55 protein-coding genes and 1 pseudogene (2 of these 56 running past the window's edge) are annotated in these 54,613 nt (G+C 71.3%); 18 read left to right on the top strand and 38 right to left on the bottom strand.

The annotated features are described in order from the left end of the window. From ACFY6U_RS15865 to ACFY6U_RS15830, 8 genes and pseudogenes are all read right to left on the bottom strand, one after another. Window positions 1–191, bottom strand: the 5' end (the start) of a protein-coding gene (locus ACFY6U_RS15865) for an ABC transporter substrate-binding protein (protein ID WP_390038446.1). It extends 1,144 nt beyond the left edge of the window; only the first 191 of its 1,335 coding nucleotides appear in the window; its start codon is at window positions 189–191; the stop codon falls past the left edge of the window. A 24-nt stretch (window positions 192–215) separates the two neighbouring features. After that, window positions 216–1,763: a family 43 glycosylhydrolase gene (locus ACFY6U_RS15860; protein ID WP_390038444.1), complete on the bottom strand. Its 1,548-nt coding sequence runs from the start codon at window positions 1,761–1,763 to the stop codon at window positions 216–218. Continuing rightward, window positions 1,760–2,908, bottom strand: a pseudogene (locus tag ACFY6U_RS15855) (Gfo/Idh/MocA family protein). Before ACFY6U_RS15855 ends, ACFY6U_RS15860 begins: the two are co-directional and overlap by 4 nt. A 70-nt stretch (window positions 2,909–2,978) precedes the next feature. Continuing rightward, a complete protein-coding gene (locus tag ACFY6U_RS15850) occupies window positions 2,979–3,863 on the bottom strand; it encodes a carbohydrate ABC transporter permease (RefSeq protein ID WP_390038442.1) in 885 nt (294 codons plus the stop codon). Continuing rightward, entirely contained in the window at window positions 3,860–4,795 is a 936-nt protein-coding gene (locus ACFY6U_RS15845; protein ID WP_390038440.1) for a carbohydrate ABC transporter permease, read from the bottom strand. The genes ACFY6U_RS15850 and ACFY6U_RS15845 overlap by 4 nt, the downstream gene beginning before the upstream one ends. Window positions 4,796–4,945: 150 nt before the next feature. Continuing rightward, the gene (gene araD / locus ACFY6U_RS15840) at window positions 4,946–6,691 is read right to left on the bottom strand and encodes an L-arabinonate dehydratase (RefSeq protein WP_390038438.1); all 1,746 of its coding nucleotides are present in this window, start codon (window positions 6,689–6,691) and stop codon (window positions 4,946–4,948) included. Next, on the bottom strand, window positions 6,688–7,599 hold the full coding sequence (locus ACFY6U_RS15835) for a dihydrodipicolinate synthase family protein (RefSeq protein ID WP_390038437.1): 912 nt from the start codon (window positions 7,597–7,599) through the stop codon (window positions 6,688–6,690). The genes araD and ACFY6U_RS15835 overlap by 4 nt, the downstream gene beginning before the upstream one ends. Beyond that, complete coding sequence (locus ACFY6U_RS15830; RefSeq protein ID WP_390038435.1) at window positions 7,596–8,252, bottom strand: GntR family transcriptional regulator; 657 nt, start codon at window positions 8,250–8,252, stop codon at window positions 7,596–7,598. The genes ACFY6U_RS15835 and ACFY6U_RS15830 overlap by 4 nt, the downstream gene beginning before the upstream one ends. A gap of 185 nt (window positions 8,253–8,437) precedes the next feature. On the opposite strand from ACFY6U_RS15830, the gene ACFY6U_RS15825 reads away from it, so the two are divergent. Beyond that, entirely contained in the window at window positions 8,438–9,124 is a 687-nt protein-coding gene (locus tag ACFY6U_RS15825; protein ID WP_390038433.1) for a hypothetical protein, read from the top strand. Window positions 9,125–9,146: 22 nt separating this feature from the next. Here the strand turns inward: ACFY6U_RS15825 and ACFY6U_RS15820 are convergent, their stop codons facing one another. From ACFY6U_RS15820 to ACFY6U_RS15810, 3 genes are read right to left on the bottom strand one after another with little or no spacing between them, the layout of a single operon-like run. Continuing rightward, on the bottom strand, window positions 9,147–9,899 hold the full coding sequence (locus ACFY6U_RS15820) for an MBL fold metallo-hydrolase (protein ID WP_390038431.1): 753 nt from the start codon (window positions 9,897–9,899) through the stop codon (window positions 9,147–9,149). Between the two features lie 51 nt (window positions 9,900–9,950). Then, entirely contained in the window at window positions 9,951–10,532 is a 582-nt protein-coding gene (locus tag ACFY6U_RS15815) for a TIGR03086 family metal-binding protein (protein ID WP_390038429.1), read from the bottom strand. A 46-nt stretch (window positions 10,533–10,578) separates the two neighbouring features. After that, a complete protein-coding gene (locus ACFY6U_RS15810; RefSeq protein ID WP_390038427.1) occupies window positions 10,579–10,986 on the bottom strand; it encodes a DUF6010 family protein in 408 nt (135 codons plus the stop codon). Between the two features lie 211 nt (window positions 10,987–11,197). Here ACFY6U_RS15810 and ACFY6U_RS15805 point away from each other — a divergent pair, with 211 nt between their 5' ends. Beyond that, on the top strand, window positions 11,198–12,433 hold the full coding sequence (locus tag ACFY6U_RS15805; protein ID WP_390038425.1) for an MFS transporter: 1,236 nt from the start codon (window positions 11,198–11,200) through the stop codon (window positions 12,431–12,433). Here the strand turns inward: ACFY6U_RS15805 and ACFY6U_RS15800 are convergent. Next, window positions 12,376–13,533 carry a hypothetical protein gene (locus tag ACFY6U_RS15800; RefSeq protein WP_390038673.1) on the bottom strand — a complete coding sequence of 386 codons (1,158 nt, stop codon included), beginning with the start codon at window positions 13,531–13,533 and terminating at the stop codon, window positions 12,376–12,378. The two genes, ACFY6U_RS15805 and ACFY6U_RS15800, sit on opposite strands and share 58 nt — an antisense overlap. A gap of 29 nt (window positions 13,534–13,562) precedes the next feature. Further along, window positions 13,563–14,504, bottom strand: coding sequence for a 5-dehydro-4-deoxyglucarate dehydratase (locus ACFY6U_RS15795; RefSeq protein ID WP_390038423.1), 942 nt, complete (start codon window positions 14,502–14,504; stop codon window positions 13,563–13,565). Between the two features lie 251 nt (window positions 14,505–14,755). Between ACFY6U_RS15795 and ACFY6U_RS15790 the strand changes: the two genes are divergently transcribed. From ACFY6U_RS15790 to ACFY6U_RS15760, 7 genes are all read left to right on the top strand, one after another. Then, entirely contained in the window at window positions 14,756–15,565 is an 810-nt protein-coding gene (locus ACFY6U_RS15790; protein WP_390038421.1) for an NAD-dependent epimerase/dehydratase family protein, read from the top strand. Window positions 15,566–15,861: 296 nt separating this feature from the next. Then, window positions 15,862–16,632, top strand: a complete 771-nt coding sequence (locus ACFY6U_RS15785; protein WP_390038419.1) for a DeoR/GlpR family DNA-binding transcription regulator — start codon at window positions 15,862–15,864, stop codon at window positions 16,630–16,632. 75 nt (window positions 16,633–16,707) lie between these two features. After that, complete coding sequence (locus ACFY6U_RS15780; protein WP_390038417.1) at window positions 16,708–18,075, top strand: ABC transporter substrate-binding protein; 1,368 nt, start codon at window positions 16,708–16,710, stop codon at window positions 18,073–18,075. Continuing rightward, the gene (locus ACFY6U_RS15775) at window positions 18,072–19,007 is read left to right on the top strand and encodes a carbohydrate ABC transporter permease (RefSeq protein ID WP_390038415.1); all 936 of its coding nucleotides are present in this window, start codon (window positions 18,072–18,074) and stop codon (window positions 19,005–19,007) included. Before ACFY6U_RS15780 ends, ACFY6U_RS15775 begins: the two co-directional genes overlap by 4 nt. Beyond that, complete coding sequence (locus ACFY6U_RS15770) at window positions 19,004–19,849, top strand: carbohydrate ABC transporter permease (RefSeq protein ID WP_390038413.1); 846 nt, start codon at window positions 19,004–19,006, stop codon at window positions 19,847–19,849. The genes ACFY6U_RS15775 and ACFY6U_RS15770 overlap by 4 nt, the downstream gene beginning before the upstream one ends. Continuing rightward, the gene (locus tag ACFY6U_RS15765) at window positions 19,846–20,835 is read left to right on the top strand and encodes a zinc-dependent alcohol dehydrogenase family protein (protein ID WP_390038411.1); all 990 of its coding nucleotides are present in this window, start codon (window positions 19,846–19,848) and stop codon (window positions 20,833–20,835) included. The genes ACFY6U_RS15770 and ACFY6U_RS15765 overlap by 4 nt, the downstream gene beginning before the upstream one ends. A gap of 71 nt (window positions 20,836–20,906) precedes the next feature. Further along, complete coding sequence (locus tag ACFY6U_RS15760; RefSeq protein ID WP_390038409.1) at window positions 20,907–22,091, top strand: TerD family protein; 1,185 nt, start codon at window positions 20,907–20,909, stop codon at window positions 22,089–22,091. 34 nt (window positions 22,092–22,125) lie between these two features. Here the strand turns inward: ACFY6U_RS15760 and ACFY6U_RS15755 are convergent, their stop codons facing one another. Next, on the bottom strand, window positions 22,126–22,692 hold the full coding sequence (locus tag ACFY6U_RS15755) for a TetR/AcrR family transcriptional regulator (RefSeq protein WP_390038407.1): 567 nt from the start codon (window positions 22,690–22,692) through the stop codon (window positions 22,126–22,128). A gap of 159 nt (window positions 22,693–22,851) precedes the next feature. Here ACFY6U_RS15755 and ACFY6U_RS15750 point away from each other — a divergent pair, with 159 nt between their 5' ends. Then, window positions 22,852–24,300, top strand: coding sequence for a DHA2 family efflux MFS transporter permease subunit (locus ACFY6U_RS15750; protein ID WP_390038405.1), 1,449 nt, complete (start codon window positions 22,852–22,854; stop codon window positions 24,298–24,300). A 145-nt stretch (window positions 24,301–24,445) separates the two neighbouring features. Here the strand turns inward: ACFY6U_RS15750 and ACFY6U_RS15745 are convergent, their stop codons facing one another. Beyond that, entirely contained in the window at window positions 24,446–26,764 is a 2,319-nt protein-coding gene (locus tag ACFY6U_RS15745; RefSeq protein ID WP_390038403.1) for an NB-ARC domain-containing protein, read from the bottom strand. Window positions 26,765–26,873: 109 nt separating this feature from the next. Between ACFY6U_RS15745 and ACFY6U_RS15740 the strand changes: the two genes are divergently transcribed. Continuing rightward, window positions 26,874–27,707, top strand: a complete 834-nt coding sequence (locus ACFY6U_RS15740; RefSeq protein ID WP_351485812.1) for an alpha/beta hydrolase — start codon at window positions 26,874–26,876, stop codon at window positions 27,705–27,707. A 44-nt stretch (window positions 27,708–27,751) separates the two neighbouring features. Here ACFY6U_RS15740 and ACFY6U_RS15735 read toward each other — a convergent pair whose 3' ends face one another. From ACFY6U_RS15735 to ACFY6U_RS15715, 5 genes are all read right to left on the bottom strand, one after another. Next, window positions 27,752–28,768 (bottom strand): 1-aminocyclopropane-1-carboxylate deaminase, encoded by a 1,017-nt coding sequence (locus tag ACFY6U_RS15735; RefSeq protein ID WP_390038401.1) that lies wholly within the window; start codon window positions 28,766–28,768, stop codon window positions 27,752–27,754. A 14-nt stretch (window positions 28,769–28,782) separates the two neighbouring features. After that, window positions 28,783–29,430, bottom strand: a complete 648-nt coding sequence (locus tag ACFY6U_RS15730; protein WP_390038399.1) for a GntR family transcriptional regulator — start codon at window positions 29,428–29,430, stop codon at window positions 28,783–28,785. A gap of 108 nt (window positions 29,431–29,538) precedes the next feature. Continuing rightward, window positions 29,539–31,128, bottom strand: a complete 1,590-nt coding sequence (locus ACFY6U_RS15725) for a TROVE domain-containing protein (RefSeq protein ID WP_390038397.1) — start codon at window positions 31,126–31,128, stop codon at window positions 29,539–29,541. A 448-nt stretch (window positions 31,129–31,576) separates the two neighbouring features. After that, window positions 31,577–33,025 (bottom strand): alkaline phosphatase PhoX, encoded by a 1,449-nt coding sequence (locus ACFY6U_RS15720; protein ID WP_390038395.1) that lies wholly within the window; start codon window positions 33,023–33,025, stop codon window positions 31,577–31,579. A gap of 532 nt (window positions 33,026–33,557) precedes the next feature. Then, window positions 33,558–34,988, bottom strand: a complete 1,431-nt coding sequence (locus ACFY6U_RS15715; protein WP_390038393.1) for a hypothetical protein — start codon at window positions 34,986–34,988, stop codon at window positions 33,558–33,560. A 341-nt stretch (window positions 34,989–35,329) separates the two neighbouring features. Here ACFY6U_RS15715 and ACFY6U_RS15710 point away from each other — a divergent pair, with 341 nt between their 5' ends. Beyond that, on the top strand, window positions 35,330–37,156 hold the full coding sequence (locus ACFY6U_RS15710; protein WP_390038391.1) for an endonuclease/exonuclease/phosphatase family protein: 1,827 nt from the start codon (window positions 35,330–35,332) through the stop codon (window positions 37,154–37,156). 15 nt (window positions 37,157–37,171) lie between these two features. Here ACFY6U_RS15710 and ACFY6U_RS15705 read toward each other — a convergent pair whose 3' ends face one another. From ACFY6U_RS15705 to ACFY6U_RS15685, 5 genes are all read right to left on the bottom strand, one after another. Further along, entirely contained in the window at window positions 37,172–37,909 is a 738-nt protein-coding gene (locus ACFY6U_RS15705; RefSeq protein ID WP_390038389.1) for an SRPBCC domain-containing protein, read from the bottom strand. A gap of 17 nt (window positions 37,910–37,926) precedes the next feature. Beyond that, window positions 37,927–38,535 carry an ArsR/SmtB family transcription factor gene (locus ACFY6U_RS15700; protein WP_390038387.1) on the bottom strand — a complete coding sequence of 203 codons (609 nt, stop codon included), beginning with the start codon at window positions 38,533–38,535 and terminating at the stop codon, window positions 37,927–37,929. Between the two features lie 152 nt (window positions 38,536–38,687). After that, the gene (locus ACFY6U_RS15695) at window positions 38,688–39,164 is read right to left on the bottom strand and encodes a hypothetical protein (RefSeq protein WP_390038385.1); all 477 of its coding nucleotides are present in this window, start codon (window positions 39,162–39,164) and stop codon (window positions 38,688–38,690) included. A gap of 73 nt (window positions 39,165–39,237) precedes the next feature. Further along, a complete protein-coding gene (locus ACFY6U_RS15690; protein WP_390038383.1) occupies window positions 39,238–39,915 on the bottom strand; it encodes a hypothetical protein in 678 nt (225 codons plus the stop codon). Next, a complete protein-coding gene (locus ACFY6U_RS15685; RefSeq protein WP_390038681.1) occupies window positions 39,912–40,088 on the bottom strand; it encodes a hypothetical protein in 177 nt (58 codons plus the stop codon). Before ACFY6U_RS15685 ends, ACFY6U_RS15690 begins: the two co-directional genes overlap by 4 nt. Here ACFY6U_RS15685 and ACFY6U_RS15680 point away from each other — a divergent pair. The 3 genes from ACFY6U_RS15680 to ACFY6U_RS15670 all read left to right on the top strand — a co-directional run bounded on the left by ACFY6U_RS15680 (window position 40,087) and on the right by ACFY6U_RS15670 (window position 42,019). Beyond that, window positions 40,087–40,365, top strand: a complete 279-nt coding sequence (locus tag ACFY6U_RS15680; RefSeq protein ID WP_390038381.1) for a hypothetical protein — start codon at window positions 40,087–40,089, stop codon at window positions 40,363–40,365. The two genes, ACFY6U_RS15685 and ACFY6U_RS15680, sit on opposite strands and share 2 nt — an antisense overlap. 90 nt (window positions 40,366–40,455) lie before the next feature. Continuing rightward, window positions 40,456–41,376 (top strand): 4-hydroxy-tetrahydrodipicolinate synthase, encoded by a 921-nt coding sequence (dapA, locus tag ACFY6U_RS15675; RefSeq protein ID WP_390038379.1) that lies wholly within the window; start codon window positions 40,456–40,458, stop codon window positions 41,374–41,376. A gap of 133 nt (window positions 41,377–41,509) precedes the next feature. Further along, window positions 41,510–42,019: a hypothetical protein gene (locus ACFY6U_RS15670; protein ID WP_390038377.1), complete on the top strand. Its 510-nt coding sequence runs from the start codon at window positions 41,510–41,512 to the stop codon at window positions 42,017–42,019. Between the two features lie 250 nt (window positions 42,020–42,269). On the opposite strand, the gene ACFY6U_RS15665 is transcribed toward ACFY6U_RS15670, so the two are convergent. The 5 genes from ACFY6U_RS15665 to ACFY6U_RS15645 form a co-directional block, all read right to left on the bottom strand. Next, entirely contained in the window at window positions 42,270–42,803 is a 534-nt protein-coding gene (locus ACFY6U_RS15665; protein ID WP_390038375.1) for a DinB family protein, read from the bottom strand. A gap of 261 nt (window positions 42,804–43,064) precedes the next feature. Further along, entirely contained in the window at window positions 43,065–44,054 is a 990-nt protein-coding gene (gene dapD, locus ACFY6U_RS15660; RefSeq protein WP_390038373.1) for a 2,3,4,5-tetrahydropyridine-2,6-dicarboxylate N-succinyltransferase, read from the bottom strand. A 132-nt stretch (window positions 44,055–44,186) separates the two neighbouring features. Then, entirely contained in the window at window positions 44,187–44,321 is a 135-nt protein-coding gene (locus ACFY6U_RS15655; RefSeq protein WP_390038371.1) for a hypothetical protein, read from the bottom strand. A gap of 139 nt (window positions 44,322–44,460) precedes the next feature. Further along, window positions 44,461–44,997 carry a TetR family transcriptional regulator gene (locus ACFY6U_RS15650; RefSeq protein ID WP_351485774.1) on the bottom strand — a complete coding sequence of 179 codons (537 nt, stop codon included), beginning with the start codon at window positions 44,995–44,997 and terminating at the stop codon, window positions 44,461–44,463. Beyond that, complete coding sequence (locus ACFY6U_RS15645) at window positions 44,997–45,317, bottom strand: multidrug efflux SMR transporter (RefSeq protein WP_293997024.1); 321 nt, start codon at window positions 45,315–45,317, stop codon at window positions 44,997–44,999. The genes ACFY6U_RS15650 and ACFY6U_RS15645 overlap by 1 nt, the downstream gene beginning before the upstream one ends. Before the next feature lie 308 nt (window positions 45,318–45,625). Here ACFY6U_RS15645 and ACFY6U_RS15640 point away from each other — a divergent pair, with 308 nt between their 5' ends. After that, a complete protein-coding gene (locus ACFY6U_RS15640) occupies window positions 45,626–46,486 on the top strand; it encodes an AbfB domain-containing protein (RefSeq protein ID WP_390038369.1) in 861 nt (286 codons plus the stop codon). Between the two features lie 58 nt (window positions 46,487–46,544). Here ACFY6U_RS15640 and ACFY6U_RS15635 read toward each other — a convergent pair whose 3' ends face one another. From ACFY6U_RS15635 to ACFY6U_RS15600, 8 genes are read right to left on the bottom strand one after another with little or no spacing between them, the layout of a single operon-like run. Then, the gene (locus ACFY6U_RS15635) at window positions 46,545–46,877 is read right to left on the bottom strand and encodes a metal-sulfur cluster assembly factor (protein WP_351485771.1); all 333 of its coding nucleotides are present in this window, start codon (window positions 46,875–46,877) and stop codon (window positions 46,545–46,547) included. After that, entirely contained in the window at window positions 46,874–47,341 is a 468-nt protein-coding gene (sufU, locus tag ACFY6U_RS15630) for a Fe-S cluster assembly sulfur transfer protein SufU (RefSeq protein WP_351485770.1), read from the bottom strand. Before sufU ends, ACFY6U_RS15635 begins: the two co-directional genes overlap by 4 nt. Window positions 47,342–47,359: 18 nt before the next feature. Further along, a complete protein-coding gene (locus ACFY6U_RS15625; protein ID WP_388913675.1) occupies window positions 47,360–48,616 on the bottom strand; it encodes a cysteine desulfurase in 1,257 nt (418 codons plus the stop codon). Then, the gene (gene sufC, locus ACFY6U_RS15620; RefSeq protein WP_217544243.1) at window positions 48,613–49,377 is read right to left on the bottom strand and encodes a Fe-S cluster assembly ATPase SufC; all 765 of its coding nucleotides are present in this window, start codon (window positions 49,375–49,377) and stop codon (window positions 48,613–48,615) included. The genes ACFY6U_RS15625 and sufC overlap by 4 nt, the downstream gene beginning before the upstream one ends. 7 nt (window positions 49,378–49,384) lie before the next feature. Next, complete coding sequence (locus ACFY6U_RS15615; RefSeq protein ID WP_293997009.1) at window positions 49,385–49,711, bottom strand: non-heme iron oxygenase ferredoxin subunit; 327 nt, start codon at window positions 49,709–49,711, stop codon at window positions 49,385–49,387. Next, the gene (gene sufD, locus ACFY6U_RS15610; protein WP_390038366.1) at window positions 49,708–50,892 is read right to left on the bottom strand and encodes a Fe-S cluster assembly protein SufD; all 1,185 of its coding nucleotides are present in this window, start codon (window positions 50,890–50,892) and stop codon (window positions 49,708–49,710) included. Before sufD ends, ACFY6U_RS15615 begins: the two co-directional genes overlap by 4 nt. Before the next feature lie 55 nt (window positions 50,893–50,947). Beyond that, window positions 50,948–52,369, bottom strand: a complete 1,422-nt coding sequence (gene sufB / locus ACFY6U_RS15605) for a Fe-S cluster assembly protein SufB (RefSeq protein WP_351485764.1) — start codon at window positions 52,367–52,369, stop codon at window positions 50,948–50,950. Then, window positions 52,366–53,100, bottom strand: coding sequence for a helix-turn-helix transcriptional regulator (locus ACFY6U_RS15600; RefSeq protein WP_390038364.1), 735 nt, complete (start codon window positions 53,098–53,100; stop codon window positions 52,366–52,368). Before ACFY6U_RS15600 ends, sufB begins: the two co-directional genes overlap by 4 nt. 185 nt (window positions 53,101–53,285) lie before the next feature. Here ACFY6U_RS15600 and ACFY6U_RS15595 point away from each other — a divergent pair, with 185 nt between their 5' ends. After that, window positions 53,286–54,089 carry an aminoglycoside N(3)-acetyltransferase gene (locus ACFY6U_RS15595; protein ID WP_390038362.1) on the top strand — a complete coding sequence of 268 codons (804 nt, stop codon included), beginning with the start codon at window positions 53,286–53,288 and terminating at the stop codon, window positions 54,087–54,089. A gap of 46 nt (window positions 54,090–54,135) precedes the next feature. Beyond that, window positions 54,136–54,613, top strand: partial view of an ABC transporter ATP-binding protein gene (locus ACFY6U_RS15590; protein ID WP_390038360.1) — the 5' portion only. 446 nt of this gene lie beyond the right edge of the window; the window shows 478 of its 924 coding nt (coding positions 1–478); its start codon is at window positions 54,136–54,138; its stop codon lies beyond the right edge, outside the window.

Genomic DNA, 54,613 nt, shown 5'->3' with positions numbered 1-54,613 from the left:
TTCCAGACGTCGGTGCGGACACCGCCGTTGTTGTCCCAGAAGGTGATCGTGCCCTTCCCGGAGCCCTCGCCGCCCTTGTCGCCCGCGCTGCCGCTGCCGTCGTCGCCGCAGGCGGTGGCGGTCAGCGCGAGCACGGAACCCAGGGCGACGGCGACGGCCGCGCGCCTGCTTCTGCGGATGCTGCTCTTCATTGATCGGCTCTCTTCTGTCTGGGGTCAGCAGGGAGTGACGCGGAAGTGCGTGAAGGTGGCGGCCCCGGCGGCGCCCGGTCCCTCGGGCGCGGCGGCGAAGAGGCCGAGCAGGGCGCCGACCCAGCGCCAGGGCGTGGCGGCGAACACCGGTCCGGACGGCACGAGGCCCGCTCCGACGTCGTACGAGAACCGGCACCGTGCCCCCGCGCCGATGTCGATGCGCAGCCGGGCCCGCCCCTCGGGCGCGGGCCGTGCGGTACCGGCGTCCCGTTCGCTCCCCCACGGCCCGAAAGGCGTGGGAGGCGCCCCCATGGCGGTGGCCTGCGCGAACCGGTGCACGAGCCGCACGCCGCCGCCCGGCCCGCACTCCAACCCGATCCAGCCGAAGGCGTCCCCGAGCACGGCGAGCCCGGCCCGCGCCCCCGGCTCGGCGCCGTCCAGCCGAAGTTCGACCTCGACCGCGCACGGCGCCCCGGGCAGCCGCTGGGTCAGCACATGCGGCAACCGGCGCAGGTCGTGCGCATCCCCCGAGCGCACGCACGCCAGCCGCAGACCGTCCCCCGAGTGCTGGGTGGCCCAGCCCGCACCCGGATTGGCCGTCCACTGCCACTGCCGGCCGAACCGCCCGCCGGGGAAGTCGTCGCCGGTGGCGGGCGCGGCGGGCGGCTGCGCCGGCAGCGCGGGTTTCGGGTGTACGGCGACGGGCGCGCCGGCGTCCCCGAGCACCGGCCAGCCGTCCGCACCCCACCGCATCGGCTGGAGGTGGACGACCCTGCCGTACGCACCCCGCTGCTGGAAGTGCAGGAACCAGTCCTCGCCGTCCCGGGTCCGCACCCAGCCGCCCTGGTGCGGTCCGTTGACGTCGGTGTCCCGCTGCTCCAGGACGATCCGTTCCTCGTACGGCCCGAAGAAGCCCCGGGAGCGGAGGGCGCCCTGCCAGCCGGTCGCCACTCCCCCGGCGGGGGCGAGGATCCAGAACCAGCCGTCGTGCCGGTAGAGCTTGGGGCCCTCCAGGGTGAACCACCCCGGTATCCGGTCCCCGTCCACGATCACCTTGCCGGCATCGAGCAGCGAGGTGCCGTCGGGGTGCATCCGGTGGCCGGTCAGCCGGTTGTCGATGCCGGAGCGGGACTTCGCCCACGCGTGGACGAGATACGCCTCGCCGGTCTCGTCGTCCCACAGCGGGCAGGGGTCGATGAGTCCCCGGCCCTCCTTCACCAGGTGCGGGCGGCTCCACGGGCCCCTGATCTCCGGGGCGTTGACCTGGAAGATGCCCTGGTCGGGGTCGCCCCAGAAGATCCAGAAACGGTCGTCGTGGTGCCGTAAGGAGGGTGCCCAGACCCCGCGGTCGTGGCGCGGGGCGGTGAACCGCTCCTCGGGTTCGAGGCGTTCGAGGGCGTGGCCGACCAGGGTCCAGTTGACCAGGTCGCGGGAGTGCAGCAGGGGCAGACCGGGGACGCGGCCGAAGCTGGAGGCGGTGAGGTAGAAGTCGTCGCCGGCGCGGACGACGTCCGGGTCGGACCAGTCGGCGTTCAGGACGGGGTTGGTGTACGTCTGTCCGTCATCGGTCATGGGCTCACCTCGTTCGGCGGGGCCCAGGGGGCGCCCAGTTCGGAGTAGAGGGAGAGGGTGTCGGCGCAGGCCGCGACGAGTCCGTCGATACCGGTCACCACCCGGCGCCCGTCCTCGGGCAGGTGGTGCCAGGCGTCGGCGGGCAGCGCGACCGGGTCGTCGGCCAGTCGAATCGCTTCAACGACCTTCATGAAGGCGCCGGTGGCGTCCGGTTCCACCAGCAGAGCGGCGCCGGTGGTGAGGTGGTCGGCGAGGTTCTCCAGCAGGTCCGTGCTGCCGTACTCGATCTCCTCCGGGCCGTGGCCCGCCCGCTGCACCAGCACCCGGTCCTGCTTGTACCAGTGGGTGATCCGGCCGCCGGTGCCGTGCACCAGGACGTACGGGTCCCCCGGTTCCTCGGCGCAGAGCGTGGCGGCGACCGTGACCGGGCCGCGCGGGGTGGTGACGCGGACGCAGGAGGTGTCGTCGGACTCGATGTCGTTGGCGCGCAGCAGCTCGGTCTCGATGCGGGCGACGTCCTCGGCGCGGTCGGTGCCGAGCAGGGCGAGGCCGGTGGCGACGGCGTGCGCGAGGGGGTTGGTGAGGACCCCGTCGACGACGTCGACGCCGTTCAGCCGCCGCCTGCCGGCCCAGGGCGCCCGCCGGTATTAGGCCTCGGGGCGGGCCCAGGCGCCCGCGCCCCCCACCCCCACCACGTCGCCGACGGCACCGTCCGCGATCAGCCGCCGGATCGCGGGCACGGCGTGCGAGCCGAGCGACTGGAAGCCGATCTGGCAGGCCACGCCCGCCTTCGCGACCCCGTCGGCCATCCGCCGGAACTCGGCGTACGACGGCGCCGGCGGCTTCTCGAGGAGCAGGTGCACGCCCCGCTCGGCGGCCGTCAGGGCGAGGTCCGTGTGGGTGGGGATGGGCGTGCAGATCACGGCGATCCGGGCGCCGGTCGCGTCGAGCAGGGCACCGAAGTCGGCGGACTGGGCGGGCTGCCCGAGCCCTTCCGGCAGCTCGTCGGCGCCCAGCGGGGTCAGCTCGCAGATGCCGGCCAGGCGTACGACGCCCTTCTCCTGGAGCCGTCGGATGTTCTCCAGGTGCCAGCGGCCGTGTCCGCGCGCCCCTGCCAGAACGAGGTCGATGGGTGAAGTGTTCACAGCGTCCTCCCTGCGTTGTCGATCTTTGGGTGCAGGGTAAGCGTTTGCCCCGGTCCGTCCGCGAGGTGTCTCATCCCTTCACCGCCCCCGCGCTGAAGCCGGTGATCAGCCACTTCTGGATGAAGGCGAAGACGATCACGACGGGTACGGCGGCGATGATCCCGCCCGCGGCCAGCGCGCCCAGGTCCACGCTGTCGGCGCTCATCAGGGTGTTGAGGCCGACCGGGATGGTCTGCTTGCTCTGGTCGGAGAGGAACATCAGGGCGAACAGGAAGTGGTTCCAGGCGTGCACGAAGGCGAAGGAGCCGACCGCGACCAGCCCCGGCCGCAGCAGGGGCAGGACGACGATCCGGAAGGCGGTGAGCCGGTTGCAGCCGTCGACCCAGGCGGCCTCCTCCAGGGAGTACGGCACGTTCCTGATGAAGCCGCTGATCAGGATCATCGACAGCGGAAGCTGGAAGACCGTCTCGGCGATGACGACACTGCCGAGCGAGTTGATCATCTGGAGCCTGGCGAAGATCTGGAAGAGCGGGACCAGGAGCAGCGTGCCCGGCACGAACTGCGAGCAGAGCAGGGCCAGCATGAAGCCGCGCTTGAGCCGGAAGTCGAAGCGGGCGAGGGCGTAGCCGCCGGCCAGCGCGACGACCGTGGTCAGCAGCAGGGTCGCGACGCCGACGTAGACGCTGTTGGTGAAGTAGGTGCCGAAGCTGCGCTCGGTCCACACCTTCTGGAAGTGGTCGAAGGTGACCGGCCAGGGGACGAGCGAGGTGGAGCCGGCCGGGCGGAGGGCGAAGAGCAGGATCCAGTAGAAGGGGACCAGCGTGAAGAGGAGGTAGATCCCGAGGGGGAGGTAGATCTGCCAGCGGGGGACCTCGTCCCAGGCGCGGCGCCGCCGGTGCGGCCGGGCGGGCGCGGACACGACGGGTTCGGCCTCGGGGGCGATCTCGGTGATCACTTCGCCTCGCCTCCGAACTTGCTCAGCCGCAGGTAGACGATCGAGCAGAAGAGCAGGATCACGAAGGCCACCGTGGTCAGCGCGGAGGCGTAGCCGAAGTCGTGGGCGTCGACGCTGGTGTTGGCGATGTAGAGGGGAAGGGTCGTGGTCTCCCCCGCCGGGCCGCCGCCGGTCAGGGTGTAGAGCAGGTCGACGTTGTTGAACTCCCACACCGCGCGCAGCAGCGTGGACAGCACGATGGCGTCCTTGAGGTGCGGCAGGGTGATGTGCCAGAACTGCTTGAGGCGGCTCGCCCCGTCGACTTCCGCCGCCTCGTACAGGTCCTTGGACACGGACTGCAGGTCGGCGAGGATGAGGATCGCGAAGAACGGCACGCCCCGCCACAGGTCGGCGACCACGGCCGCCGGGAAGACGGTCGAGGGGTCGGAGAGCCAGCTGGTGCCGTACGACCCGATGCCCGCGTCGGCGAGGTAACGCGTGATGCCCGTCTGGGAGTTGTAGAGCAGCACCCAGATCGCGGAGGTCAGCACCCCGGAGACGGCCCACGGCGAGAAGACCAGCGCCCGTCCCAGTGCCCGCCCCACGAACGTCTGGTTGACGATCAGCGCGAGCGCGAGCCCGAACAGCAGCTGCAACCCGACCTCCACCACGACCCACTTGGCGCTGAAGGTCAGCGTGTCCCAGAACTGCGGGTCGTGCGCGAAGGCCTGCGTGAAGTTGCCGAAGCCCGCGAACCCGTTGCGCCACGGCTTGGTCGGGTTGTAGTTCTGCAGGCTGTAGTAGAAGACGCTGAGCACCGGGTAGGCGATGAAGCCCAGCATGAGCAGGGCCGCCGGGGCGATCAGCAGATACGGCAGCCTGCGCGGCGCCGCGGAGGCACGGCGCCGCCGGGGTGGCGCGGGCGGTTTCGCCACGGCTGCGGCTTGGGCCATGACCTGTTCTCCGTTCGCGATGGACAGGGGCCGCCCGAAGGGCGTCCGGGAGGGGTGGTGGCCGGGTGACGGGTAGGCGGTTACGGTGCGTGTGGGAAGCGCTTGCTCCATGCACGTGGTTGAAGCGCTTCGACGATCGTCGTACGGGGGTCAGCCCGCGTACGGATCCGGGACTTCTCCCGGCCGGGCCAGGAACTCGAAGTCGCAGCCGGTGTCGGCCTGGGTGATCTGCTGGTCGTAGAGCGCACCGTACCCGCGCTCGTACCGCACGGGCGGCGGTGTCCACTCCGCCCTGCGCCGGTCCAGCTCCTCGTCGTCCACGTCGAGCTGCAGGGTGCGTGCCTCGACGTCCAGGGTGATGGAGTCGCCGCTGCGGACGAGTGCGAGCGGCCCGCCGACGTACGACTCGGGTGCGACGTGCAGCACGCAGGCGCCGTAACTGGTGCCGCTCATCCGGGCGTCGGAGATCCGCACCATGTCCCGCACCCCCTGTTTGAGGAGGTGGTCGGGGATGGGCAGCATGCCGTACTCGGGCATGCCGGGACCGCCCTTGGGCCCGGCGTTGCGCAGCACGAGCACGCTCTCGGCGGTGATCCCGAGGGAGGGGTCGTCGATGGTGCGCTGCATGGTCCGGTAGTCGTCGAAGACGACGGCGGGACCGGTGTGCTTCAGCAGGTGCGGTTCGGCGGCGATGTGCTTGATGACGGCGCCGTCCGGGCAGAGGTTGCCGCGCAGCACGGCGACCCCGCCTTCGGCGGCCACCGGGTTGCCGCGGGGCCGGACGACGTCGTCGTCGTGCACCCGGGCGCCGGCGAGCTGCTCGCGGTAGGTGTCGTACGACACCGTGGGCCGGTCCAGGTGGAGCAGGTCCGGGATGCGGGAGAGGAAGCCGGGGAGGCCGCCCGCGAAGTGGAAGTCCTCCATGAGGTACTTCCGGCCGCCGGGGCGGACGTTGGCGAGGACGGGCACGGTGCGGGCGATGCGGTCGAAGTCGTCGAGAGTGAGCCGTACCCCGGCCCGGCCGGCCATGGCGATGAGGTGGATGACGGCGTTGGTGGAGCCGCCGAGCCCGAGGACGGTGGTGACGGCGTCCTCGAAGGCGTCGCGGGTGAGGAGGTGGGAGAGCCGCCGGTCGCGGTGGACGAGTTCGACGATCCGCATCCCCGCCCGGGCGGCCATGCGGTCGTGCCCGGAGTCGACGGCCGGGATGCTGGACGCGCCCGGCACGGTCACGCCGAGTGCCTCGGCGGCGGCGGTGAGGGTGGAGGCCGTCCCCATGGTCATGCAGTGACCGGGCGACCGGGCCAGACCGCTCTCCAGCTCCGCCATCTCGCAGTCGCCGATGAGACCGGCGCGCTTGTCGTCCCAGTACTTCCACATGTCGGTGCCCGAGCCGAGGACCTCGCCCCGCCAGTGGCCCGGAAGCATGGGTCCCGCGGGCACGAAGACGGCCGGCAGGTCCACCGAGGCCGCGCCCATGAGGAGGGCCGGGGTGGACTTGTCGCAGCCGCCCATCAGCACGGCCCCGTCGACCGGGTACGACCGCAACAGCTCCTCCGTCTCCATGGCGAGGAGGTTGCGGTAGAGCATCGGGGTCGGCTTCTGGAAGGTCTCGGAGAGGGTGGAGACCGGGAACTCCAGCGGGAATCCGCCCGCCTGCCACACGCCCCGCTTGACCGCCTGCGCCCGGTCACGGAGGTGCACATGACAGGGGTTGATGTCCGACCAGGTGTTGAGGATCGCGATGACCGGCTTGCCGAGGTGCTCCTCGGGGAGGTAGCCGAGCTGGCGGGTGCGGGCGCGGTGGCTGAAGGAGCGGAGCCCTTCGGTGCCGTACCACTGGTGGCTGCGGAGTTCCTCGGGCTGCTTGCGCGGGGTGTTCTCGCTGCGGCTCACAGGGACCACCCGGCGGCTATGGCGGCGACCTCGGCGCGCCCTTCCTCCGGCAGCTGCCTGCTGGGCGGACGGACGTCGCGGCGGCAGAGGCCGAGGGCGGCGAGGGCCTCCTTGACGACGGTGACGTTGTCGGCGGAGCCGTTCGCGGCCCGGAGTTCCTCGAACCGGCGGATCTGTTCCCAGACCTTCATGGCGGCCGGGTAGTCGCCGGATCGAAGCGCTTCAATCATGTTCAGCGAGACGGCCGGGGCGACGTTCACGAGGCCGGAGGTGAAACCGGTGGCGCCGGCCGAGAAGTAGGAGGGTGCGTAGGGCTCGGCGAGCCCGGCGACCCAGACGAAGCGGTCGAGCCCCGCGTCCCGGGCGAAGGCGGCGAACTTGGCGGCGTCCGGGACGGCGTACTTGACGCCGATCACGTTGGGGCAGGCGCCGGCGAGTTCGGCGAGGCGGGCGCCGGAGAGCTGGGCGTTGCGGACGTACGGGACGATGCCGAGTTCGGGGACGGACGCGGCGACGGCCCGGTGGTAGTCGACCCAGCCGGCCTGCGAGACGTACGGATGGACGGGCTGATGGACCATCACCATCTGTGCGCCGTGCGCGCGGGCGTGCCGGGCGGCGGCGACGGCGGTCGCGACGTCGTGCCCGACCCCGGCCAGGACGACCGCCCGGTCCCCGGTCTCGTCGAGGGTCAGCTCGGTGACCAGCCGCCGCTCTTCGAGGGTCAGGGCGTAGAACTCGCCGGTGTTCCCGTTCGGGGTGAGGGTGCGGATCCCGCCGTCGAGGAGCCGGCGGAGCAGGGCCCGGAGGGCGTCCTGGTCGACGCTGCCGTCCGCGGCGAAGGGGGTCACCGGGATGGCCACCACGTCGGCCAGGGCAGCCCGTTGGGTCTCGAACGCCACGCTGCTCATTGCTGGCCTTCCTGGTCGGCCGCCCGGGGGAACGCCCGGTCGACGAAGGACGCGATGTGGGTGTGCAGGGTGCGGGCGGCGCCGTCGGCGTCGCCGTCCAGCGCCAGCCGGAGGATCTCGCGGTGCTCACCGGCCTCCTGTTCCCAGGAGGGGGAGGCGGCCCAGGCGACGGCGGAGACGAGGGCGGCCTGGTCGCGGACCTCGTCGAGCATCCGGCCGAGGAGCGGGTTGCCGCACGGGAGGTAGAGGGCGCGGTGGAAGTCGCGGTTGGCGAGGGAGCGTTCGGCGGTGTCGGTGGCGTTGTCGGCGCGGGTGAGGGCGTCGCGGGCGGCGTCGAGGGAAGCAGCGCGCTGCACGGCCCGCCGGAGGGCCTCCGGTTCGAGGAGCAGCCGTACGTCGTAGACCTCCCGCGCCATGTCCGCGTCCACCATGCGCACCGTGACGCCCTTGTACTGGCTCATCACGACCAGCCCGGTCCCGGCGAGGGTCTTGAGCGCCTCCCGCACGGGGGTCTTGGACACCCCGAACTGCGCGGCGAGCTCGGTCTCCACCAGGGCCTGACCGGGCGTCAGCTGCCCGGTCAGGATGCGGTGTTTGATCGCGTCCAGCACGAACTGCGTGCGCGACGGAATCGGCATGGGCACAGAGGTCATGCGCGCCTCTCGGGGTCACGTATCAGGTACGGAGCCTGATCTGACGTATCTGATCTCGCATATCGCGTCTCATATATGACGTATGAAGTACGACGCGGACGAAGCTAGGAGGGCGGCTGTGTTTCGTCAATGCTTCTGACAAAGGTGGCCGGGGAGAGGGAGCCCGGACCATAGGCTCGCCTGCCATGACGGTTCTGATCAGCGTGTGGGGAGCGTCTCCCGGGGTGGGCAAGTCGACACTGTGCGGCGGACTGGCCCGCCGGCTGGCCGGCGCCGGACTGCGGGTGGACCATTTCCGTGAGGAGGAGGTCCTGACCAGGCCCCAGTTCGCGGCGGTGGCCGAGGCTTTCCGTACCACCGGCACCGTCGGCCCGGGGTTGCTGATCGCGGCGACCGCCGAGTTCGTCGACTCGGTCCTGGCGAGCGGCGTCGACGTGGTGATCGCCGACGCCCTGGTGCCGTTCGTGCCGACGCTGCTGGCCATGGGCCGCGACGAGGAGACGATCGACGCGTTCCTGACCGACCTCACCAGGGTGCTCGCGCCCGTTTCCCCGGTCATGGTCTTTCTCGACGGGAACGCCGGGTCCGCCCTGTCCCGAGCCGCCGGGAGGGAGGGGGAGGGATGGTTGGACCGGTATGTCGGAAAGCTGGCCCGGTACGAGGTGCGCCCGCCGGTGACGGATGTCGCGTCAGCGGTGACGTACCTGGCGCGCGAGCGTGCGGTGACCCTCGCCGCGGTCGCCCGGAACGGGTGGAACGTCGTGGTGATCGAGCGCGCGGACGAGCTGCCTCCGGGCGAGGTGCTGAGCGCCGCGGAGCGGAGCCTGCGGCCGTGGTGGGCGGAGCGGGGCGCGGCGGCCCGCGGAGAGTGACGCGGCTTCGGCCGCGGCCGCCTCAGAACCCCCTCGCCTCCCCCTCCCGTGCCACGCCGGTGGGCCGTCCCGATGCCGCCCCGGCCCGGGCCGCCGCCATCTCGCGGGTCAGGGCGGGGCCCACGTGGGTGATGAGGAGTTCGCGTACTCCGGCCTCCCGGGCGATCCGCCCCGCGTCTTCGGGGGTGAGGTGTATGCGTTCGCCTTCGCGATGCCGGTCGAGGTCGGCCTCGCACAGGAAGACGTCCGCCCGAGTGGCCAGTTCGATCAGGGCGGCGCACGGGCCGCTGTCGCCGGAGTACGCCAGCACGCTCCCCTGGCACTCGGCGCGCAGCCCGTAGGCCTCCGTGTCGTGGGACACCGCCCAGGCGGCGAGCCGCAGGTTCCAGTGCTGGACGGCATGGCCGTCGTACAGGGGCCGGAAGTCGAAGACTCCGCTCAGGAAGCCCGGGTCCGGCCGGCCGAAGAAGCCCGCCAGGCGCGCCGCGCACTCCTGCGGCGCGTAGACCGGGATCGGTGCGGCCGGGGTCAGGCCGCCGAAGGCGTACGCGTACGCGGCGGCCAGCAGATCCGCGCTGTGATCCGCGTGCAGGTGCGAGAGCCAGATCGCCGTGAGCCGCGCCGGATCCGTGTGCCGCTGCAACTCCGCGAAGGTCCCGGTCCCCGCGTCCACCCACACCTCGGCGCCGCCGCCCCGTACCAGGTACCCGGAGCAGGGGCGGCCGGGTCGGGGGTAGGGGGAGGCGGTGCCGAGGACGGTGAGGCTCAAGGGCATGGCGAGGAGAGTACGGATCCTGGTCCTCGCCCGCTCACCGTTTGCGTCCTTCTACGGCTTCCACCCCGGGTCCCGGCCGCTCAGCCCCACCGCCCGGTCCAGCAGCCGCGCGTCCTCCGGCACCGGCACGAGGGGGCCGAACGGGCCGCGGTCGCCCTCCGCCGCCATCCGCAGGAAGCCGTAGGCCGCCTCCAGGGCCGCGGGATCGGGGACGTACTCCTGGCCGGTGGCCCGGGCCAGGTCCCAGCCGTGGACGACCAGTTCGTCGGCGACGACCGCGCCCGCCACCCCGCCCGGCAGGTCGATCCCGCCCGCGCGCGTCATGCCGTCCCACGCGGACGGGTCCCGCCAGGCCTCCGCCAGTGCGTCGAGCGCCTTGGGCAGTTCCTGCCGCCACTCCGGTACGAGCGCCGGCAGCGACGCGTCGGGGCGGTGGTCGGTGGTGGCCCCCAGATCCTTGCGGGCCGCGTCCCGGAAGGCCACGGACAGGCCCGCCACATGGCCCAGCAGGTGGCGGACGGCGTAGTCCGGACAGGGCGTCGGCACCGCCAGCTGCCCGTCCGTCACCCGCTCCGCGAGTTCCGCCACGATCCTCGTCTGCGGGCCGAGGTCGATCATGGTCGTACCAGTCATCGCGCTGCCTCCCGGTGCACCGGTTCGGTCGTCTGCTCCGTCTCCGTCAGGAGGTGGACCGCACGGCCTTCCGAAACTCATCGGTCCGCCACACCGACACCCCGCCCAGGAAGCACCACAGCGCGATCACCGGGTCGCAGATCGCACACCCGAACGACGAGTCGAGGAAGAACGGGATCAGCGGCGAACCCTTGATGTCGTGGACGATGTCCCACGTCGTGTGCATCAGCCAGCCGACGCCGATGAAGGTCCAGGAGTCCAGGCCGCGGTAGGCGACACAAGTGGCCAGTGCGGTGAACGCGAACTCCCAGCCGCCCAGGCCGCCGCCGCTCAGGTACGCGGCGCCCGCTCCGGCCACCATCACCGCGTTGAGGCGGCGCCGGTGCGGTTCGCGGACGAGGGACATGAGGAGGACGTAGACGAGACCGATGAGGATCGGTGCGATGTAGCGCATGAGGCCGACGGTAGGGTCGCGGCCGCACCCGCCCCATGGGCATTGCCGACAGGTTCCGACGGATTTCCGCCGGGCGGGCCGCAGGGGGCCCGCGCTCTGTCCACCGACGTCTCGCCGCTTCGTTCCCGCCTCGTTCCGGCGTCGTTCCGGCGTCCTTCTAAGGCACCTTCCCGATCCCCCCGCCCCCGCCTTAGGCCCACGATGACCAGGCATGACGACCACCACCTCCTGGGCCGTGGCCCGCCTGCTGCGTGATCGCAACGCCGCCCTGTACCTCACCGGGGTCGTGGTGTCCGGCTTCGGCACCTCCGCGCTCTGGCTCGTGTCCGGCGTCTGGGTCAAGGACCTCACCGGCTCCGACGGGCTCGCCGCCCTCTGCACCGCCGCCCTCTGGGCCCCCACCCTGCTCGGCCCCGTCCTCGGCGCCCTCGCCGACCGCGTCCGCCGCAAACCCCTGGTGGTCCGGACGAACCTCGCCCTCGCGCTTCTCCTGCTGCCCCTGTGGACGGTCTCCTCCCCCGCCTCCGTCTGGCTGCTCCTCGCCGTCCTCGTGCTCTACGGCGCGGCGGGCGTAGTCGAGGACGCGGCGAGCTCCGCGCTGGTCGTCGCCGCCGTCGACCCGGCTCTGCTCGGCGACTTCAACGGGCTGCGGATGACCGCCCGCGAGGGCATGAAGCTGGTCGCTCCGCTGACCGGCGCGGCCCTGTACACGGCGTACGGCGGGCCGGGCGTGGCGCTGCTGGACGCCGGCACCTTCGTGCTGGCGGCAGGGCTGTGCGCGCTGCTCCGGGTGCGGGACGAGCGGCCCGGACGGGCGGCGCCCGGCAGCCGGCGCGGGCAGGCGGCCGACGGGGTCCGGCTGCTCTGGGCGCATCCGGCCCTGCGGCCGCTGGTGTGCGCCGGCGGCGCCACGATGTGCCTCGCCTCGCTCGGCAGCAGCATGAACTACGCCGTCGTGGACGCCCTCGGGCACTCCCCCGCCTACACGGGAGTGATGTACGCCGTCCAGGGTGTCGGCTCGGTCGGCGCCGGGCTGGTCGCTGGGCCCGCGCTGCGGCGGCTCGGGGAGCGGCGGTTCGCGGCGTGCGGGATCGCGCTGACGGGGGTGGCGGTGGCCGGGCGGGTGGTGCCATGTGACATGGCACTCCTCGCGTGCAGCCTCGCCGGCGGCCTGGGCCTCCCCTGCGTGCTGATCGCCGCCTACACCGCCGTACAGCGCGAGGTCCCGGCCGCCGCGCTGGGGCGGGCGACCGCGACGGCCGACACGCTGATGTTCACACCGAACGTGGCCGGACTGGCCGCCGGGGCCGCCCTCGTCGAACTCGTGGACCACCGGCTGCTGTTGCCGGTCTTCGGCGGGGCGCTGATCCTCACCGCCGGCTCACTGGCTCAGCGCAGCGCCTCCCGCACCGCCGCCAGGTCGCCGTCGGACGCCAACCCGGCGTGATACAGCCGTAGTTCGGTCGCGCCCAGCGCACGGGCGCGGTCCGCGTCGGCCGCGAGGGTCCCGGGACTGCCGCCCATCCCGGAGACCACCGTGAAGTTGGCGGCCAGGACCGTGTCCGCGCGCGCGTGTCCGGCGAAGGGCGCGAGCAGGGCCGTACCGCCCGCGCAGGGGACCACGACGCCGTCCGCCACGGAGAGGATCCAGGCCGGGTCCACGCCCGCGTTGGCCCCGCAGTGGTACGTCACCGGGTCGGCGTGCAGCAGCACCTGGAAGCCTTCGGAGGCCGCCGCCCGCACCGCGGCGACGGCCGTCTCCTGGAGCGTGCGGGCCTGTCCGTCGCGCCACGCGCGTGTGGCCGCCGCCACCGGCGCGCCGAGCAGCTTCTCCACCGTCGGCCAGCCGGCGTCGTCGCCCGTGCCCCGCCAGAGCGGCTCCAGGGCCTCCCGTACGGCGGCGGCCAGCTCGTCGGCGTCCAGGCCCTGTTCGCCGTACCCGGTCCGGCACGCGGGGCAGAAGCAGAGCGCCATCAGGTACTGGCCGGCGTCCCCGAGGCCGACCCCGGCGGTCTTGTCGTGGGCGTGCAGGTGCTGGAGGCCGTACCAGCCGAGGGACTCCAGTTCGGTGCCGGCCGCGCCCGGGCGTACGGCGGCCTCGGCGGCGAGGTCGGCCAGGTACGCGCGCGTGGCGGGCTGGGCGATGCAGGGGGCCCAGGGGTAGCGGTCGCCGTAGGCGTTGACGACGGAGGTGTCCGGATGCTCGGCGCCCAGGCGGGAGTTGTGGGCGAGGATCACCCAGGTGTGGACTTCGAGGCCGGCGCCGCGCAGGGCGTCGGCCGCCTCGCCGTGGGCGTCGCCGGGGGCCCAGTCGCCGGCCGGGTACGGGCGCAGTTCCCGGCCCGTCCAGCGGTCGTCGGCCGGGTAGTAGACGGCCGCGTGTTCGGCGGTGACGATGCGGTGGCGGGGGTGGCGGGGGGTCAGGGCGCGGGTGGAGTGGTAGGCGGAGGCCAGGGTCACCTGGTCGACGCCGAGTGCGGCGATGCGGTCGGCGGCCGCGGGGTCCCCGTTGACGTCCCAGGGGTACACGAACGCCGACGTCTTCAGCCGCCCTGCCCGGCTCTCTCCGGGATGCGTCACGCGTTCCCCTCCAGCAGTGCGTACCCGCGTTCGATCAGCTGCGCGAGCTGCTTCACATGGTCCTCGGCCGGCTCGTGCAGCGGGGGGCGGACCTCGCCGACGTCCAGGCCGCGCAGCCGTACGCCCGCCTTGACCAGCGAGACGGCGTATCCCCGGCCCTGGGCGCGGAGTTCGACGAACGGGCGGTAGAAGCCGTCCAGCAGGCGCTCGGCCGTCGCCCGGTCCCCCTCGCGCAGCGCGGCGTGGAAGGCGAGGGCGATCTCCGGGACGAAGCAGAAGACGGCGGAGGAGTAGAGGTCGATGCCGATGGCCCGGTAGGCGAGCTGGGTCTGTTCGGCGGTGGGCAGGCCGTTGAAGTAGAGGAAGTCGCCGGGAACCTCGGTGCGGACGGCGCTGACGATGCGCTGCATGAGGTCCAGGTCGCCGAGGCCGTCCTTGAAGCCGATGACGCCCTCGGTGCGGGCGAGTTCGACGACCGTGGGCGGGGTGAACACGGCGTTGTCGCGCTGGTAGACGATCACGGGGAGCTCGGTGGCCGCCGCCACCTCGCGGTAGTGCCGGAGCAGGCCCTCCTGGCCGGCGACCACCAGGTAGGGCGGCATGGCGAGCAGGCCGTCGGCGCCCGCGGCCGCGGCGAGACGCGCGTAGCGTACGGCGAGTGCGGTGCCGTAGCCGGCGCCGGCCACCACCGGTACCCGCCCGCCGGCCGCTTCCACGGCCGCGCCCACGCAGGCCTCGAACTCCTCCGGGAGCAGCGCGTGGAACTCCCCGGTGCCGCAGCAGGCGAAGACGGCGGCGGCGCCCGCCTCGACGCCCCGGCGGACGTGCTCGCGGTAGGCGTCGAGGTCGAGGGAGCCGTCGGGGCCGTAGGCGGTGACGGGGAAGAAGAGCGGCCCGCGCGGGTCACGGAGCCGGGCGGCGAGAGGGGCTGGCGTCACGGGCGCTCCCTGTCGAGGCGGTCGACGCAGATCGTGCTGCTGATGCATGTCTCTGATCGGCGTCCATATTCATGAACGCGACCACGTTACGAGGCCGCCTCAGGGCCGGTCAAGGCGACAAACGACCAACAGTCGAGCAGATTGCCGCACTCCACGGCACACTTGACTCGGCACGCCATATCTCCCTAGCGTGTCCATGAATGTGAATGCCATACACGGACGCGACCGGTGTCGATCCAAGGAGACCGTGGATGCCCACGCCCCGCACGCTACTGCTCACCGGTGCCGCCGGCGGACTCGGCACCCTGATGCGGTCCCTGCTCCCGGAGTACGGCTACGAGCTGCGCCTGTTCGACGTGCGTCCGGTCGAGGGCGAACCGGACGCGATCACCGCCGATCTCGGCGACAGGGACGCGCTGCGGGAGGCCGTACGAGGGGTGGACGCGGTCCTGCACCTCGCGGGGATCTCCCTGGAGGCGCCCTTCGAGAAGATCCTCCGCTCGAACATCGAGGGCACCTACAACCTGTACGAGGCCGCCCGCGAGGCCGGCGTGCCGCGCATCGTCTTCGCCTCCTCCAACCACGCCGTCGGCTTCACCCCGGCACCGACCGCGGGCGACCCGCTGATCCCGGTCGACACCCCGCGCCGCCCGGACACCTTCTACGGCCTGTCCAAGGCGTTCGGCGAGGACCTCGCCCAGCTGTACTGGGACAAGCACGGCCTGGAGACGGTCTCCGTCCGCATCGGCTCCTGCTTCGCGGAACCGGCCGACGTACGGATGCTCTCGGTGTGGATGAGCCCCGCCGACGGCGCCCGCCTCTTCCACGCGGCGCTGACGGCCGAGGAGGTCGGCCACACCGTCGTCTACGGCTCCTCCGCCAACACCCGGCTGTGGTGGGACCTGAGCACCGCGCGGGCGCTCGGCTACGAGCCGCAGGACGACTCCGAGCAGTTCGCCGCGAAGCTGATCGCCGAGCACGGCGAACTGGACCCGGAGAAGCCCGCCCACACCCACCTCGGCGGCCGTTTCGTCGACGACCCGCCCGTCTGGCCGTACTGAGCAGCACGCCGGGCGGCGGAAAACGGTCACCCACGGCGGCGGGCGGGCACCGAACGGGCCCGCCCGCCGCCGTGTTCGGGCATCCGGGCCGCCCGCTCCCACCCCTCCCGCGGCAGCCGCGCAGGTCCGAGGCGGGCACTCCGCCCGGCAAACGGGCACACACGGGCAGTATCGGGCCCGCAACAGGCCTGGTCAGCCCCGCACGCCCGCTGTAGAACTTGCTGCATGGCCCGAACGGGCAGCTCCACGCGGCCCCACGCGGCTCCGTGCGGTTCCACGAGGAAGTGGGTGACGGGATGAGCACGCAGACGGCGGAAGAACGCCAGCGCGAGATCGTGCGGGCCGCGCGTGCCACCGGCTCCGTCGACGTCACCGCGCTCGCCGACGCCCTGGGCGTGGCCAAGGAGACCATCCGGCGCGACCTGCGCGCCCTGGAGGACCACGGCCTGGTGCGCCGTACCCACGGGGGCGCGTATCCCGTCGAGAGCGCCGGCTTCGAGACCACGCTCGCCTTCCGGTCGACCAGCCATGTCCCGGAGAAGCGCCGGATCGCGTCGGCCGCCGCCGAGCTGCTGGGCGACGCCGAGACCGTCTTCGTCGACGAGGGCTTCACCCCCCAGCTCATCGCCGAGTCGCTGCCGACGGACCGGCCGCTGACCGTGGTCACGGCGTCGCTGCCGGTCGCGGGAGCGCTGGCCGAGACCGAGAACATGTCGGTCCTGCTGCTGGGGGGCCGGGTCCGGGCCGGCACGCTGGCGACCGTCGACCACTGGACGACGAAGATGCTCGCCGGTTTCGTTCTCGATCTCGCCTACATCGGTGCCAACGGCATCTCGCGCGAACACGGGCTGACCACCCCGGACCCCGCCGTCAGCGAGGTCAAGGCGCAGGCGGTACGGGCCGCCCGCCGGACGGTCTTCGCGGGCGTGCACACCAAGTTCGGAGCCGTCAGCTTCTGCCGCTTCGCCGAGATCGGCGCCCTGGAGGCGATCGTGACGAGCACCCTGCTCCCCACGGCCGAGGCCCACCGCTACTCCCTGCTGGGCCCGCAGGTCATCCGGGTCTGACCCACCACCGCCCCCTCCGAGGGCTTTCCACACCCACCACTGCCCTATATATCCCGATTCCTCCAGGAGCGATCCATGCGAACCCCGAGCCGACGGAGGCCGCGAGTCACCCTCGCCATGGCCGCCGCAGGGACGCTGCTCGCCCCGCTGCTCTCCGGCTGCTGGGTCGGTGCGGGCGGGTCCGGTTCCGGCGGCGACTCGATCAACGTGCTGATGGTCAACAACCCCCAGATGACGGAACTCCAGAAGCTCGCCCCGCGCTTCACCAAGGAGACCGGCATCAAGGTCAACTTCACCGTCCTGCCCGAGAACGACGTCCGCGACAAGATCAGCCAGGACTTCGCCAACCAGGCCGGCCAGTACGACGTGGCCACCCTGTCCAACTACGAGATACCCATCTACGCCCGCAACGGCTGGCTGCACGAGATGGACTCGTACGTCGCGAAGGACCCGGGCTTCGACCAGCAGGACATCCTGCAGCCGATGCGCGAGTCCCTGACCGCCGACGACGGCAAGCTCTACGGGGAGCCCTTCTACGGCGAGTCGTCGTTCCTGATGTACCGCAAGGACGTGTTCGCGGCGAAAGGCCTGACGATGCCCGCCCACCCCACCTGGCAGCAGGTCGCCGACCTCGCCGCCAAGGCGGACGGCGCGCAGTCCGGCATGCGCGGCATCTGCCTGCGCGGCCTGCCCGGCTGGGGCGAGATGATGGCACCGCTGACCACGGTCGTGAACACCTTCGGGGGCACCTGGTTCGACAAGGGCTGGAAGGCCCGGCTGACCGGGTCGGGCTTCGAGAAGGCGACGAAGTTCTATGTCGACCTGGTCCGCGCACACGGCGAGTCCGGCGCCCCGCAGTCAGGCTTCGCCGAGTGCCTCAACAACATGACCCAGGGCAAGGTCGCCATGTGGTACGACGCCACCAGCGCGGCCGGCCTCCTGGAGGCGAACGGCTCCCCGGTCAAGGGCAAGCTCGGCTACGCTCCGGCGCCTGTCGAGCAGACCGAGTCCGCCGGCTGGCTCTACACCTGGGCCTGGGGCATCCAGAAGGCCTCCCGCAACCCGGACAAGGCCTGGAAGTTCGTCTCCTGGGCGTCGAGCAAGCAGTACGAGCAGCTGGTCGGCGAGACCAGCGGCTGGTCCAACGTCCCGGCGGGCAAGCGGGCGTCGACGTACACGAACCCCGACTACGTGAAGTCGGCCGCCGCCTTCCAGGAGATGACCAAGGAGGCCATCGAGGGCGCCCGCCCGAACGACCCCGGCGTTCAGCCGCGGCCCGCGCCCGGCATCCAGTTCGTCGACATCCCCGAGTTCACCGATCTCGGCACCAAGGTCTCCCAGGAGATCAGTTCGGCCATCGCCGGACGGCAGTCCGTCGACTCGGCCCTCGAGAAGTCCCAGCAGCTCGCCGAGAAGATCTCCAAGGAGTACGAGGGACGATGACCGCGACGACAGCCCCCTACGCAGCGACACCCGTGCGCGCCTCGCGGCCGCCCTCCGCCCGCCTGCGCGCCTGGGCCACCCGGGCCCCCCTGCTGCCCGCCCTGGTGTTCATGATCGTCGTGACCCAGCTGCCCTTCGTGGCCACGGTGGTCATCTCCTTCTTCGACTGGAACGCCCTCTACCCGAAGGCCCGTCACTTCGCCGGCGTCGACAACTACCGCCAGGTCCTGACCGACGCCGACCTGCGTCACTCGGTCTGGACGACCGTGCTGCTCACGGTGACCGTGGTCCTGGTCAGCCTGGTCCTCGGCCTCGCGCTGGCGCTGCTCCTGAACAACAGGTTCCGCGGCCGGGGCGTCGTCCGCACCCTGCTGATCGCCCCGTTCCTGGTGGTCCCGGTGGCCGCCGCCCTGCTCTGGAAGCACGTCCTCTACAACCCCGAGTACGGCCTGCTCAACGGCCTGTTGCACTACGTCGGCGGGCCGCAGCCCGACTGGATCTCGGGCACCCCGCTGCTGGCCGTGGAGGCCGCCCTGGTGTGGCAGTGGACGCCGTTCATGATGCTGATCCTGCTCGCCGGGCTGCAGAGCCGGGACCCCGAGCAGATCGAGGCCGCCCGCGTGGACGGCGCGAACGAATGGCAGATCTTCCGCCATCTGACGCTCCCGCACCTGCGCCGCTACCTCGAACTCGGCGCCCTGCTCGGCTGCATCTACATCGTCCAGAACTTCGACGCCGTCTTCACGATCGCCTCCGGCGGCCTGGGCACCGCCAACCTCCCCTACACCGTGTACCAGAGCTTCTACCAGGCCCACGAGAACGGCCTCGCCTCGGCCGCCGGCGTCCTGGTGGTCATCGGCTCGATCATCATCGCGACCTTCGCCCTGCGCGTGGTGTCGTCCCTGTTCCGCGAGGAGGTGTCCCGCGCATGAGCACCATCGCCCCACGTATCCGGCAGCACCGGGGCCTCGGCATCGGCCTGGTGGCCTGGCTGGTCGGCATCGTCTTCTTCTTCCCCATCGCCTGGATGGCGCTGACGTCCTTCCACTCCGAGGCGGACGCGGCGACCAACCCGCCCTCCTTCGGCGCCGCCCTCACCCTGGACGGCTACCGCGAGTTCTTCGGCGCGGGCGGCGGCGCGAGCCCCTGGCCGGCGCTGGTCAACTCGGCGGTCGCCTCGATCGTCTCCACCCTCTTCGTCCTCGTCCTGGCCTTCCCGGCGGCGTACGCGCTGTCGATCCGGCGGGTGAAGAAGTGGACGGACGTCCTGTTCTTCTTCCTGTCCACGAAGATGCTGCCGGTCGTCGCCGGCCTGCTGCCGATCTACCTGTTCGCGAAGAACACCGGGATGCTGGACAACATCTGGTTCCTGGTCATCCTCTACACCTCCATGAACCTGCCGATCGCGGTGTGGATGATGCAGTCCTTCCTCGCCGAGGTCCCGGTCGCGGTGATCGAGGCGGCGCAGATCGACGGCGCCCGTCTGCCGACGATCCTCGCGCGCGTGGTCGCCCCGATCGCCCTGCCCGGCATCGCCGCGACCTCCCTGATCTGCTTCATCTTCAGCTGGAACGAACTTCTCTTCGCCCGGGTCCTGACGGGCGTCGTCGCCGAGACCGCCCCCGTCTTCCTGACCGGCTTCATCACCAGCCAGGGCCTGTTCCTGGCGAAGGTGTGCGCCGCGTCGCTCGTCGTCTCCCTGCCGGTGCTCGCCGCGGGGTTCACCGCCCAGGACAAGCTGGTCCAGGGCCTGTCGTTGGGAGCCGTGAAATGAAGGCCGCCGTCATCGAGTCCGTGGGCCGTGCCGTCGTCACCGAGGTCCCCGACCCGGCACCCGGCCCCCGCGAGGTCGTGGTGGAAGTCGCCGCGTGCGGGCTGTGCGGGACCGATCTGCACATCCTCCAGGGCGAGTTCGCGCCCAAGCTGCCGATCGTGCCGGGCCACGAGTTCGCCGGCGAGGTGGTCGGCGTCGGCTCCCAGGTGACCGAGGTGGCGATCGGCGACCGGGTCGCGGTCGACCCGTCCCTGTACTGCTACGAGTGCCGCTACTGCCGGGACGGCCACAACAACCTCTGCGAGCGGTGGGCCGCGATCGGCGTGACGGTACCCGGCGGCGCCGCGCAGTACGCCGTCGCCCCCGTCGCCAACTGCGTCAAGCTCCCCGAGCACGTCCGCACCCAGGACGCGGCCCTGGTAGAACCACTGTCGTGCGCGGTGCGCGGCTACGACGTCCTGAAGTCGAGGCTGGGCGCGCAGGTGCTCATCTACGGCTCGGGGACCATGGGCCTGATGATGCTGGAGCTGGCCAAGCGGACCGGCGCGGCAAGTGTCGACGTGGTCGACCTGAACCCGGCCCGCCTGGAGACCGCCCGGCGGCTGGGCGTCTCGGCGACCGCCGCGAACGCGGACGAACTGGACCGGCCGCGGGGCTGGGAGGTGGTGATCGACGCGACCGGGAACGCGGCGGCGATCCAGGACGGCCTGGGCCGGGTCGCCAAGGCCGGCACGTTCCTCCAGTTCGGCGTCGCCGACTACGCGACCCGGGTGACGATCGACCCGTACCGCATCTACAACCAGGAGATCACCATCACCGGCTCCATGGCCGTCCTGCACAGCTACGAGCGCGCGGCGGAGCTGTTCGCGAACGGGGTCCTGGATCCGGAGGTCTTCATCAGCGACCGGCTGCCACTCGACAGCTACCCGCAGGCGCTGGAGCAGTTCGCGTCGGGCGTGGGGCGGAAGATTGTGGTGGTGCCGTAGAAGAGTTGTGGTGCCGTGGAAGTTTAAGGGAACGGTAAAGCCAGGTCGTTCGTTCACCCGGCATGACAGCTATGACCCCTGGCTCGAACATCCCTCTTGCGGTCTCCCGGGTGGCGGTGGACGTCGCCGCCCCCGTGCGGCTCGACGTGTCGGGCCTGCTGCTCACAGGCGACGGCAAGGTGCGCTCCGACGACGACTTCATCTTCTACAACCAGCCGGCGGGCGCGGGCGTGACCTACCACTCGGGCGGTGGCACGGCACCCGACGCGATCATCGTCGACACCGCGTCGGTCCCGCCGGGCATCGAGAAGATCGTGGTCACGGCCAGTCCGGACGCGGCGGGCCAGACCTTCCAGGGCATCGAGCCGACGGCGACGATCCGCGACGCGGACGGCGGCTCGGTGCTGGCCACCTTCACGCCTCCGCAGCTCGGCACGGAGACGGCCCTGGTGGTCGTGGAGATCTACCTGCGGAACGGCGCGTGGAAGGCCCGCGCGGTCGGCCAGGGGTACGCCAACGGGCTGGCCGGCATCGCCACCGACTTCGGCGTGACGGTGGAGGAACCGGCCCCGGCCGCCCCCCAGCCGACGGCGCCCCAGCCGACGGCGCCCACGGTGGTGGCCCCGCCCGCCGCTCCCCCGGTCCCGGCCGCTCCGCCCGCCCCCGCCCCGGGCACCGGGAAGATCAACCTCGACAAGGGCCGGGTCAGCCTCCAGAAGAACCAGACCGTGTCCCTGGTCAAGGGCGGCCGCCCGCTGCTCTCCCAGGTCATGATGGGGCTGGGCTGGGAGCCGGCGTTCCGGGGCAAGGACATCGACCTGGACGCGTCGGTCATCGCGTACGGCCCGCAGCGCGACCATGTCGACAGCTGCTACTTCGGCAAGCTGTCCATCCTGGGCGGCGCGATCAAGCACTCGGGCGACAACCTCACCGGTGAGGGAGGCGGCGACGACGAGGTGATCGCGGTGGACCTCGGCCGGATCCCCCCGGAGGTCACCGGCCTGGTCTTCACCGTCAACTCCTTCTCCGGCCAGAAGTTCACGGAGGTCGCCAAGGCCTACTGCCGTCTGCTGGACGCCGCGACCGGCGAGGAGCTGGTCCGCTTCGACCTCACCAACGCCGAGGCGCAGACGGGCGTGATGATGGCGAAGCTGGTCCGGCAGTTCTCCGGCGAGTGGGACATGACCGCGATGGGCTCGTTCGTGAAGGCGCGGACGGTACGGAACATGGTGAAGCCGGGGGCGGAGGCGCTCTGACCCGAGTCCGGCGACGGGTGTGCGGCTGTGGGCGCTATGGCCGCAACCCCTCCGTGAGCAGTGACAGATAGCGCCGGATCTCCTTGCCCTGCCCGTTGGCCAGTTCCGAGGCCGTGGCCAGCCCGTGCGCGAGGCGCAGGAGTTCGATCGGCTCGATGTCCGGGCGCAGGGTGCCCTCTTCCTTCGCCGCGTCCACCAGGCGGGTCGCCGCGCCGCGGACCGTGACGCCGCAGGCCGTGACCGTGGCGGAGCTGCCGTCCGTGACGGCCGAGCCCAGCAGCGTCTTCAGGCCGCGCACCTGGATGGTGGCCAGGCACAGTTCGTTCAGCCACTCGGTCAGTGCCGCGCTCGGCGCAAGCTCCGCGGCGAACTCGTCGGCCTTCGCGGCCAGCCCCTCCAGCCGGTCCACGAACGCGGCCTCCAGCAGCGCCTGCCGGGTCGGGAAGTGCCGGTAGAGCGTGCCGGAGCCGACGCCCGCCCGTTTGGCGATGTCGTCCAGCGACGCGTTCTCCCCATGCTCGGCGAAGGCCTCGACGGCGACCTTCAGCAGCCGCTCGTAGTTGCGGCGGGCATCCGCGCGCATGGGCCTGACCTGCGTCATCCAGTTACTCCTTGCGAACCGGGGACTCTCTCCGTATCTTATCGAACACTAAGCGGAGACAGTCCCCGCTTATCGCGTGTGCTCGACGTGCTCCGGGCAGTCCGCCTGCCCGTACCTGCCCATGCCCCGTGCCGGGGACGCACAGACCGGGAGAACCTCATGTCCGCCCCGTCCAGCCCGTCCGCCCCGTCCACCGCAGCCGACGCCCCGCCGGACTCCGCGCACCCCGCCAGGCTCGGCACCGCCCTCCTCGTCATCGTCACCGCCTACATGATGGTCGGCGTCGACTCCACCGTCGTCAACGTCGCGCTGCCCGACATCCAGCGGGGCCTGGGGTTCAGCCGCACCGGCCTGTCCTGGGTGCTCAACGCCTACACCCTCGCCTTCGGCGGCCTGTTGCTGCTCGGCGGGCGCGTCGGCGACATCGTCGGCCGCCGTCGTACGCTCGGCGCCGGAGCGCTGCTGTTCGCGCTCTCCTCGCTGCTCGGCGGGGTCGCCGCGGAGGGCGGCTGGCTGCTCACGGCACGGGCGCTGCAGGGCGTGGGCGCCGCGCTGATCGCGCCCAGCACCCTGGCCCTGATCACCACCAACTTCCCCCCGGGCCCGCGCCGTCATCACGCCCTGAGCGTCTACTCCTCCGTGGCCGGCATCGGCGGCTCCGTCGGCCTGGTCCTGGGCGGCATGCTCACCTCGTGGGCCTCCTGGCGCTGGGCCCTGCTCATCAACGTGCCCATCGGCATCGCCCTGTTCGCGGCCCTGCCCCGGTTCGTCGCCGAGACCCCGCGGCACGCCGGCCGCTTCGACCTCGCGGGCGCGGTGACCGGTACGGCCGGGATGACCTCCCTGGTGTACGCGTTCATCCGGGTCTCCGAGGACGGCTGGACCGACATCAGGGCCCTGCTCGGCTTCAGCTGCGCCGCTGCGCTGCTGTCGGGCTTCGCCCTGATCGAGTCCCGGACCGGCCAGCCGATCATGCCGCTGCGGCTGTTCGCCGACCGGGACCGGGCGGGTGGCTACCTCACCCTCATGCTGCTGCCCGCGGGCATGTTCGGCGCCTTCTACTTCCTCACCCTCATCTGCCAGCAGGTCCTGGAGTACAGCCCGTTGCGCGCCGGGCTCGCGTTCCTGCCCATGACCCTGGCCATGTTCACGATGGTGCGCCTGCTGCCGAAGCTGCTGGCCCGCTTCGGGACCAAGCCGGTGCTGCTGACCGGCATCGCCCTGCTCGTCGCCGCCGGCGGCTGGCTGTGGCGGCTGCGGCCCGGCGACGGCTACGCCACCGGGCTGCTCGGTCCGCTGCTGCTGCTCGGCGTGGGCGTCGGCCTGAGCTTCATGCCGCTCAACGCGACGATCCTCGCCCGTATCGGGCCGCGGGAGGCGGGTGCCGCGTCCGGTCTGCTGCAGACCTTGCAGTGGCTGGGCGGCACCCTCGGACTCGCGGTCCTGGTCACGGTGTACGGCACGGCGACCCGGCACGCCACCGGCACTCCGGCCGACATCCTCACCCACGGCGCGTCCCGCGCCTTCGGCATCGGATCGCTGGTCGCGGTGGCCGCGTGGCTGGTGGCGGGGTTCGTGATCACGAGCCCGCGGCGGCGACACGCATAGACCTGCATCTTCGTCACCGCGTGGTCAGGTCGCGCCCGGGTGATCCCTCTCAGCCTGGGCGAGCCGAGCCGACGCAGGGGCCCGCATTCCGCTGCTCGGACGCCCAGAGCCGCCACCCGCTCGCCGTGCGGTGACCCGCGCGCCCCTAGCTGCCGGGGCCGTCGGCGTTGTCCGCGACGACCGAATGATCCGCGTCAACCGCACGGGCCGCGAGGCGCTCCAGCGAGGCCGCTGTCCGTTCCGCTGCGGCCGTGTCACCGACCGAGCTGAACAGCCGGTACGCCTCACTGAGTTGGGCGCCTGCCCGGGCCGGGTCACCGCAGTGCTCCAGGGCGGTGGCGAGGCCGGTGAGGGCACGGGCCTTGAAGCGGTCCGTGCCGCCGTGGGTGGCCGGGGCGATGACGGTCCGATACGCCTCCACCGCATCGGACCAGCGCCGAAGGGCCAGCAGGTCACGGGCTATCTCATGCCGCAGGATCGCCTGCGCGAACTCCTGGAAACCGGGCACGTCCCCCGCGTCCGTCCCGAGCAGGCCCTGATGGACGGCCAACGCCTCCTCCGCGCGGCCGGATTCCCGCAGGGCGCTGCCCAGCAGCCGGCGGGAAACCGCCAGCCCGGCCCCATCACCGGTCGCCTCGAAGAGCCGTACGGCGTCCTCGGCCGCCCGTGCCGCCTCCGCGGGCCGGTCCAGGTACATGCCGGCACCGGCGATGTAGACCCAGGCCCAGGCCTGCTGGCCGGTGTCACCGGCCTGGGTCGCCGACTCCAGCGCACGGCGCGCGTGTTCCTCGGCCTGCTCGTACGGTCCGCCGCGCACCGAGTACGTCCAGGCGAGGCAGTTGAGCTGGTGGGCCTCGGCAGCCCGGTCGCCGAGCGCGGCGGCGGCGCGGACGCCGTAGGTGAACACGGTGCGCCACTCGGGCCAGGCGTCCCAGCGGTCGGAGAACCAGTACAACGTCCGCGCCGCGTGCAGGATCTCCGTGTACCGCTCCGCTTCGAACATGAGCCGCAACGCGCCCACCCAGTGAGCACGTTCGGTGCTGAGCCACTCCTCCGCCTCCTCGGCTGACACGGGTGCGAAGGCGGGGACGCCTCCCGGCCACGGCTCGGGCGCGCCGGGTGCCTCGAACCAGCGGCCCGCCGCCGAGGCCGACCGCAGCAGCCAGTCCGCCATGCGCAGGGCGGCTGCTTCGGCCGACAACGGCGGCTCCTCGTCCTGGAGTCGCTCACGCGCGAAGAGTCGTACGAGATCGTGCAACGCGTAGCGGCCCGGCGTGGTCTCCTCCAGCAGGCCCCGCTCGACCAGCAGGTCGAGGGCGTCCTGAACCGCGATCGGGTCGTCGTCGCCGGTGAGTACGGCAGCGAGGTGGGGGCCGGTGTCATGGCCCGGGAGCAGGGTGAGCCGGCGCAGCAGCAGCCTGCGGGGAGCGGTGAGCTGGCGGTAGGACAGGGCGAGCGCGCCGCGTACGGCCAGGTCGCCCGCGACCAGGGTGCCCAGCCGCCGTTCCTCGTCTGCGAGTTGCTCCGCCAGCCGGGCAGGAGTCCAGGCGGGGCGGCTGGAGAGGCGGTTGCCGACGATCCGCAGGGCCAGCGGGAGATGCCCGCACAGTTCCGCCAGCCGGCCGATCGCCTCCGACTGGCCGTCGGTGCGCGGCGTGCCGAGGATCCGTTCCAGCAGTGTCACCGACTCCCTGCCGCTGAGAGCGCCGAGCCGGATGCGCCGTACGCCCTCCAGCCCCGTCAGCGGGCGTCGGCTGGTGACGAGTACGAAACCGCCCTCCGCGTCCGGCAGCAGCGGCCTGGCCTGTGCCTCGTCGGCCGCGTCGTCCAGGACGACCAGCACCCGCCGGGTGCTGAGCGTGGCCCGGTAGACGGCCTCGCGCGCCACCGGGTCCACCGGGATCCGGTCGGGCGGATGCCCGAGCCCCGTCAGCAGCAGGACCAGTGCCTCGGCGGCGGACAGCGGTGTGTCGCTCATGCCGTGCAGTTGCACACTGACAGAGCCATCCGGAAAGAGCTCTCCCAGCCGCCGCGCGGCCTGCGCGGCGAGGGTCGTCTTGCCCTGTCCGCCCGGCCCGAAGAGGACCACCGCGCGGGCGCCGGCGCCTCGGGCGAGCGCCTCCAGATCGGCCAGTTCCTGCTCCCGTCCGGTGAAGTCCGGGACTGTGCGCAGGAGATACGGCGGCGCGGCCGGACCGCCCCGTTCCCGGCCGGCGTCGGCCAGCCGCTGCAACCGCTGCGACTGCTCGCGGTCCAGCTTCAGGGCGGCCGCGAGCGCGTCGACGGTGCGGCGCTGTGGCCCACGGCTGCGGCCGCGTTCCATGTCGCCCAGCGCCCGGACGCTGACCCCGGACGCCTGCGACAACTCCTCCAGGGTCAGCCGCGCCGCCCGGCGCAGGGAACGCAGCATCGCACCGAAGGCGGTGGCGCCGTGGGACATATCGGATGGGGAAAGTCTGGTCATCACGACAATTAGAACAAGCGCTCTCTACTTCCGCCTGCAGTTCTGCCTGGCTGCGGTCCCGCACCAGTGGTGTGCTGGACGCTCCGAACCCGAGAAAGGCCGAACCGCAATGCCTTACATCACCGTTGGCGAAGAGAACAGCGCACCGATCGAGCTCTACTACGAGGACCACGGAACCGGACAGCCCATCGTGCTGATCCACGGGTACCCGCTCGACGGCCACTCCTGGGAGAAGCAGCTTCCGGTCCTGCTGGGGGCCGGACACCGCGTCGTCACCTACGACCGCCGGGGCTTCGGCCGCTCCTCCCAGCCGACCACCGGCTACGACTACGACACCTTCGCCGCCGACCTCGACAAGGTGCTCACCACGCTCGATCTCACGGACGCGGTCCTGGTCGGCTTCTCGATGGGGACCGGCGAAGTGGGCCGCTACCTGGGCAGGTACGGCTCCGGCCGGGTCGCCAAGGCGGTCTTCCTGGCCTCGCTCGAGCCCTTCCTGCTCAAGACCGACGACAACCCGACCGGTGTGGATCAGGCGGTCTTCGACGGCATCCTGGACGCGGTCAGCAAGGACCGGTACGCCTACTTCACCGCGTTCTACCAGGACTTCTACAACCTGGACGAGACGCTGGGCAGCCGGATCAGCGAGGAGGCCGTCCGCAACAGCTGGAACGTGGCGGCCGGCGCCTCCGCCCACGCGTCCGTGGCCTGCGTGCCGACGTGGATCACCGACTTCCGCGCCGACGTGGCGAAGGTCGACGTCCCGGCGCTGATCCTGCACGGCACCGGGGATCGCATCCTGCCGATCGATGCGACCGGGCGTCCGTTCCACGCGCTGCTGCCGTCGGCCGAGTACGTGGAGATCGAGGGCGCCCCGCACGGCCTGTTGTGGACGCACGCCGAAGAGGTGAACGCCGCGCTGCTGTCGTTCCTCGCCAAGTAGGGTTCTCGCCCGCCCGCTACCGGAACAGCCCTGGAAGCGATCCCCTAGAAGAGCGCGCTGTACGCGTTCAGCGCCGGCTGCCCGCCGAGGTGGGCGTAGAGCACGGTGGAGTCGGCGCCGATCTCGCGGCGTTCGACCAGGTCGATCATCCCCGCCATCGACTTGCCCTCGTACACCGGGTCCGTCACCATCCCCTCCGTGCGGGCGGCCAGGCGCATCGCCTCCAGGGTGGCGTCGTCCGGGATGCCGTAGACGCCTGCGTGGTAGCGCTCGTCCAACTCGACGTCCTCGACGGTCAGTTCCCGCTTCAGTCCGATCAGCTGTCCGGTCCGGTGGGCGATGCGCGCCACCTGTTCGCGGGTCTCGGCGGGCTTGGCCGAGGCGTCGATGCCGATGACCCGGCGCTCGCGGCCGCCCGCCTCCTCCAGCGCGGCGAACCCCGCGACCATGCCGGCCTGCGTCGACCCGGTCACCGAGCAGACGACCACCGTGTCGAAGAAGACGCCCAACTGCTGCTCCTGCTCCGCGACTTCGTACGCCCAGCCCGCGAAGCCGAGACCGCCGAGCGGATGGTCGGAGGCGCCCGCCGGGATGGCGTACGGCTTGCCGCCGGACTCCTCGACCTCGCGCAGCGCCAGCTCCCAGCTCTCCTTGAAGCCGATGCCGAACCCGGCGCGGACGAGGCGTACGTCGGCGCCGGCCAGCCTGCTGATGAGGATGTTGCCGACCTTGTCGTACACCGAGTCCGGCCACTCCACCCAGCTCTCCTGCACCAGCACGCACTTGAGCCCGGCGCGGGCGGCCACGGCGGCGACCTGGCGGGTGTGGTTGGACTGCACCCCGCCGATGGAGACGAGGGTGTCGCAGCCCTTGGCGAGCGCGTCCGCGACCAGGTACTCCAGCTTGCGCGTCTTGTTCCCGCCGTACGCGATCCCGGAGTTGCAGTCCTCCCGCTTCGCCCACAGCGCGGCACCGCCGAGATGGGCGGTGAGGCGCTCCAGCGGATGCACGGGCGAGGGGCCGAAGAGGAGGGGGTAACGGTCGTAGGAGGAGAGGGACATCGGAGCTCCAGGGGTCAGTCGGGGTCGGCCAGTTCTGCGAGGCTGCGCCAGATGTCCGCCGTGATGCGGACCGCCGCCTCCGTGTCACCGGCGGCACAGGCCTCGATCAGCCGGTCGTGCAGTCCGGCCGAGCGGCAGGAGCCGCCCTCGCCGAAGCGGCGGCGCTCCAGGCGGCGGATGAGCGGGGTGTAGCGGGCGACGGTGGCGGCGGCCGCGCGATTGCCGGCCACCCGGACCAGTACGTCGTGCAGTTCGTCGTCGGCGCGCAGGGCCCCGTCCACGTCACCGGCCTTTACGGCGGCGGCGAACCGGACGTTGGACACCCGCATCAGATCCAGGTCGGCGTCCCGCAGCCGGGGTACCGCGGCGCGGGTGACCAGTTCGTGCATGGCGCCGACCACGGCCGCCGCGTCCCGTACCTCGGCGGCCACGACCGGCGTGACCCGGGTGTAGCTCTGCGGCTTGCTCTCCAGGAGACCCTCGTCGACGAGGCGAGCGAACGCCTCCCGCACGGGCGCCCGGGACAGCCCGAGCCGCTCGGCGAGCTCGGCGTCGCGCACCACCGCGCCCGGTTCGATCTCACCGGCGACGATGGCGTCCCGGATCGCGGCGTACGCGCGGTCGCGGAGCAGGGTGCGGGGGACGGGTCGCAGGGCCTCCATGAACTGAAATGTTAGATATCAGTAAAGGGCGAGGGCAAGGGGGGGCGGCGGGCAGGGGTGTGACCCGCACCCCCCGTGAAGGTGCGGGTCACGTTCGGAAGGCGGCCCTCAGGCCGCCGTCTCCCACGGCCAGACGGCGTCCCGGGCCGCCTCCAGCAACGGCACCATCCGGAAAGCCGCGTCCGAGAGGCCGCCGAAGGTGTGGCGGTTACCCGTGCCGGACGGGCCGTGGCCCACCCGGTAGCCGGCCAGGTTCCAGGTGTAGACCGGGATGTGCGCAGGGACCTGCTGGGTCGGGTCGCCGTGCCGGTTGAACGCGTACTGCTCGTCGGTGACGATCAGCACCCGGTCCTGCCCCCGGTAGTGGGCGCGGATCGCCGAGGTGGTGTCGGTGCCGCCCAGGTCGCCGAAGCGGTCCAGGATCTTCAGCACCGACTCGCCCTTGCCGAACGTCAGCCGCCTGCTCGTCGTACCGAACTCGACGAGGTCCGCGTCCGCCGCCCGCAGCGCGAGCGCCGCGCCGAAGATCGCCGCCGCGTCGGCCCGGTTGAGCTCCGACCGCTCGGACAGCCGCGAGTAGAACATCGAGCCCGAACGGTCGACGAGCACCAGCGTCCGCCCCGGCAGCGCGGGCACGTTGGCCAGCGAGTGGCCGAGCGCCTGCTCCAGCGGGTACGACCAGCGCAGCGACGGCGCGTGCTGGTACGCGGCCAGGTACCGGAACGGGAACTGCCGCGACCGCGCCACCTCCGCCGGATCACTGATCCGGGCCGCGACCTGCGCGGCGACCTCGTCACAGACTCCGGCCTCGTCGAAGTTCCGCAGGTTGCGGACGAGCGCCATCGTCCCCATGGACGGGATGACCGCCTCCCACGCGGCCTTGTCCATCGGGCCCTGGAGCCAGCCGGCCAGCGCCTCCCAGGTGAGACCGGCCGCCGCGAGCCGCTCGGCGCCACCGAGCCCGGTGACGACCGCGCGCCGCTGCCCGACGGGCAGCGCCATCAGCTCTCGGTGCGCGCCGAGCACCGGGCTCGACGCGGGCGGTACGGCGGTGTCGGGGTTGTGCCGCCGGTCCAGCGCGTACCGAAACAGCTCGCCCTGCCACGGCTTGTCCGGGTCCGGCGCCGCGTGCACCAGGTTGAGGATGTCGCCGAAGCGGTATCCCTTGGAGGCGGTGTCGTACTTGAGCAGCGACTTGCCGTGGTACAGCCGTCGTACGGCGTCGGCGATCCCCCGCTTGACGGGCTTGGGAACGGCGCGGCCGTACGTCGCCGTCCAGTAGGCGAGCAGTTCGCCGGGCTCGTCGGGCCGCTGGAGCACGGAGGCGACGACCTGACGGTTCGAGGGGCCGTCGGTGGCCCCGGCGGTCAGGCGGGCGTGCACGTACTCGGCGGCGCCCACGATCGAGGCGGTCCGCATGTTGCCCTCGCCGCGCAGCCAGCCGAGCAGACCCGCCGTCCAGGCCGGGTCGGTGACGGCGAGCTCCCGCACGAGCGTGGTGAACCGGTCGTCGCGGTCCGCACCGGACTCGTAGAAGGTCTGCTGCGAGACGAAGTTGGCGACGGCGAGCAGGAAGAGCTCGGACCGCGCGTCCCGCTCCCGGCCGCGGCCGCCCTCGTAGGTACGGAGGATCCGCCCCGTCGAGGTGACCCGAGAAATGGGCTGCGCCCGGGCCGCCTTGGTGTTGAATCGCACCATGGTGAATTCCCCCCGAATTCATTGGAGTTTCGGAGGAGGCGCAGCAGAAGGAGGGCGTCCGAGTTCAGAGATCGGCGACGGACCACAACCTGGCGCGTCTGCCATTTCGCCACATCGACCCCGGGCCGATGACGGGAATCGAACCCGCACCCCCTTTCGGGGACCAGAACCTGAAGTAACCGCTGCCTGCGCACCGGACACCCGCCATGAGCTGCGCCTCCCGAGATCAAGAACACGCACCGGGAGGTGCATGAAGTTTTCGGTGTCCAGAGATCGAAGTCGGCGGAACCGACGTAGGTGCTCTAACCCCTGAGCTACACCGGCGCGTTGTACCGGTGGCGGGACTCGAACCCGCGGCCGCCCCATTATGAGTGGAAGTAGGTCCTGCCTTCGCACCTGGACATGCACAACTTTAGGAGGCGGTCCGCGGGCCGAGCGAGTGAATTAACTATCCGCGCTGCTGGCGCTTCCAGGGCCCGGTGATGGCGAGCATGATGCCCGGGGTCTGGATGTTGGCGTACAGGGTCCGGCCGTCGGGCGAGAAGGTGACGCCGGTGAACTCGCTGTACTCGGGCTCCTCTTCGGTGCCGATGTTCAGCTCGTTGCGGGCGATGGGGTAGGTGCGGCCGCTGTCGGTGGCGCCGAACAGGTGCTGGAGGCCCTCGCCGTCCTCGGCGATGACGAGACCGCCGTACGGGGAGACGGTGATGTTGTCCGGGCCGTCGAAGTTGCCTTCCACGGACGGGTCCGGGTTGACGCCGATGCGGACCTTGAGCGTGAGGGTGCGGCGCTTGGGGTCGTAGAACCACACCGAGCCGTCGTGCTGGACGGGGCTCTCCGCGCGGGCGTACGAGGAGACGATGTACACGCCGCCGTCGCCCCACCACATGCCCTCCAGCTTGCGGGCGCGGGTGACCTGGCCGGTGGTGAACTGCTTGCGGACGGAGGTGGTCCTCGCGTCGCGGTCCGGGACGTCGACCCAGTCGACGCCGTAGACCGTGCCGATCTTCGTGGCGCGGGAGAGGTCGTCGACGAACTGTCCGCCGGAGTCGAAGCACTTGAACGCCTGGAGCGTGCCCGCGTCGTCGGCGAGGGTGCACAGCTTGCCGCGCCCGTGGTGGAAGTGCTCGGGCGGGGTCCAGCGGTAGAGCAGGCCGTTCGGGTTGGAGGCGTCCTCCGTCAGGTACAGGTGGCCGCGCTTGGGGTCGACGACGACGGCCTCGTGGGCGTAGCGGCCGAGCGCCTTGACGGGCTTGGGGTTCCGGTTGGCGCGGCGGTCCTCGGGGTCGACCTCGAAGACGTAGCCGTGGTCCTTGGTGAAGCCGTTGGTGCCTGCCTTGTCCTCGGTCTCCTCGCAGGTGAGCCAGGTGTCCCAAGGGGTGTTGCCGCCCGCGCAGTTGGTGGCGGTGCCGGCGATGCCGACCCACTCGGCGACGTGCCCACCGGGGCGGACCTCGACGACGGTGCAGCCGCCGGCGGCGGCCGGGTCGTAGACGAGGCCCTCGGTGAGCGGAACCGGGTACGGCCAGTTGGCGCGGGGGCCGGCCAGCTCGTGGTTGTTGACGAGGAGGGTGGCACCGCGCGGGCCGTCGAAGGTGGAGGTGCCGTCGTGGTTGGAGGGGGTGAACTCGCCCGACTCCAGCTTGGTCCTGCCGCTGTAGGTGATGACGCGGTACTTGAAGCCGGCGGGGAGCGCGAGGATGCCGTCGGGGTCGGGCAGCAACGGCCCGTAACCGACGCCGCCGTGCCCGTGCCCGTGCGGCGCGTCGGCGGCTTCGGTCTCGGTGGCGGCGAGGGCGTTCGGGGCGGTGGCGAGCGCGCCGACGCTGCCCGCCAGCGCGACACCGGCACCGGTGATCGCGGATTTCGCGGCGAAGTCCCTGCGGGTGAGCGACATGGTGTCTCCTGTGACGGTCGGAGTGCCGTGGAGGGTGGCGAACCTCAATTCGGCGCACACGCTCCCGGCCGCCCCTGAACACCGGTTGAACACAGGGCGACATCACGACCGTCTCTTCCATGAATCCGTAATCCCCGCCCCACGCCGCCCCAAAGGCCGCCCCAAGAACACCCCACAGAGGGCAGCGCTTTCCTCGGCCGAGGAATGGAGTTCCTCACCGGAGGCCGCCCCCTGCTGAGACCCGAGACCGTCCCGAGACCGAGGCCCCCAAGGCACCCGGGGCCCGGGCCCCCGAGGGCCACCCCTCCCGACAGACGGTTCTTCTCCGCCGCTTCATTTTTTCCCGCCGCAACGGCGCTCAGCCCAAACGGCGGCACCCGGCGGTGCCCGACCACCCACACGCCCCATCACACCGGCGCGCACCACGACACCGCGCCCCGCCGCATCCTCTTTTCCCGCCGCGACGGCGCTCAGCCGGACACAACGCAGCCGGCGGTGCCCAACCTCCGCGCACCCCCCACCCCTTCAGCCCCTACCCGCCGTGCTGCGACCGTGCCTTGAACGCCGCCTTGCGGGCCTCCTTGGCCACCTTCTTGTCGGGGTGCAGGCGGCCCATCGCCTCCAGGACGTCGGCCGTGTCGGGGTGCCCCACCCGCCACGCCTGGGCGAAGAACCCGCCGTGCTGCCGGGCGAGGCCCTCCACCAGCGCCTGGAGCTCCTCGGAGTTCCCTTCGGCGGCCAACTGCGCGGCCACCGTGTCGATGGTCAGCCAGAAGATCATGTCCTGGGAGGGCGCCGGCACGTCGGCGGCGCCGCGTTCGGCCAGCCAGACCCTCGCCAGGCCGCCCAGCTCGGGGTCGTCGAGGACCTCACGGAGGGCGGGCTCGGCCTCGGCGCCGAGCAGGGACAGCGCCTGCTGGCAGCGCAGCCGCCGCAGCGGGGCACCCGCGTCCGCACCGCGCGCGGCGGCCAGCAGTTCGCGCGCCGCGGCGAGGGACTCACGGCGGGCGAGCCACTGCTCGGTCTCGGCCTGCGCGGCGCCCTGCGGAAACGCGGCCGTGCCGTCGAGCAGCGCGTCCGCGCCCTTGTCGGCGAGCTCGCCGACCGCCGGTGCCTCGAACCCGGCCTCCAGCAGCCGCGCCCGGAGCCCGTACGCGCCGAGCGGGGTGAGCCGCACCATGCCGTACCGGGAGACGTCGGCCTCGTCGACCGGCCCCGCCGCCGGCTCCTCCTCCGCGTCGGCCATCAGCGTCTCGTCGACCGGCTGGTACTCGACGAGCCCGACCGGCTCCAGCAACCGGAACTGGTCGTCGAGCCGCATCATCGCGTCGGAGACCTGTTCGAGGACGTCGTTGGTCGGCTCCCCCATGTCGCTGGGCACGATCATCGACGCGGCGAGCGCGGGCAGCGGCACCGGCGCCTCGCCGGGACCGCCCTCGCTCACGGTCAGCAGGTACAGGTTGCCGAGGACGCCGTCGAGGAACTCCGCCTCCGCCTCCGGGTCCCAGCCGAGTGACGAGAAATCGACCTCGCCGCCCTCGTCGAGCGCGTCGACAATTCCGTCCAGGTCGGGCACGCTCGCGTCGGCGATCACGGTCTCCAGCGCGGCCTGCCACACCGCGAGCACGTCGTGCGGCGAGCCGCCGGTGAGCAGCGCCAGCTCCTCCCCCGCCGCCACGGTCCCGGCCTCCTCGTCGGCGATCTCGACCAGTCCGGCGTCCACGGCGACCCGCCAGGCCTCACCGGCGTAGGCGACGGCGTCCTCCCCGGTGAGTCCGAGCACCTCGGCGGCGGCCGGGAGCTGCTCCTCGACCAGTTCGCCACCTGCGTCCACACGGGTGTCGGGGCCGGCCCAGCGGGCGAGCCGCGCGGCCCGGGTGAGCAACGGCGTGGACAGCGCGGCGTGCGCCAGCTCCGCTTCGGAACGCAACCGCACCGGGGGCAGGGGAGCGCTGTCAGACATCGGCTGGTTCTCCTCGGACGCCTCAACGGTCGTACGGCGACATGGACACCGTATCGACGGCCGTACGACCACCTGGACGCCGTACGGCTCAGCCGCTCAGCCTAGACGGATTTCCACCCATGCCGCCCGGTTCATCTCCCCGCCCGGCCCCGTACATGGCTGAAACCTTGACAACTGCCTTGATCAGGCAGGAGATTGACGCGCGTAGAAAGCGGGGGGACAACTGTTCACTCGGTATCTACGCGTGTCATATCCGCGTCACATGGCATACATGAACGTGTCATGAACGCTCCATAAACCGCCCTTGTCCCGGCGCTTCCGATGTCCCCGGAGGGATTCCCTTGCCGAGCAGGTCTTCCGCGCGTCTCGCCGCGCTCACCGTCGCCGCCGTCTGCAGCGCGGCGTCCACCGTCGCCCTCACCTCGCCCGCGCAGGCCGACGGGCTGCGTATCCACGACGTCCAGGGCACCACGCGCATATCCCCGTACGCCGGCCAGAAGGTGACGGACGTCCCCGGCATCGTCACGGGCACGCGCACCTACGGCTCCTCCAGAGGTTTCTGGATCCAGGATCCGACGCCGGACGACAACCCGGCCACCAGCGAGGGCGTCTTCGTCTTCACCAGCTCCACCCCGAAGGTCGCGGTCGGCGACTCCGTCAAGGTCACCGGCACGGTCTCCGAGTACGTCCCGGGCGGCGCCTCCACCGGCAACCAGTCGCTGACCGAGATCACCAAGCCGACCGTCACCACCGTGTCCACCGGCAACGCGGTCCCGGCGCCGGTCGTGATCGACAAGAAGTCGGTGCCGAGCGCGTACACCCCGGCGGGTGACACGGCCGCCGGCAATTCGATCAACGGCCTGACCCTGCAGCCGAAGAAGTACGCCCTGGACTACTACGAGTCCCTGGAGGGCATGAACGTCCAGGTCAAGGACGCCCGCGTGGTCACCGCCACCGACCCGTACGCGGAGCTGTGGGTCACGGTGAAGCCGCACGAGAACCGCACCGGCCGCGGCGGCTCGCTGTACCGCTCCTACCGCGACCAGAACACCGGCCGCCTCCAGATCCAGTCCCTCGGCTCGACCGCGGACTTCCCGGTGGCGAACGTCGGCGACACCCTGACCGGCGCCACGACCGGCCCGATGGACTACAACCAGTACGGCGGCTACACCCTGGTCGCGGGCACGCTGGGCACCCTGAAGAGCGGTGGCCTGCAGCGCGAGACGACGAAGAAGCAGTCGCACGGCCAGCTGGCGGTGGCGACCTACAACGTCGAGAACCTCGACCCCTCGGACGGCACCTTCGCCGCGCACGCGTCCGCGATCGTGAACAACCTCCAGTCGCCCGACATCGTGTCCCTGGAGGAGATCCAGGACGACAACGGCGCGACGGACGACGGCACGGTCGCCGCCGACGTGACGGTGAACAAGCTGATCGACGCGATCGTCGCGGCCGGCGGCCCGACGTACCAGTGGCGTTCCATCAACCCCGTCAACGACCAGGACGGCGGCGAGCCCGGCGGCAACATCCGCCAGGTCTTCCTGTTCAACCCGGAGCGGGTCTCCTTCGTGGACCGCGCGGGCGGCGACTCCACCACCGCGGTGGGCGTCGCCAAGGTGCACGGCAAGGCCCAGCTGACGGCCTCCCCGGGCCGCATCGACCCGGCGAACTCCGCCTGGACGGCCAGCCGCAAGCCGCTCGCCGGCGAGTTCGTCTTCCAGGGCAAGACGGTCTTCGTGATCGCCAACCACCTGAACTCCAAGGGCGGCGACCAGGGGCTGACCTCGCAGTACCAGCCGGTGGTGCGCAGCTCGGAGACCCAGCGCCACGCGCAGGCGACGCTGGTCAACGCGTTCGTCAGGAACATCCTCGACGTCCAGAAGGACGCCGAGGTCATCGCGCTCGGCGACATGAACGACTTCGACTTCTCCGGCACCACCAAGATCCTGGAGAGCCACGGCGCGCTCTGGTCGGCGATCCAGTCGCTGCCGACGAAGGAGCGCTACACCTACGACTACCAGGGCAACGAGCAGGTCCTGGACCAGATCCTGATCAGCAAGCAGATCCGCGGCAAGGGCGACTTCGAGTACGACAGCGTGCACATCAACTCGGAGTTCCACGACCAGATCAGCGACCACGACCCGCAGGTGCTGCGCTTCCGCCCGTAAGCGGTCGGCCTTGGCTCAGGACTGGCCGAACACCCCGTTCAGCCAGTCCTGCCAGGCGGTCTCGTTCGCCTCGGCGTCGGCGTCCGGCGCGAAGTCGTGGACGCTGATGCCGACCGGGGCGCCCCAGTGATTGCGCCCGAAGAACCGGACGAGGGCGTCCTCGGTGCGCAGCCCGACGAAGTAGGGGTCGCGGTAGTCGACCACCACGTCCAGGACCCGCCCGCCGGGCCCGTGGACGCTCGCCTTCGCGCCCGGCGCCAGGTCGTCCGGCAGGCCGAGGGCCCGGCCCACGGCGGCGAAGGCGTCCGGCGCCTGGGACGCCTCCGGCCCGTTCAGCTGGGCGAAGCTCACCGGGCGGGGCGCGAAGTGGGTGAGGTACTCGCGCAGGGTGTGCAGGTAGAAGTCGGTGTGCCGGCTCGCGCCGTCGTACTGGTTGTCCCAGTCGTCGGTGAAGATCCCGCTGTGCACGTAGCGCACCCAGGCGCGGCGGCCGCCGTCGCGCTCCTCGATGACGTGCTCCAGCTGGTTGGTGCTCTGGGTCGGGAAGCCGACGTCCTCGCTGCGGGTGACCAGGTGGTGCGGCGGGTCGTAGGCGGTGACGGTGGATCCGAAGGCCGCCGTGCCGCCCACCCGGGGCTCGGGCGGCTGCATCGGCCACAGATAGCCGCCGGTGCCGTGGGTGATCGCCTCCCACACCTCCGCGGGCGTGGCGTCGACCTCGAACTCACGGGCGATCTCGAATTCCTTGGACATGATGGGGCTCCTGCCGCCTACTGTTCCAGCTCGGGGGTGGGCCGGTCCTTGACCGTGGGATGGACGGCGACCACGATCCGGTGGTCCCGGCCGCCCTCCGCGTCGGGTGCGTCGTACTTGCGCACGAGCGCGCTCACACCCGCCGTCAGCTCCTGCACGAAGGCCGCCCGGTCGGCGGCGGAGGCGAAGCGGACCTCGCCGTCCAGCGCGTAGGTCGCCAGCCGCCGGCGGGTCTTGGCGGCCCCGGTGACCAGCATGCCGACGTCGCGCACCAGACGCGCGCCGAGCGCGAGCAGCCAGCGCGCGGAGAGCTGGTCGCGGAAGCGGTCCGGGTCCGGCTGCACGGCGGGCAGGGCGGCCGGCGAGATGACGTACGACGCGGCGGTCGCGCGCATCAGCCGCTCGGTGACGTTGCCCTTGCGCCGCTCTCCTGCCAGCTCGACCAGGCCGTGCCGCTCCAGCGTCTTCAGGTGGTAGTTCACCTTCTGCCGGGGCAGCCCGACCTTGCCGGCCAGCATCGCGGCCGACGCGGGCGCGTCGGCCAGTTCGGCGAGCAGCCTGGCCCGTATGGGGTCGAGCGACACGGCCGCTGCCTCGGGGTCCTCGATCACGGTGACGTCCAGCATGGCTCCACCGTCCCACCGAAAACTTTTTTTGTCCACACGGGTGGAGTTTTCGGTGGAACGGTGGGGCGCGGCCCTTCCACGGATCCCGGCGGAGCCCCCGTTGGATCCCGGCGGATCCCTTGGCGGATCCCGGCCGTGGCCCTCGGCGGATCTCAGGCGCGACGGCCCCGGCGCAGCACGCCCACCGCCACGGCGACGGCGACGGCGGTGCCCGCGACCAGCACCGGCCTCGGGTGCCGTACGACGGCCCGAACGACCAGGCGCGCGGGCTGCGGGACCCGGCCCTCGACGGCGTGCCCCGCCACGGCGGCCTTCTCCGACGCCAGGTGCCCGGCGTGCCCGGCCCGCTCCTGCACGGCGTGTCCGGTCCGCAGCGCCCGCTCCTGGAACGTGTGCCGCGCCTTGGCCATCTGCTCCTGTGCCGTGTGGCCGCCCTTCACCGCCCGGCCCTGGGCCTGGTGACCGGCCCTGGTCGCACCCTCGCGCAGCTGCACGGTCAGCGCGCCGGCCTTGTCCATGAGGTCGGCGGCGCGGGCCTGGGTACGGCCCTTGAGGTCGGCCTTCGCCGCCAGGGCACCGGCGGTGTGGGTCAGTCGGGCCCCCGTTCCGCGTGCGGTCCTCTTCGTCATCGGTGCTGCCCCTCCTGGTCTCGTCGGCGTCCGCTCTGACTGCTGACCTTCCGAGTACCCGGTCCGGGCGCCCTCAGCCCTGCTCGCCCCGTTCGCCGAGCCGGGCGAGCTGGCTCTGGAACCAGTCGAGGCGGGCCTGCAACAGAGCCGCCTCCGCGACCAGTTCGGGCACCCCGAGGCCTTCCCTCACCACGGTCCGGCCGCCGTCGGCCGCCGTACCCCCGGCGATCACATGCAGCCCCTGCCCCGCCAGCCGGGCGAATCCGGCGAGCGAGACGGACGCTCGCGCGCGGACACAGCCCGCGCAGGCGGCCGCGAGGGCACGCCAACCGGGCCTGCCCCAGCCCGCGTCGGCGAGCGCGACGGCCGGCGCGCCGCAGGCGCACGGCCCGACGGTCGCGGTCCGCACCCGCTGCCGGGCGTAGCGGAAACCGCGCTCGAAACGGATGTAGGCGCCGAGGACGGAGACCTCGAGCAGCACGGCCGCCCGGTGCTCCGCGGTGCACAGCAGGGCCTCGGCGACCTCGCGTTCGTGCACACAGTGGAAGCCGCAGTCGCACAGCCGCGCGGGCGGGCGGTGCCGTCGGCCGTAGACGCAGGACGCGTCGTCCAGCACTCCGTACGGCAGCGCGCCGCCCAGCGACACACCGGTGAACCCGGCCCGCGCACCGTCCTGGGACAGCATCGGGTGGGCGATCTTGTAACCGGCCGGCGGCTCCGTCGGCCGTTCCGCCGGGAGCCAGGGCCTCATCGGGCGGCCGGAGCCCCTTCGGACGCGGGCGCCTCCCGGAGTTCCTGGGTCTCGTGGAGCTCGCGGGTCTCTTCGGGAAGTTCGGAAAGTCCGGGTACCTCGTCGCGGACGAGCGGCCGCTCCTCAGCGACCCCGGTGGCCAGTGCCTTGCCCAGCTTCATGGTGCCTCCCATGACCCATGACCTGCCGTCGGTGACCGTCCGGCCCATAGTGGCCCATGAGGGGCCGTTTTGGACACAGGGCGCCCCGACCGGCGGCAACGGCGCGAACACCGCGCTGCGCGACGCCGACCTGCTGCGCCGCCGCCTGATCGAGGCGGGCGAAGGCCGCCGGGAACTGCTCGACGCGGTCGACGACTACGAGCGGCAGATGTTCGAGTACGGCGCCGAGGCCGTACGCAGCAGCCTCGAAAAACTGCCTGCCTTCGCCCCCGAAGCAAAGCTTTCCTGAGGCATCAAAACCAATAGCTTAGTGTTCCTAAGACATTCATCGTAGAAAAATTAAGTGGAGCTAAGCTTTCGCGCTGCCGAGACTACCCCCATGACGAACCCACACGGCACCGCCCGTTCGCCCCGCCCCTTCGGCCGCACCCTCTGCGCCATGGTCACCCCCTTCACCGAAGCGGGCGCGCTCGACCTCGACGGCGCCCGGCGGCTGGCCGCGCATCTGGTGGCGGAGGGCTGCGACGGTCTGGTGCTGAACGGCACCACCGGTGAGTCGCCGACCACGACGGATGCGGAGAAGGCCGAGCTGATCGCGGCCGTCCGGGCGGCGGTGGGCGAGCGGGTGCCGCTCGTCGCGGGCGTGGGCACCGCGGACACCCTGCACACCGTCGAGCTCACGCGCGCGGCCGAGAAGGCGGGCGCGGACGGCGTCCTGGTGGTGTCGCCGTACTACAGCAGGCCCCCGCAGGACGCGCTGGAGGCGCACTTCCTCCAGGTGGCCGACGCGAGCGGGCTGCCGGTGATGCTGTACGACATCCCGGGCCGCACCGGCACCCGGATCGAGCCGGAGACGCTGGTCCGGCTCGCCGCGCACCCCCGGATCGTGGCCGTGAAGGACTGCTCGTACGACTTCCTCGGCACCCAGAAGGTGCTGGCGCGCACGGACCTGGCGTACTACGCGGGCTGCGACGAGCACATCCTCGCCCTGTACGCGGTGGGCGCGGCCGGCTGTGTCAGCACGGTGGCGAATGTCGTCCCCTCCCGCGTCTCCGCGATCCTGGAGGCGTTCGACGCGGGCGACACGGCCCGAGCGGCCGAACTCCAGCTGGGTGCCGTCCCGTTGATCGAGGCGATGACGGCCGCGGGCCTGCCGGGCACGGTCACGGCGAAGGCGCTGCTCGCCGCAACGGGCCTGCCGGCGGGCCCGGTACGCGCACCTCTGCGGGCCGCGGGCCGGGAGACGGCGGACCGGCTGCGGGCGGTGTACGCGGAGTTCACGGAGTCCATGGCCGCCTGATCAACGCTCGGCGAAGCGCCGGAATCCCCCCTGGCCCTGCCCCGCAGCAAAGCGTGCGCAGCGACGCCGCCGCCCCTGCCCGGCGCGGGGATATTCGCCGGTGCTCCGCCCGCCGCTGCCGTACGTTGGCCCCGTGCGCCCTCCCCTGCTGTTCCTGGACGTCGACGGCCCCCTCAACCCGTACGCGGCCAAGCCCGAGCGACGCCCGGAGGGCTATACGACGATCCGGGCGACCGTCCGTCCGGGCCGCCCGCTGCGGGTGTGGCTGAACCCGTCCCACGGGCCGGCGCTGCTCGCCCTCGGCTACGAGCTGTGCTGGGCGACCACCTGGATGGCCGAGGCCAACCGCTGGATCGGCCCGGTCGTCGGCCTCCCCGAACTGCCGTACGTCGACTTCGGGCGGGGCCTGCTGGCCGAGCGGCCGGACGGGGTCCACTGGAAGACCGAGGCGATCGTGGCGTATGCAGAGGGGCGGCCGTTCGCCTGGGTGGACGACGAACAGACCCCGGCGGACACGCTGTACGTCCGCTCCCATCACCCCGGTCCGGCCCTCCTGCATCACGTCAGCCCCCGGATCGGCCTGCGCGAGGACGACTTCGCCGCACTGACGGAGTTCCACGCTTCCCTGCCGCACGACGACTGAACGCCCCTCCCGGTCACACGGGAAGGCGCTCAGCTCGGTGGCGGCGGGCGTCGGTGCGCTGGCGCGAGCGATGGCACCGTCTCGCAGATCGCCCACAGTTCGATGATCTTCGCCTGTGCCTCACAGCGGAACCGCTCGAACGCAGGCGGCCTTGCGCGATCACACACGCCGTACTGGTAGGAGCACCAGGGTCGTACGTCGGCCGCCCAACGGCGCTGCAGGCCGCGCCCGGAGGGAGGTGTGAGGGGACTCAGTTCGACGTACCGCCGTCGATGAGCTCGCGGATGATGTCCGCGTGCCCGTTGTGCTGGGCGTATTCCCTGATCATGTGCAGCATGATGCAACGCACGTCGAGATCCCCGAATCGGTGGTGCGTGCAAACATCGTCCAGTGAGACCCCGGCGAAGATCTGGCGGCTGCGCTCGCAGGCGGCCAGGTAGCGCGCGACGTCCTCAGACAGCGTCGCGCCGTCGTCCAACAGGAAGTCACCGTCCCTGCGCGTCGGCCAACCGAAGGGCGCGGGTTCCTCACTCTGCTTGATGACGTCGACAAACCAGACGAACTCGACCTTGGTGAGGTGTCGCACCAGTCCGTGCAGGGTGGTGAGGGACGGAACGACGCGCCGGCCGGCCTGTTCCTCGGTCAACCCCTCGAGCTTCCTCAGCAACTCGGCACGGTGGTAGTCGAGCCACCCGGCCAAGGCCTCACGGTCAGCCGCGACGGTGGGCAGGTCGACGGGCTTGAGCGGCGAAGCGAAGGTCTGCGGCCCAGGGGCATCAGTCATGGACGCATTGTCGCAGGCAAGGTCAACGCCGCCATACCCGGACGTCTCGCAAGACGCCGGCCAGCCGAGCGGTCAGAAGGCTCAACTCCTCCCCGTTCGCTGTCTCGTCGCACGGGTGGGCCGGATCGGGCACCTACGTCGCCGAGCCCCGGCAGCGCGGTGAGCGCCCTCCCCCGGGCCGTCTCCGGGCCGTGGAAGGGCGCTCACCGACGACCGACGTCGACAGCTGCCGACGGCTCGGCAGGTCACGGCCGCCGATGGTCAGTTGTGGCTGTGCAGGATCTCGTTCAGCCCGCCCCAGACCGCGTTGTTCGGGCGGGCCTCGACGGCGCCGGAGACCGAGTTGCGGCGGAAGAGGATGTTGGAGGCGCCACTCAGTTCGCGGGCCTTGACGATCTGGCCGTCGGGCATGGTGACGCGGGTGCCCGCGGTGACGTAGAGGCCGGCCTCGACCACGCACTCGTCGCCGAGGGCGATGCCGACGCCCGCCTCGGCGCCGATCAGGCAGCGCTCGCCGATGGCGATGACGACGTTGCCGCCGCCGGACAGCGTGCCCATGGTGGAGGCGCCGCCGCCGATGTCCGAGCCGTCGCCGACCACGACACCGGCCGAGATGCGGCCCTCGACCATCGAGGTGCCGAGCGTGCCGGCGTTGAAGTTGACGAAGCCCTCGTGCATGACGGTGGTGCCCTCGGAGAGGTGCGCGCCGAGGCGGACCCGGTCGGCGTCGGCGATGCGCACGCCCTTCGGGACGACGTAGTCGGTCATCCGCGGGAACTTGTCGACCGAGGTCACCTGGAGGTGCAGGCCCTCCGCGCGGGCGTTCAGCCGGACCTTCTCGATCTCGTCGACGGCCACCGGGCCGAGGGAGGTCCAGGCGACGTTGGCGAGCAGGCCGAAGATGCCGTCCAGGCTCTGGCCGTGCGGCTTCACCAGGCGGTGCGAGAGCAGGTGCAGGCGCAGGTAGGCGTCGTGGGTGTCGAGCGGCTTGTCGTCGAGGGAGGCGATGACCGTACGGACCGCGACGACCTCCACGTTGCGGCGGACGTCCGGGCCGATCACCTTGGCCGCACCCGCGCCGAGGAGTTCCACGGCCTGCTCGATGGAGAGCGTCTCGGTGCCGGCCGGGCCGGGCTCGGCGACCAGCCCGGGGGCGGGGAACCAGGTGTCGAGAACGGTGCCGTCGGCGGCGATCGTGGCGAGGCCGGCGGCGGCGGCACCGGTGGGACGGGGAGCAGTCGTGTCGGTCATGAGGGCAACCTAACCGGCCGGGGGCCTGCGAGGCGAACCAGCGTGCGGGGCGTCTCAGGGGGCGGGCCGAAGATGCTCCGGGCGGCCCGCACTCCCCCGGCGTGCGGGCCTCCCGGGTCTGGGCGGGTGGCGTCAGGGACGCTCGCCGGCCTTGTCCACCACCGCCGTCGTGAGCAGCCCGCCGACAGTGGGGGCCTTGCCGTCCAAGACCATGCGCGAGCCGATGAACCGGTAGGTCCGCGAGTGGATCAGGGAAGTCGGCCGCACTCGTCCCTTTCGGGTCGAGGTCCGGCGTCGCGGGCTGCGCCCCGCGTCCCGTGCCGGTCCCGCCCACCAGCAGGGCGGCGGTGACGGCGACGGCGGTCACCGCGGCCACGACCGCGACGGTCATGACAGACGCGTTCCGTCAGGGAATCACGCGTCCCAGCACCTGCCGCGCGTACCCCTCGTCGTACGGCGTCCCCGTCAGCAGCACCTGGAGGCAGATCCCGTCCATCAGCGCGACCAGCGCCCGCGCCGTGACCGGGTCGGTGCGCCGGGCCAGCCGTTCGGCGAGGTCGTCGGCCCATTCGGCGGCGACGGGGCGCAGGGCCGGGCGGCGCAGGGCGGCGAGGTAGAGCTCGTACTCCAGCTCCACGGCGGTACGGTCGCCGCCCAGCCAGTCGCCGAGGATCCGGGCGAGGGCGGTGGCGAGGTCCGTCGCGGAGTCGTCCAGGCCGCCGTGCGCGGCGACCGCCTTGGCGAAGCCTTCGTTCGTCTGGCGCAGCGCGGCGACCATCAGCTCGTCGAGGGTCCTGAAGTGGTACGTCGTGGAGCCGAGCGGGACGTCGGCCTCGGCGGCGACGGTGCGGTGGCTCAGCCCGGCGATTCCCTTCTCGCCGACGACGCGGATCGCCGCCTCGATGATCCGCTGCTTGCGGTCGGGGTCGTAACGGCGGGGCATCAGTGCGCGCCCCCCAGGTTCAGGACCACCACTCCCCCGATGATCAGCACGATCCCCGCGATTTTGACCGTGCTCAGTCCCTCCCCGAAGAGCAGCAGGCCGAGCACGGCGATGGCGGCGGTGCCGACCCCCGACCAGATCGCGTACGCCGTGCCGATCGACACGGTCTTCAGCGTCTCGGCCAGGAGCAGGAACGAGACGACGTATCCCAGTGCCGTCAGCAACGAGGGCCAGAGCCTGGTGAATCCGTCCGCGTACTTCATCGCCGTCGTGGCGGCGACCTCGGCGGCTATGGCGCCGGCGAGCGTCAGGTATCCCATGTGTACGAGTGTACGCAGCGTTGTGTACGGGCGTACACAACCGTGCGACACCAGGGCGCACAGCCGGAAACGGGTTTCCCTACGGCAGACGGTCTCCGGCCGATGCGCACCGTCGGCGTTGCCGATTCCACTCCCGCACGCCGCACAGGGATGTTTAATGCTCACAGAAACCGCTAGCTGAAACGGCTCCCAGCAGCCCCGTGTCTCCACTAGTGTGTGCACCTCTGTGATCCACCACCGCTTCACACTTCACTCACCCCACCCTCACATCCCCGGCCGCTGCCTTGGCGCCGCTGGAGGAAACGCGCATGCCAGAAACCACCCCCCAACCCCCGCCGCATCCCGCCTGGGAGAACGGCTGGGCCCCCGACACCTCCCGGGCTCCCGGAACCCGAAGACTCTGGCTGGCCGGCACGCTGGCCATAGCCACCGTCGTCGCCTGTGTCACGGCGATAGCCGTCAGCCACAACACCCCTGACAAGGCGTCACCGAATCCCACGGCGACCGCGAACACCGACAACGGCCCCGGTCTGCTGTCCTTCGCCTCGCCGTCCGCGCCGGGTACCACCGGACCGCCGAAGGGCACGTCGGGGATGTCGGCGACCTCGCCGACCGCGTCCGCGTCCAAGTCCGGCACGGCGACGGCCGCCTCGTCCGGCACCGGCCCGAAGTCCGCGCCGTCCAGCGCCAAGCCTTCCAAGGCCACGCCCAGCAAGGGGAGTTCGGGCGGCTCGGCGCAACAGCCCGGCACCGACGGGAAGTCGGTCCGCTCGGTCAACTACCCGGACCGCTACTGGCACGTAAGCGGCAGTTACGTGTATCTCGACCAGCCCCGCGGCTCCGAGTCCCGCGAGGACTCGACCTTCGACCTGGTCAAGGGCCTGGCGAACGCCTCCTGTTACTCCTTCGCCACGCACGACGGGCTGTACCTGCGCCACCAGAACTTCGTGCTGCGCGCCGAGAGCAACGACGGCAGCAGCCTCTTCAAGCAGGACGCCACCTTCTGCCCCCAGAAGTCGCCGTACTCGGACGACGTGCTGTTCCAGTCGGTGAACTACCCCAACTACGCCCTGCGGCACAAGAATTTCCAGCTGCGGCTGGACCCGTACGGCTACAACACGACCAACCGCGAGGACTTCTTCTTCGACCTCGTGGACGGGCTGAGCTGAGACATGGAGAAGCGGCGGCACCCCAGGCAGGGTGCCGCCGCTTTCGTGTGCCGCGATCTCAGACGTTGAACCCGAGCGCCCGCAGCTGCTCGCGGCCGTCGTCGGTGATCTTGTCGGGGCCCCACGGGGGCATCCAGACCCAGTTGATGCGCAGTTCGTTGACGATGCCGTCCGTGGCGGACTTGGCCTGGTCCTCGATGACATCGGTCAGCGGGCAGGCCGCCGAGGTCAGGGTCATGTCGATCGTCGCGATGTTCGCGTCGTCGATGTGGATGCCGTAGATCAGCCCGAGGTTGACCACGTCGATGCCCAGCTCGGGGTCGACGACGTCGTACAGAGCCTCGCGGAGTTCCTCCTCGGAGGCCGGCTTCATCTCAACGGTCTCGCTCATGCCGTCTTCCTTTCGGCGTCGGCGCCACCCAGCGCCTGGGCCGTCGCGTCCTTCCACGCCATCCAGCTCAGGAGGGCGCACTTGACCCGGGCCGGGTACTTGGAGACACCGGCGAACGCGACGGCGTCCTCCAGGACCTCCTCCATCGAGTCGTCGGGCTCGATCCTGCCCTTGGACTGCATCAGCTCCAGGAAGGTCTCCTGGATCTTCTGCGCGTCCGCCAGGTCCTTGCCGACCAGCAGATCGTTCAGTACGGAGGCCGAGGCCTGGCTGATGGAGCAGCCCTGGCCCTCGTACGAGACGTCCTCGATCGTCGTGCCGTCGTACTTCACTCGGAGGGTGATCTCGTCGCCGCACGTCGGGTTCACATGGTGTACCTCGGCGTCGCCATCCCTGAGACCACGCCCGTGCGGGTGCTTGTAGTGGTCCAGGATGACTTCCTGGTACATCGAGTCCAGCTTCACGGTCTCAGCTCACGCCCTTCAGCCGAAGAAGTTCCGTACGTGCTCCAGGCCCTCGACCAGCGCGTCGATCTCGGCCGGAGTGGAGTACAGATAGAACGACGCTCGCGTGGTCGCAGGAATTCCGTAGCGCAGGCAGACGGGGCGGGCGCAGTGGTGGCCGACCCGGACCGCGATGCCCTGCTCGTCGAGGACCTGGCCCACGTCGTGCGGGTGGATGTCCCCGAGGGTGAAGGAGATCGCGGCGCCCCGGTCCTCGGCCGTGGTGGGGCCGATGATCTTCAGGTCCGGGACCTGCTGGAGGCGCTGGACCGCGTACTCCGTCAGCGCGTGCTCATGGGCGAGGATCTTGTCCATGCCGATGGCGTTGAGGTAGTCGATGGCCGCGCCGAGGCCGACCGCCTGGGCGACCGGCGGGGTGCCCGCCTCGAACTTGTGGGGCGCCGGGGCGTACGTCGACGAGTGCATCGACACGGTCTCGATCATCTCACCGCCGCCGAGGAACGGCGGCAGGTCCTCGAGGAGCTCCTGGCGGCCCCAGAGGACGCCGATGCCGGTCGGGCCGCACATCTTGTGGCCGGTGAAGGCCACGAAGTCGGCCTGGAGGGCCTGCACGTCCAGCGGCATGTGGGGCGCGGCCTGGGAGGCGTCGATGCAGACGAGGGCGCCGACCTCCTGGGCGCGGCGCACTATCGCCTCGACCGGGTTGACCGTGCCCAGGATGTTCGAGACCAGCACGAAGGAAACGATCTTCGTCTTCTCGGTGATGACCTCGTCGATGTTGGACAGGTCGAGGCGGCCGTCGTCGGTGAGCCCGAACCACTTCAGCTTCGCGCCGGTGCGCTGCGCAAGCAGCTGCCACGGCACGATGTTGGAGTGGTGCTCCATCTCCGTGATGACGATCTCGGTCTCGTGGTCCACCCGGTAGGGCTCGTCGGCCCAGCCCAGCATGTTGGCCACGAGGTTCAGCGACTCGGAGGCGTTCTTGGTGAAGATCACCTCGTCGCGGCTGGGCGCGTTGATGAACTCCGCGACCTTGTCGCGCGCGCCCTCGTACATCGCCGTGGCCTCCTCGGCGAGCACATGCACACCGCGGTGGACGTTGGCGTTGTGGCGCTCGTAGTACTCGCTGAGGACGTCCAGTACCTGGCGCGGCTTCTGGCTGGTAGCCGCGTTGTCCAGGTACACGAGCTTCTTGCCGTCGTGGACCAGACGGTCCAGGACGGGGAAGTCCTTGCGGATCGCCTCGGTGTCGAGGAGGCCCGGCAACTGTGTCACGCGGATACGCCACCCTTCGTGTATGCCTCGTAGCCCTCGTCCTCCAGCTTGTCGGCGAGCTCGGCACCGCCGGACTCGACGATCCGGCCGGCGGAGAAGACGTGGACGAAGTCGGGCTTGATGTAGCGCAGGATGCGCGTGTAGTGCGTGATCAGCAGGGTGCCGACCTCGCCGGTCTCACGGACGCGGTTGACACCCTCGGAGACGATGCGGAGGGCGTCGACGTCGAGACCGGAGTCGGTCTCGTCGAGGATCGCGATCTTCGGCTTGAGCAGTTCGAGCTGGAGGATCTCGTGGCGCTTCTTCTCGCCGCCGGAGAAGCCCTCGTTGACGTTGCGCTCGGCGAAGGAGGGGTCCATGGAGAGGCGCTCCATGGTCTCCTTGACCTCCTTCACCCAGGTGCGCAGCTTGGGGGCCTCGCCGCGGATGGCGGTGGCGGAGGTGCGCAGGAAGTTGGAGACCGAGACACCGGGGACCTCGACCGGGTACTGCATCGCCAGGAACAGGCCCGCGCGGGCGCGCTCGTCGACGGACATCTCCAGGACGTCCTCGCCGTCGAGCAGCACGGTGCCGCCGGTGATCGTGTACTTCGGGTGACCCGCGAGGGAGTAGGCGAGGGTCGACTTGCCGGAGCCGTTGGGGCCCATGATGGCGTGCGTCTCGCCCTGCTTCACGGTGAGGTCGACGCCCTTGAGGATCTCCTTCGTGGCGTTGTCGGCCTCGACGGTGACGTGCAGGTCTCGGATTTCAAGCGTTGCCATGGGTGCCTCAGGACTCCTGGGTGAGGGAGACGAGCACGTCGTCCCCTTCGATCTTTACGGGGTATACGGGGACGGGGCGCGTGGCCGGGAGGCCGGACGGCTTGCCGGTGCGCAGGTCGAAGCTGGAGCCGTGCAGCCAGCACTCGATCTGGCAGTCCTCCACCTCGCCCTCGGAGAGCGAGACGTTGGCGTGGGAGCAGATGTCGTGGATGGCGAACACCTCTCCCTCGGTCTTCACGACCGAGACCGGCGTGCCGTCGAGTTCCACCCGCTTCGGGGTGTCCTCCTCCAGCTCGCTCAGCCCGCAGGCGCGTACGAACGCAGTGGACGTCATGCGACCGAGGCCTCCAGCTCCTCCTCGATCTTGGCGAGCAGGCGCTCCTCGATGTCGGCGACACCGATCTGCTGGACCAGTTCGGCGAAGAAGCCGCGGACGACGAGGCGACGGGCCTCGTGCTGCGGGATGCCGCGGGCCATCAGGTAGAAGAGCTGCTCGTCGTCGAAGCGGCCGGTGGCGGAGGCGTGGCCGGCGCCGACGATCTCGCCGGTCTCGATCTCCAGGTTCGGCACCGAGTCGACCCGCGCGCCGTCCGTGAGGACCAGGTTGCGGTTCATCTCGTAGGTGTCGGTGCCCTCGGCCTTGGCCTCGATGAGGACGTCACCGATCCACACCGCGTGCGCGTCGTCGCCCTGGAGCGCGCCCTTGTAGGCGACGTTGGACTTGCAGTGCGGGGTGTTGTGGTCGACCAGCAGGCGGTGCTCCTGGTGCTGCCCGGCGTCGGTGAAGTACAGGCCGTACAGCTCGGCCTCGCCGCCGGTGCCGGCGTAGGCGACGCGCGGGTGCAGTCGTACGACGTCGCCGCCGAAGGTGACGACCACGGACTTGAAGCTGGCGTCCCGGCCGACCAGGGCGTTGTGCTGGGCCACGTGGACGGCCTTGTCGTCCCAGTCCTGGACGGAGACGACGGTGAGCTTGGCGCCGTCGCCCAGGACGTACTCGACGTTGGCCGCGGTGACCACGTCACCGGTGTGGTCGATGACGACGACGGCCTCGGCGAAGGCACCCAGCTCGATGACCTGGTGGCCGAAGGCGACGCCGCCCTGGCCGTGCACGCTGATCCGGATCGGCTCGGTGAGCACCGTCTCCTTGGGGACGGTGACCACGCCGGCCTGCTCGAAGGCGGAGTACGCCTGGGCGGCGACCCGGTCCACCGGGGTGCCGGCCCGGCCGAGCCGGGGGTCGTCGCGGCCGACCAGCTCGACGGTGACGCCCTCGGGGGCCTCCACCGTGACCTTCAGGCTGTCGCCGGTGGCGACCGCCGTGCCGTCGTGCAGCCCGCGCAGGCGCTCCAGCGGGGTGAACCGCCACTCCTCCTCGCGGCCGTGCGGGACCGGGAAGTCCGCGACGTCGAAGGAGGGGGGCGCGCTCATGCGCGTGGCGACGGTCGACTCGGCGGCCACCGCGATGGCGCCGGCGGTGGTGGAGCCCACCGGGGAGTTCTGAGCCTCAGCCATGGCTGTCGGTCTGCTCGCTTTCTTACGTGAGTGGCGTGACGGTGACGGCGGTCGCTTAGCCGACCGCGCCTTCCATCTGGAGCTCGATCAGCCGGTTGAGTTCGAGGGCGTACTCCATGGGCAGTTCCTTGGCGATCGGCTCGACGAAGCCGCGCACGATCATCGCCATCGCCTCGAACTCGGAGAGACCGCGGCTCATCAGGTAGAAGAGCTGGTCCTCGGAGACCTTGGAGACGGTCGCCTCGTGGCCCATGGACACGTCGTCCTCGCGGACGTCCACGTAGGGGTACGTGTCGGAGCGGGAGATCGTGTCGACGAGCAGCGCGTCGCACAGCACGTTCGACTTGGATCCGGCGGCGCCCTCGCCGATCTCGACGAGACCGCGGTAGGACGTACGGCCGCCACCACGCGCCACGGACTTCGACACGATGTTGGACGACGTGTTCGGCGCCATGTGGACCATCTTGGAACCGGCGTCCTGGTGCTGGCCCTCGCCCGCGAAGGCGATGGAGAGGGTCTCGCCCTTGGCGTGCTCGCCCATCAGGTAGACGGCCGGGTACTTCATCGTCACCTTGGAGCCGATGTTGCCGTCGATCCACTCCATGGTGGCGCCCTCGTAGGCGACGGCGCGCTTGGTGACCAGGTTGTAGACGTTGTTCGACCAGTTCTGGATGGTCGTGTAGCGGCAGCGGGCGTTCTTCTTGACGATGATCTCGACGACCGCGGAGTGCAGCGAGTCCGACTTGTAGATCGGGGCCGTACAACCCTCGACGTAGTGCACGTAGGCACCCTCGTCGACGATGATCAGGGTCCGCTCGAACTGGCCCATGTTCTCCGTGTTGATGCGGAAGTAGGCCTGGAGCGGGATCTCCACGTGGACGCCCGGCGGGACGTAGATGAAGGAGCCGCCCGACCACACGGCGGTGTTCAGCGAGGCGAACTTGTTGTCACCGACCGGGATGACGGTGCCGAAGTACTCCTTGAAGAGGTCCGGGTGCTCCTTCAGCGCGGTGTCGGTGTCCAGGAAGATGACGCCCTGCTCCTCCAGGTCCTCGCGGATCTGGTGGTAGACGACCTCCGACTCGTACTGGGCGGCGACACCGGCGACCAGGCGCTGCTTCTCCGCCTCCGGGATGCCCAGCTTGTCGTAGGTGTTCTTGATGTCCTCGGGCAGGTCCTCCCAGGACTCCGCCTGCTTCTCGGTGGAGCGCACGAAGTACTTGATGTTGTCGAAGTCGATGCCGGAGAGGTCCGAGCCCCAGTTCGGCATGGGCTTCTTCTCGAAGAGGCGCAGGCCCTTGAGGCGGAGCTTGGTCATCCACTCGGGCTCGGACTTCTTCGCGGAGATGTCCCGGACGACGTCCTCGTTGATGCCGCGCTTGGCGGAGGCGCCGGCCGTGTCGGAGTCGGCCCAGCCGTATTCGTACTTGCCCAGGCCTTCGAGCTCAGGGTGGGCAGTCTCCGTGGGGAGAGTCATGCGGGGTTCCTCCCGGCCGTGCTAGCAGATGCGTCAGTGGAAATCTTGGGGATGAACGTCGTGCAGACGCCGTCGCCGTGCGCGATGGTCGCCAGTCGCTGTACGTGCGTTCCGAGCAGCTCGGCGAAGATCTCCGTCTCCGCCTCGCACAGCTGGGGGAACTGCTCCGCGACGTGGGCGACCGGGCAGTGGTGCTGGCACAGCTGTTCGCCGACCGGTGCGGTGCGCGCCGTTGCAGCGTACCCGTCCAGGCTCAGGGCCTTGGCCAGCGCTTCCGTGCGCTCGTCGGGGCTCACGCTCTCGATCGCCTTGCGGTAGGCGCGCGCCTGGGCCGTGATCCGGGCCCGCGCGAAGGCGGCGACCGCCTCCTGGCCGCCTCCCTGCTCGGCGATCCAGCGCAGCGCGTCGGCGGCGAGCTTGTCGTACGACTGGTCGAAGGCGTCCCGGCCGCAGTCGGTGAGCGCGAAGACCTTGGCGGGCCGGCCGCGCGTCCGCGTGCCGTACACCCGCTGCTCGCGTGCCGCCACGACGTCGTCGGCGACCAGCGCGTCCAGATGCCGGCGTACGGCCGCGGGGGTCAGGCCCAGGCGTCCGGCCAGCTCGGTGACGGTCGACGGCCCGTGGTCCAGGATCGACCGCGCGACCCGGTTGCGCGTCGAGCGCTCACCGGTCGCTAGCTCCTCCTGCGGGGTCCCCGTGGGGGTCTCCCGAGCCTCGCCGACGTTTTTCACAACGCCATTGTTGCGTAATTCCTCAGAGCCAGGCAAGCGGCGTCCGGGCGACGGGACGGTGCCCTGCATCACTTAGGCATACCTAACCAAGCACCGGCGCTGACCTGCGGAAACGATCTTTGATCGATCATCCCTCAGCCAATCGGGTGGCGTTCCACGGCCCCCCTCGGGAACACTCCTGAACCATGCCCACACCCCCTCCGACCGGCCCTCTTGTCACCCGGGGCGCCCTCGCCGGGCAGCTTCGCCTGCTCGGTGTCAAGACCGGTGACACCCTCTTGGCACACACCTCGCTCAGTTCCCTCGGGTGGGTGAACGGCGGAGCCGTGGCGGTCGTCCAGGCCCTCCTCGACGCCCTCGGCCCGGAGGGCACCCTGGTGGTGCCCACCCAGACCGGCGATCTCTCGGACCCCGCGGTGTGGCGGAATCCGCCGGTCCCCGAGGAGTGGTGGGAGACGATCCGGGCCACCATGCCGCCGTACGACCCCAGGACCACCCCCTCGCGTGGGGTCGGCGTGATCCCGGAGGCCGTGCGGACCTGGCCGGGCGCGCTGCGCAGCGCCCACCCGCAGACCTCCTTCGCGGCCGTCGGCCCCCGCGCGGCGGAGATCCTCGACGGCCACGCCCCCGACTGCCGGCTCGGCGAGCGGAGCCCGTTGGCCCGGCTGGAGAAACTGCACGCGCGCGTGCTCATGCTCGGCACCGGCTACGCCACCTGCACCAGCTTCCACCTCGCCGAGTACCGGATCCCCTCTCCGCGCGTCCGGGTCGGCCGTCCCGCCCCCGGCGGCGGCTGGGAGGAGGTCACCGAGGTGTCGATCACCTCCGACCGCTTCGACGAACTGGGCTACGACTTCGAACGCGACCGGAGTGCCGTCGTCCGCGGAGAGGTCGGCGCGGCGGCCACCCGGCTCTTCCCCGTGGCGGAAGCCGTGGCCTACGCCGAGCGATGGCTGGCCGTACACCGTCCCCGTGAGGAGGAGATCTAGCACCCGGCCGTCCGGGTGACGGCAGGCGTCCTTAGACTCTGTCACCATGCGAAGTGAGCCGGTGGTCCAGGTGCGGGACCTGGTGAAGCGGTACGGCGCCAAGACCGCTGTGGACGGCCTCGATCTGACCGCCGAGGCGGGCGTGACCGCCGTACTCGGCCCCAACGGGGCGGGCAAGACGACCACGATCGAGACCTGCGAGGGGTACCGCAAGCCGGATTCCGGCGCGGTGCGCGTCCTGGGCCTCGATCCCGTACGGCAGTCCGCCGAGCTGCGCCCCAGAGTGGGCGTGATGCTCCAGTCCGGGGGCGTCTACTCAGGCGCCCGCGCCGACGAGATGCTGCGGCACGTGGCGAAGCTGCACGCGCATCCGCTGGACGTGGACGCCCTGATGGAGCGGCTTGGCCTCGGCAGCTGCGGCCGGACGTCGTACCGCCGCCTCTCCGGCGGCCAGCAGCAGCGCCTCGCGCTCGCCATGGCCGTGGTCGGCCGCCCGGAGCTGGTCTTCCTCGACGAGCCGACGG

The sequence above is a fragment of the Streptomyces sp. NPDC013157 genome (assembly GCF_042899865.1).
GTDB lineage: Bacteria > Actinomycetota > Actinomycetes > Streptomycetales > Streptomycetaceae > Streptomyces.
This window is presented reverse-complemented; position numbering and strand designations above follow the sequence as displayed.

What these genes read in the sequence shown, in the direction of transcription:
- ACFY6U_RS15805 (WP_390038425.1), top strand. Translation starts at nt 11,198, where the DNA reads ATGACGACCACCACCTCCTGGGCCGTGGCCCGCCTGCTGCGTGATCGC.
- ACFY6U_RS15785 (WP_390038419.1), top strand. Translation starts at nt 15,862, where the DNA reads ATGAGCACGCAGACGGCGGAAGAACGCCAGCGCGAGATCGTGCGGGCC.
- dapD (WP_390038373.1), bottom strand. Translation starts at nt 44,054, where the DNA reads ATGACCGACACGACTGCTCCCCGTCCCACCGGTGCCGCCGCCGCCGGC.
- ACFY6U_RS15735 (WP_390038401.1), bottom strand. Translation starts at nt 28,768, where the DNA reads ATGTCCCTCTCCTCCTACGACCGTTACCCCCTCCTCTTCGGCCCCTCG.
- ACFY6U_RS15665 (WP_390038375.1), bottom strand. Translation starts at nt 42,803, where the DNA reads ATGACTGATGCCCCTGGGCCGCAGACCTTCGCTTCGCCGCTCAAGCCC.
- ACFY6U_RS15835 (WP_390038437.1), bottom strand. Translation starts at nt 7,599, where the DNA reads ATGAGCAGCGTGGCGTTCGAGACCCAACGGGCTGCCCTGGCCGACGTG.
- ACFY6U_RS15595 (WP_390038362.1), top strand. Translation starts at nt 53,286, where the DNA reads ATGCCCACACCCCCTCCGACCGGCCCTCTTGTCACCCGGGGCGCCCTC.
- ACFY6U_RS15790 (WP_390038421.1), top strand. Translation starts at nt 14,756, where the DNA reads ATGCCCACGCCCCGCACGCTACTGCTCACCGGTGCCGCCGGCGGACTC.
- ACFY6U_RS15750 (WP_390038405.1), top strand. Translation starts at nt 22,852, where the DNA reads ATGTCCGCCCCGTCCAGCCCGTCCGCCCCGTCCACCGCAGCCGACGCC.
- ACFY6U_RS15725 (WP_390038397.1), bottom strand. Translation starts at nt 31,128, where the DNA reads ATGGTGCGATTCAACACCAAGGCGGCCCGGGCGCAGCCCATTTCTCGG.
- ACFY6U_RS15845 (WP_390038440.1), bottom strand. Translation starts at nt 4,795, where the DNA reads ATGGCCCAAGCCGCAGCCGTGGCGAAACCGCCCGCGCCACCCCGGCGG.
- ACFY6U_RS15775 (WP_390038415.1), top strand. Translation starts at nt 18,072, where the DNA reads ATGACCGCGACGACAGCCCCCTACGCAGCGACACCCGTGCGCGCCTCG.
- ACFY6U_RS15810 (WP_390038427.1), bottom strand. Translation starts at nt 10,986, where the DNA reads ATGCGCTACATCGCACCGATCCTCATCGGTCTCGTCTACGTCCTCCTC.
- ACFY6U_RS15740 (WP_351485812.1), top strand. Translation starts at nt 26,874, where the DNA reads ATGCCTTACATCACCGTTGGCGAAGAGAACAGCGCACCGATCGAGCTC.
- ACFY6U_RS15815 (WP_390038429.1), bottom strand. Translation starts at nt 10,532, where the DNA reads ATGACTGGTACGACCATGATCGACCTCGGCCCGCAGACGAGGATCGTG.
- sufB (WP_351485764.1), bottom strand. Translation starts at nt 52,369, where the DNA reads ATGACTCTCCCCACGGAGACTGCCCACCCTGAGCTCGAAGGCCTGGGC.
- ACFY6U_RS15825 (WP_390038433.1), top strand. Translation starts at nt 8,438, where the DNA reads ATGACGGTTCTGATCAGCGTGTGGGGAGCGTCTCCCGGGGTGGGCAAG.
- ACFY6U_RS15745 (WP_390038403.1), bottom strand. Translation starts at nt 26,764, where the DNA reads ATGACCAGACTTTCCCCATCCGATATGTCCCACGGCGCCACCGCCTTC.
- ACFY6U_RS15705 (WP_390038389.1), bottom strand. Translation starts at nt 37,909, where the DNA reads ATGTCCAAGGAATTCGAGATCGCCCGTGAGTTCGAGGTCGACGCCACG.
- sufC (WP_217544243.1), bottom strand. Translation starts at nt 49,377, where the DNA reads ATGGCAACGCTTGAAATCCGAGACCTGCACGTCACCGTCGAGGCCGAC.
- ACFY6U_RS15820 (WP_390038431.1), bottom strand. Translation starts at nt 9,899, where the DNA reads ATGCCCTTGAGCCTCACCGTCCTCGGCACCGCCTCCCCCTACCCCCGA.
- ACFY6U_RS15685 (WP_390038681.1), bottom strand. Translation starts at nt 40,088, where the DNA reads ATGGGAGGCACCATGAAGCTGGGCAAGGCACTGGCCACCGGGGTCGCT.
- ACFY6U_RS15650 (WP_351485774.1), bottom strand. Translation starts at nt 44,997, where the DNA reads ATGCCCCGCCGTTACGACCCCGACCGCAAGCAGCGGATCATCGAGGCG.
- ACFY6U_RS15640 (WP_390038369.1), top strand. Translation starts at nt 45,626, where the DNA reads ATGCCAGAAACCACCCCCCAACCCCCGCCGCATCCCGCCTGGGAGAAC.
- dapA (WP_390038379.1), top strand. Translation starts at nt 40,456, where the DNA reads ATGACGAACCCACACGGCACCGCCCGTTCGCCCCGCCCCTTCGGCCGC.
- ACFY6U_RS15860 (WP_390038444.1), bottom strand. Translation starts at nt 1,763, where the DNA reads ATGACCGATGACGGACAGACGTACACCAACCCCGTCCTGAACGCCGAC.
- ACFY6U_RS15635 (WP_351485771.1), bottom strand. Translation starts at nt 46,877, where the DNA reads ATGAGCGAGACCGTTGAGATGAAGCCGGCCTCCGAGGAGGAACTCCGC.
- ACFY6U_RS15645 (WP_293997024.1), bottom strand. Translation starts at nt 45,317, where the DNA reads ATGGGATACCTGACGCTCGCCGGCGCCATAGCCGCCGAGGTCGCCGCC.
- ACFY6U_RS15715 (WP_390038393.1), bottom strand. Translation starts at nt 34,988, where the DNA reads ATGTCTGACAGCGCTCCCCTGCCCCCGGTGCGGTTGCGTTCCGAAGCG.
- ACFY6U_RS15780 (WP_390038417.1), top strand. Translation starts at nt 16,708, where the DNA reads ATGCGAACCCCGAGCCGACGGAGGCCGCGAGTCACCCTCGCCATGGCC.
- ACFY6U_RS15730 (WP_390038399.1), bottom strand. Translation starts at nt 29,430, where the DNA reads ATGGAGGCCCTGCGACCCGTCCCCCGCACCCTGCTCCGCGACCGCGCG.
- ACFY6U_RS15690 (WP_390038383.1), bottom strand. Translation starts at nt 39,915, where the DNA reads ATGAGGCCCTGGCTCCCGGCGGAACGGCCGACGGAGCCGCCGGCCGGT.
- ACFY6U_RS15720 (WP_390038395.1), bottom strand. Translation starts at nt 33,025, where the DNA reads ATGTCGCTCACCCGCAGGGACTTCGCCGCGAAATCCGCGATCACCGGT.
- ACFY6U_RS15830 (WP_390038435.1), bottom strand. Translation starts at nt 8,252, where the DNA reads ATGACCTCTGTGCCCATGCCGATTCCGTCGCGCACGCAGTTCGTGCTG.
- ACFY6U_RS15770 (WP_390038413.1), top strand. Translation starts at nt 19,004, where the DNA reads ATGAGCACCATCGCCCCACGTATCCGGCAGCACCGGGGCCTCGGCATC.
- ACFY6U_RS15680 (WP_390038381.1), top strand. Translation starts at nt 40,087, where the DNA reads ATGACCCATGACCTGCCGTCGGTGACCGTCCGGCCCATAGTGGCCCAT.
- ACFY6U_RS15765 (WP_390038411.1), top strand. Translation starts at nt 19,846, where the DNA reads ATGAAGGCCGCCGTCATCGAGTCCGTGGGCCGTGCCGTCGTCACCGAG.
- ACFY6U_RS15615 (WP_293997009.1), bottom strand. Translation starts at nt 49,711, where the DNA reads ATGACGTCCACTGCGTTCGTACGCGCCTGCGGGCTGAGCGAGCTGGAG.
- ACFY6U_RS15700 (WP_390038387.1), bottom strand. Translation starts at nt 38,535, where the DNA reads ATGCTGGACGTCACCGTGATCGAGGACCCCGAGGCAGCGGCCGTGTCG.
- ACFY6U_RS15760 (WP_390038409.1), top strand. Translation starts at nt 20,907, where the DNA reads ATGACCCCTGGCTCGAACATCCCTCTTGCGGTCTCCCGGGTGGCGGTG.
- ACFY6U_RS15755 (WP_390038407.1), bottom strand. Translation starts at nt 22,692, where the DNA reads ATGACGCAGGTCAGGCCCATGCGCGCGGATGCCCGCCGCAACTACGAG.
- ACFY6U_RS15695 (WP_390038385.1), bottom strand. Translation starts at nt 39,164, where the DNA reads ATGACGAAGAGGACCGCACGCGGAACGGGGGCCCGACTGACCCACACC.
- sufD (WP_390038366.1), bottom strand. Translation starts at nt 50,892, where the DNA reads ATGGCTGAGGCTCAGAACTCCCCGGTGGGCTCCACCACCGCCGGCGCC.